We start from the raw sequence: 57,671 nt of genomic DNA on the forward strand, positions 1-57,671 counted from the left end.
AGTTCTCCGAGGCGATCATCTCGAGGGTGGACTGCTGCCGGTCCAGCTCGGCGTCGACCGCGGCGGCGACCTCCGGGTCGAGCTCGTGCAGGGGCTGATGGAGCAGGGTCATCGGCGGTCTCCTTGGATGTGGGCACAGTGGGCGGCGCAGGTGCAGGCGTCGGCGGACGGCCCACCGGCGATGGTCTCGACCCGCAGCCGGAACAGCCGGCCGCCGGTGCGGGGGACGGCGACGACGGTCTCCCCCGTGTGCGGGCGGAGTTGAGGTGAGGAGTTCATGCGACGGCGACCGCGGGGGCGGGGACGAGGGTGCGGCGCAGCCGGTTGAACAACTTCGGCTGGTTGAGCGAGAGCACGGCGACGGGGGTGCCCTCGCGCCGGTAGACGGCCGTGAAGGAACGGCCGTCGACGTCGCCTTCGACGACCTCGGGCTCGGCACCGGGGGCGACGTGTCCGGCGAGCTGGATGCGTACGCGGTACTGGTCGGACCAGAAGTACGGCGCCAAGAGCGGGGCGGGGGCCGACACACCTGTCAGCAGCGTGCGGGCGGCGGTCTTCGCGTGCTCGGTGGCGCTGCTCCAGTGCTCGATGCGGGCGTGCCGCCCGGTGAAGGGGTTGGGGCATCTGGCGACGTCACCGACGGCGACCACGCCCGGGACACCGGTCGAGCAGCCGGCGTCGCACACCACGCCGTCGTCCACCCGCACCCCGGAACCGGCGAGCCAGCCGGTGGCGGGCCGGACTCCCACCCCCACCACGACGACGTCGGCGGGCAGCACCAGCCCGTCCGCCAGCCGGACGCCCGTGACCCGGCCCTCGCCGACGAGTGACGCCACGCCGGTGCCGCACAGCAGGCGAACGCCGTGATCGTGGTGGAGCGAGGAGCACACCAGGCCCATCTCTCGCCCTAGTTGGCGTTCCAGCGGGACGTCGAGCGCCTCGACGACGGTGACGTGGAGCCCGAGCCTGTGGGCGGTGGACGCCACCTCGGCGCCGATGAAGCCGGCGCCGATGACCACGACCCGGGGCAGGCCGTCCAGCAACTCGGCACGCAGGGCCTGGGCGTCGTCCAGGGTGCGCAGGGTGTGGACACCGGCCAGCCCTTCGGTGCCGGGGAGCGACCGGGGGACGGCGCCGGTCGCGACGACGACCCCGTCGGTGCGCACGTGTCGTCCTCCGGCCAGAGTGACGGTCCGGGCGGCGCGGTCGAGCCGCACCGCGCGCTCGCCGAGCAGCCACTGCACGTCCAGGTCCTCGTACTCGTCCGTGTCACCGAGCGCGAGGGCGTCCGCGTCGAGGTCTCCCTTGAGGAAGTCCTTGGACAGTGGCGGGCGGTCGTAGGGAGTGTGGCGTTCCTCCCCCACGACGACGATCTCGCCGTCGTAGCCCTCCGCGCGCAGCGCGCGGACCGTGCTCAGGCCTGCCAGCGACGCTCCGACGACGGTGATGCTCCTCATACGGGCTCCAGACAGGGAGTTGTCTCATATAACACAACTACGACCGCTATACGCAACATGTTTTCCGCGCGGTGCGGGGCTTGTCAAGAGAGCGGTCGCGCATCAGTTTCTCAGCACGCGCAATGTTGCACCTTTCGCAACGAAGCCCAGAAGGCTTCGCCGCACACGGTTCTCGGCGCCGGCTCGTCCCACTGATCCGGGAGGACGTCGCCCACGGCTGGGGTCCGGTTCCTCGTCCTGCGTCCGGCGACGCGACGGTGACGAAGCCGGCGAAACCGCTCGCCGGCCCCGTGGCCGGCCCCGTGGCGACGGGGCTGCGACGGCAGGTGGGCGGGCGGTACCTGGCGGGTCAGTGCGTGGGCCCCACCTCGAGCTTGCTCTGCAGCCAGGTGTGGAACTCGCCGATGTGGTGCTCGCTGGGCACCAGAACGCCGCCCCGGGCGTACGCCTTCGAGCTCATCCCCGGCTGGGTACGCTCACAGGCGTCGAAGTCCTGCTGGTTGACGCGGTGGAACAGCTCCACCGAACGGTCCACGTCCTTGCCGCTCTCGACGACGTGCGGCAGGTACAGCCAGTCGCACTCGACGACCGTCCGGTCGGGTGCCATCGGGTACATCCGGTGGAAGATCACGTGGTCGGGCACGAGGTTGATGAAGACCTGCGGCCGGACGGTGATGGCGTAGTAGCGGCGGTCCTGGTCCTCGGTGACGCCCGGGATGCGGTCCAGGCCCTCGGAGCCGTCGACGGTGAAGCCCTGGACCTCCTCGCCGAACTCGGCACCGTGGCCGACGTAGTACTGGGCCGCATAGCCGTCCGCGAACTCCGGCAGTACCTCGGTGAGTTCGGGGTGGATGGTGGCGCAGTGGTAGCACTCCATGAAGTTCTCGATGATGAGCTTCCAGTTGGCCTTCACGTCGTAGGTGATACGGCGGCCCACCTTCAGGTCGTCGATTCCGTAGCGTTCGATCGACTCCAGGTCGCCGAGCCGCTCGACGACCGCGCCCGTCACCTCGGCCTCGAAGGAGGCCGGCTCGTCGGCGAGGCACACCCACACGTACCCGAGCCACTCCCGCACGTGGACGTTGATCAGGCCGTACTCGGTCCGGTCGATGTCCGGCATCGACGTCAGGTTGGGCGCGGCGACCAGCTTGCCGTCCAGGCCGTAGGTCCAGGCGTGGTACGGGCACTGGAAGGCCCGCTTGACCTCGCCCGAGTCCTCGGTGCACAGCTTGGCCCCGCGGTGCCGGCAGATGTTCAGGAACGCCTTGACCGAGCCGTCCCGGGAGCGGGTGACCAGCACGCTCTCGCGTCCTACCTGACAGGTGCGGAAGGCGCCGGGCTTGCCCAGATCGGCGGCGCGGGCAACGCAGAACCACATGGCCTCGAAGACCCGCTCCTGCTCCTGGGCGAAGACCTCGGGATCGGTGTAGTACGCGCCGGGCAGCGTGGGGATCAGGCTGGGCGGCAGGTTCGTGATGGTCATCGTGTCACCTTCGGAGGATGTCAGACGCGCGCGGCGGGGGTCGAACAGGGCGATGGGGTGGTCGGTGGTGCCTTCGGTGGCCAGGTCGGCGAGGATCTCGCCGATGACGAACTTGAACCCGTGGCCGGAGAATCCGCAGGCCACCGTCACCTGAGGATGGTCGGGGTGCCGGGCGAGGACGAAGTGCTCGTCCGGGGTGTTGGCGTACATGCAGGCCACGGCCTTGAGGAAGCGGCCGGGCAGGGTGGGGATGCGCGGGCGCAGATACGCGGCCATGGCCGCGATCTCGGTCGGGCCGATCCGGCGGTCGAGGGTGTCGGGGTCACTGGGAACGCCCTTGCGGAAGAAGGCGACCTTGGCGCCGCCGTCCTGGGGATCCCGCCGATGAGGGTTCTGGTTCTGCCGGCGCTCGGTGCCGGTTCAGCGCCGGCTGCGGGACATCTCGGGGTCGCACAGGGGCTCGGCGACGGCCGCGACCGCGACGCCGCAGTAGTGGACGGTTTCCATCGAGACCGGGACGCCCTGGCTGCGGGCCACGACGGCGCGTACCCCGTACGTCACGGTCGGTCTCCTCGTCGAAAGGACGGCCGAACCCGTTCTTCGGCCCGGTGCCCTGGAGGGCGGGACATCGACCGCTCCGCCGGGGCGATCGGCAAGGGGAGGGAGAGGACTTCGCCGGAACTCGGGCGAGGAACGAGACCAGAACAAGTTGCATAGTCTGCAACTTCCTTCGCTATAAGCAACAGGCGCTCACACTGTCCCCCCGCGGACACCCGCTGTCAAGGGATCGACTGTCGAGGGATTCGCCGGGCGCGCCTGCGCTCCGTCGACAGCAGGCCGCCGAACACCCACGGAGCTGCGGCCGACCCCGACGAGCCGTTCACCATCGGCCGCGCCGTCGAGGCACAGGTGCGCGCCCGTGCCGTCGAGCGGCACAGCGGGGAGCGTGGGCCGGCCCACCGGAAATGCGCAGTGGGCTTCCGTCGGCGGGCGGGCCGTGCGACCATGCGGGCGGCCGGATCCGGCCGTCCCGCCGTCTTCCGCGACCTCTGCGGAGCCTGTCGCCACCACTGCGTATAGTTGCGCTATGAGCAACTACACCGCAGTCGGCGAAACAGCGGGTCCCGCGGTGAACGGAGTGCAGTCCGTCGACCGCGCGGTCAGCGTCCTCGAGATCCTTGCCCAGCGCGGCGAGGCGGGCGTCAGCGAGGTGGCCGCCGAGATCGACGTCCACAAGTCGACCGCCTTCCGTCTGCTCGGGGCACTCGAGGCGCGCGGTTTGGTCGAGCAGACGGCGGAGCGGGGCAAGTACCGGCTCGGCTTCGGGATCGTACGCCTGGCCGGCGCGGTCACGGGACGCCTCGACATCACCCGGCAGGGCCGGCCGGTGTGCGAGCGGCTCAGCGAGGAGATCGGCGAGACGGTCAACATCGCGGTCCTGCAGGAGAACTTCGCGGTCAACCTCTACCAGGTACGGGGCCCGGGCGCGGTCGGCACGCACAACTGGGTCGGGCAGCTCACCCCGGTGTACGCCACGTCGAGCGGCAAGATCCTGCTGGCCCACCTGTCGGCGCAGGAGCGCGCCGCCGTGCTCGCGATGTCCGAGGTGCACAAGCTGACGCCGCACACCCTGACGGCCAGGACGACGCTGGAGAAGAACCTCGCCGAAGCGCGGGAGCGCGGTTACGCGGTGACGCTGGAGGAGCTCGAGATCGGACTGCACGCCCTGGCGGCCCCGATCCGGTCCCGCGACGGCGAGGTCATCGCCGCGCTCAGCGCCTCCGGCCCCGCGTACCGCTTCACCGAGGAACGCATCCATGAGATCGCGCCCCTGCTGATGAGCGGGGCGCAGGAGATCAGCCGCCGGATGGGCCATCTGGGCTGAGGCTCCGCCGGGGCGCTCAGCACAGCGGCGACCGTGCCGACGCCGCCTCGACGCCCCAGCGTGCCGTCACCCGTACCGCGTCCAGTGTTCCCGGGCGCGGTGGAGTGGTGGCGCGGGCCGTGGCGGTCACGGGTGTCCGCCTTTCCCCCGTGGGACGAAACCTGCCGCACGGCACCCCCTCAGACGTATTCCGTCGCCGCGTCGAGCAGCCAGTCCGCCAGGTAGCCGGCGAACGAGGAGCGGACCAGGACCCAGAATCCGGCCCTGGGTTCGTCCCGGGCGACCAGAACGACCTGCGTGCGGCCCAGGGTCGTCTGGGCGCAGCGTCCTGGGCCGAAGGCCCTCGGGTGCAGGTCCAGGGGGCAGCCGTGGGCCAGCAGGTCGTGGGCGCGGGGGCCCGTGACGAGGAGCGTGGTGCGCTGGGCGGAGACGTCGGTGACGGAGACGGGCTCGTCGCCCGCGGCCTGACGGATCCGGCTCTCCAGGTCGCGCTCGCTCCCCGGCGCTCCCACCAGCAGCCACTCGTCCGGGCCCAGCCACAGGGCGGTCAACCCACCCGCGCGTACCACGGTGTTCGGCTGGAGGGGCAGTGGGAGGTTCAGTGCGAGCCCGACGGCTTCCGCCGCCGCTCCCTTGGCGTCCAGGCGCAGGTCGATCTGGGCCAGGAAGGGGAGTTCGGCCAGCCGGATCGCACCCCGGGACGTGCGTGTCGCGGCGGCGAGGCGGTCGGTGGCAGGCGCCAGAGGGCTGCGGAGCGGGGCGGTAGGGGCGGTGTCAGCCATCGCGGCGGGCTCCCTCGGGGTCGTAGAGGACGGGGTTGGCGACGGTCACCGGCACCAGTCGGTCGCCGACGGGGGCGTACAGCCGCTCGCCGATGCGGTCCCGGCCGCCCTTGATCAGGGCGAGCGCGAAGGTCCGGCCGAGGGCCGCGCTGCGATAGCTGGACGTGACATGGCCGAGCATCGGTACGGGCGGGGCCGGCAGCACACCGCCGGCGATCAGATGGGTGCCCTCCGGGAGGAAGGTGGCCGGATCCTCGGGGAGGAGGCCGACCAGGTGCTTGCGGTCGGGGCGGGCGGTGTCCGCGCGGGCGTGGGACCGCTTGCCGATGAAGTCCGGCTTCTTCTTCGACACCACCCAGCTCATGCCGAGGTCCTGGGGGGTGACGGTGCCGTCGGTGTCCTGACCGATGATCGGGTAGCCCTTCTCGGCCCGCAGGACGTGCATGGTCTCGGTGCCGTACGGGGTGATGCCGTACGGGGCGCCGGCCTCGTACACGGCCTCCCAGAGGGCGAGCGCCTCCCACGGTGACACGTTGATCTCGTAGGCGAGTTCGCCGGAGAAGCTGATCCGGCAGACCCGGGCCTCGATGCCGGCGACGGTCGTCTCGCGCCAGGCCATGAACGGGAAGTCGTCGTTGGCGACGGCGAGTCGGGGTGCGAGCGCGCCGAGGACCTCGCGGGACTTCGGGCCGACCAGGGCGACCGTGGCCCACTGCTCGGTCACGGAGGTGCAGTGGACCTTCAGCTCGGGCCACTCGGTCTGCAGCCACTCCTCCATCCACTCGAGGACGGCGGCGGCGTTGCCGGTCGTCGTGGTGACCAGGAAGCGGTCCGGGGCGAGGCGGATGACGGTGCCGTCGTCGAAGACCATGCCGTCCGGGCGGCACATGACGCCGTAGCGGATCATGCCGACCTTCAGGGTGCTCATCATGTTGGTGTAGAGCCGGTCGAGGAAGACACCGGCGTCCGGCCCCTGTACGTCGATCTTGCCGAGGGTGGAGGCGTCCATGAAGCCCACGCTCGCGCGGGCCGCCCGGCACTCGCGCAGCACGGCGGCTTCCATGTCCTCGCCGTCCTGCGGGTAGTACCAGGGGCGCTTCCACTGGCCGACGTTCTCGAACAGGGCGCCGTGCGCGACATGCCACTCGTGGATGGCGGTCGTGCGCACCGGGTCGCTCAGCACACCCCGGTCGCGACCCGCGAGGGCGGCGAAGGAGACCGGCGTGTACGGAGGGCGGAACGTGGTCGTGCCGAGCGCCGAGATGTCCACACCGAGCAGTTCGGCGACGACGCCGCTGGCCAGGACGCCGGAGGTCTTGCCCTGGTCGTTGGCGGTGCCGGCCGTGGTGTAGCGCTTGGTGTGCTCGACCGAGCGCAGGCCGGCGCCGGTCGCGCGGGCCAGGTCGTCGACGGTGACGTCGCGTTGGAGGTCGACGAAACGGGGGGCGTCCGAGGCGCCCGGGATGAGGTACACGTGCATCGGTGGCGTCAGCCGCGGCTGCGCGGTCACCTCCGGAAGGGGGGGCGCCTCGGGCGTGTACCCCTCGGCCTCGACGGCGCGGGCACCGGCGGCCGCGCCCTGTGCGAGGACCGCGGCCGGGTCGAGGAGGCCGCTCGCGCTGCCCACGACCTCGACGGCCTGGCCACAGGTGTCGGGGACGAAGGAGCCCAGCGTCTCGTCGTGGCGCAGCTTGCCGCCGGACTGGCTGAACAGGTGCGCCACCGGGTTCCAGCCGCCGGAGACCAGCAGCAGGTCGGCGGCGAACTCCCGCTGCGCCGCGGACTCTCCGTACGCCGCGACGCTCACGGCGGTGAGGCGTGCCTCGCCCTCCGTGCCGGTGACGGCATGCCCGGCCAGCACCTCGATGCCGGCCGCCCTCGCCCGTTCGGCCCACTCCCCCGGTTCGGGGCGGGTGTCGACGATCACCGTGATGTCCAGGCCCGCCGCGGCGAGGTCCAGCGCTGCCGCGTACGCGCTGTCGTTGGTCGTGAAGACGACCGCGCGGCGGCCCGGCAGCGCGCCGTGGCGGTTGACGTGGGTGCGGGCCGAGGAGGCCAGCATCACGCCGGGGCGGTCGTTGTCCGCGAAGGCCAGCGAGCGTTCGTGGGCCCCGGTGGCGAGGACGACGCGGCGGGCACGGATGCGCCAGACGCGTTCGCGGGCGACGTTCGCGGGAGCTTCGGCGCCCAGGTGGTTGGTGCGGCGTTCGACGGCGAGGAGGTGGTTGTCGTCGTAGTAGCCGAAGACGGTGGTGCGGCGCAGGGCGCGGACCTCTGGGGCGGCGTCGAGCTGCCCGGTGACCTCCCGCACCCAGTCGAGGTGTTCGGCCGTGCCCAGGAGGCTGCCGCCCGGCTCCGGCTGGTCGTCGGCGAGGATGACCCGCGCGCCGCTGTTCGCCGCCGCCGCAGCAGCCGCGAGACCGGCCGGGCCCGCGCCGACGACCAGCAGGTCGCAGTGGGCGTGTACGGCGTCGTAGCGGGCGGGGTCCGGTTCGGTGGCGAGGCGGCCCTGGCCGGGGAGGCTGCTCGCGACCAGGCCGTCGTACAGCTCGACCGTCGTCGCGGGGAGCATCGGCTCGGGGAACGGGGCCTCGATCTGGACGACCGCGTTGGGCTCCTCCACGCCGGCGGAGAAGATGCCCCGGGGGCGGCCGAGCTTGATGCCGGTGCCGGCCCGGATGACTCCGTTGGCGAGGAGGGCGGAGGCGAGGGTGTCACCTCGGTAGCCCTGGTATTCGGTGCCGTCGAAGGTGAAGGTGAGGGGGGCGTCGCGGTCGATACGGCCGCGGGTGGGGTGGCGGAAGGGCTGGCCAGCGGCGGGGCCGCTGATGGCTGCGGCTTCGCCCCCGTCCGTCCCGTCCTGGGGCCTGCCGCCACCAGACCCCCGCTCCGGCCCTGAAGGGGCAGCGTTCTCGAACTCCCCCGGAGGAGGTGCCCCCAGCCGGGCTGACTCCGCCGAGCCCGGCGGGGAAGTGACCGGGCGCGGCTGAGGAACGAACGGACGCTGCTCCAGCGTCGCCGGGCGCTCCTCTCCCGTCCGGTACACCGCCAGGATCTCGTTCGTCGACGTGTCCCGTACCGCGTTGAACCAGCGGCGGCAGCCCGCCGCGTGGGTCCAGCGCTCGGCGAAGGGGCCCTTCGGGTTGTCGCGGAAGAACAGGTACCGGGCCCACTCCTCGTCGGTGAGCGACGCCGGGTCCTGTGGGTACGGCACGTGGGCCTGGCCGCCGTAGTGGAACTCGGCCTCGTCGCGGGTCCCGCACCACGGGCAGGGGATGAGCAGCATGGGTTCGGCTCCCTAGTGGGCCACCGCGGCCGCGCCGTGCTCGTCGACGAGCGCGCCGGTGGTGAAACGGTCGAGCGAGAAGGGGGCGTTGAGGGCGTGCGGGGTGTCGTGGGCGATGGTGTGGGCGTAGACCCAGCCGACGCCCGGGGTGGCCTTGAAACCGCCCGTTCCCCAGCCGCAGTTGAGGTAGAGGTTGTCGACGGGGGTGAGCCCGATGATCGGTGAGGCGTCGGGGCTGACGTCGACGATGCCGCCCCAGGTGCGCAGGACGTGGGCGCGGGCGAACACCGGGAAGAGCTCCAGGGCCGCGGCCATCTGCTCCTGGATGATGTGGAAGGCGCCGCGTTGGGTGTAGGAGTTGTACGCGTCGATGCCCGCGCCCATGACCAGCTCGCCCTTGTGCGCCTGGCTGACGTACACGTGGACCGCGTTGGACATCACGACCGTCGGGTGCACCGGCTCCAGCAACTCCGACACGAGTGCCTGCAACGGGTGGCTCTGGAGCGGGAGTTCGATGCCGGCCATGGCGGCGAGGACCGAGGTGTGGCCGGCCGAGCAGAGGGCAACCTTGCCCGCTGCGATCGGGCCCAGCGTCGTCCGGACTCCCACGACGCGGCCGTCGACCACATCCAGGCCCGTGACCTCGCAGTTCTGGATGATGTCGACCCCCGCCGCGTCCGCGGATCGGGCCAGGCCCCAGGCCACGTAGTCGTGCTTGGCGATGCCGGCCCGGGGCTGGTAGGTGGCGCCCAGGACCGGGTAGCGCACGTCCGGTGAGATGTTGACGATCGGGCAGACTTCCTTGACTCCCTCAGCGTCGAGCCACTCGGCGTCCACGCCGTTGAGGCGGTTCGCCTCCACGCGGCGCACACTGTCGCGCACGTCCTGGAGGCTGTGCGCGAGGTTCAGCACGCCGCGCTGGGAGAAGAGGATCGGGTAGTCGAGCTCTTCCGCCAGTCCCTCCCACAGCTTGAGGGCGTGTTCGTAGATGCCGGCGCTCTCGTCCCACAGGTAGTTGGAGCGGATGATCGTGGTGTTGCGGGCCATGTTGCCGCCCGCGAGCCAGCCTTTCTCCAGCACGGCGACATTCGTGATGCCGTGGTTCTTCGCGAGGTAGTGGGCGGTGGCCAGGCCGTGGCCGCCGCCGCCGACGACGATCACGTCGTACGAACGCTTCGGCTCCGGCGTGCGCCACAGCCAGTCGGGGTGGTCGGGGAGGTCGGCGCCGGGGGTGCGGGGACTCATCGGACGTCTCCGTCTTCTGAAAGGTGCGGACACTGCGGGTGCTGGGGGACGGAGGTGTTCATGCGGCGGTGGCGTTCCTCTCGGCGGCCTCGACGACGTTGGCGAGCAGCATCGCCCGTGTCATGGGGCCCACACCGCCGGGCATGGGCGCGAGCCGTCCGGCGACCCGGGCGGCGTCGGGGTGCACGTCACCGACCAGGCCCTGGTCGGTGCGGGTGATGCCGACGTCCAGGACCGCCGCGCCGGGGCGCAGCATGTCCTTGGTGATCAGCGCGGGCGAACCGGCGGCCGCGATGACGATGTCGGCCTCGCGTACGTGCCATGCCAGGCCCTTGGTGCCGGTGTGGCACAGGGTCACGGTGGCGTTCTCGGAGCGGCGGGTGAGGAGGAGGCCGATCGGGCGGCCTACCGTGATGCCCCGGCCGATCACGCAGACCCGCGCGCCCGCGAGGGACACCTCGTGGCGGCGGAGCAGTTCGACGATGCCGCGCGGGGTGCACGGCATCGGGGCCTCGACGCCCAGGGTGAGCCGACCGAGGTTGACGGGGTGCAGGCCGTCGGCGTCCTTGGCCGGGTCCATCCGCTCCAGTACGGCGTTGGCGTCCAGGTGGCGCGGGAGCGGGAGCTGGACGATGTAGCCGGTGCAGGCAGGGTCGGCGTTGAGCTCGTCGATCGTCTCCTCGACCTGCTGCTGCGAGGCGTCGGCGGGCAGGTCCCGGCGGATGGAGGCGATGCCCACCTGTGCGCAGTCGCGATGCTTGCCGGCGACGTAGGCCTGGCTGCCGGGGTCGTTGCCGACCAGGACGGTGCCCAGACCCGGGGGCCGGCCCCCGTCGGCGGTCAGCTTGGCGATGCGCTCCGCCAGTTCACGGCGGATGACGGCGGCGGTCGCCTTGCCGTCGAGCAGCTGTGCGTTCACCGGTGGGGTTCCTTCCCTCGGAGTCGACGCTGGGTGTCAGCCACGCAGGCGGGACATGGTGGGGTCGAACAGGGGCTCCTCGGCGACGACCGCTTCGACGCGTTGGTCGAAGTAGCCGATGTTCAGGGTGGTGCCGGGAATGGCGAGTTCGGCGGGGAGCCAGGCGTAGGCGATGCCCTTGCCGATGGTGTAGCCGTAGGCCGCGCTGGTGACGTAGCCGACCGCGCGGTCGCCTTCGTACACCGGCTCCTTGCCCATGACGACCGACCGCGGGTCGTCGATGGTGAGGCAGGTCAGCCGGCGTCGCACGTTCTCCCTGCGGCGCTCCAGTGCGGCCTTGCCGATGAAGTCGTCCTTGTCGGGCTTGACGGCGAAGCCGACGCCGGCCTCGTAGGGGTCGTGCTCGTAGGTCATGTCGGTGCCGAAGGAGCGGTAGCCCTTCTCCAGGCGGAGGCTGTTGAAGGCGCCGCGACCTGCGATGACGCCGCCGAGGGGCTTGGCCGCCTGCCAGAGGGTGTCCCACAGCTTCGTGCCCTGGTCGGCGGTGGTGTAGAGCTCCCAGCCGAGTTCGCCGACGTATGACAGGCGCATCGCTGTGACGGGCACCGGGCCGATGTAGGCGCGCTTGGCGCGGAAGTACTTCAGGCCGTCGCCCGAGAAGTCCTCGTCCGTCAGCGGTTGCAGGACCTTGCGGGCGAGCGGGCCCCACAGGCCGATGCAGCAGGTGCCGGGGGTGATGTCGCGGACCTGGACCGTGCCGTCGGCGGGGAGGTGGCGGGTGAACCAGTCGAGGTCCAGGTTGCCGTTGGCGCCGACCTGGAAGAGGTCGCGGGCCAGGCGGGCGACGGTGATGTCGCTGCGGATGCCGCCGTCGTGGTCGAGGAGCAGGGTGTACGTGACCGAGCCGACGGACTTGGCGACCTTGCCGGTGCACAGGCGCTCCAGGAACCCGGCGGCGCCGAGCCCGCTCACCTCCAGGCGCTTGAGGGCCGTCATGTCGTACATCGCGACGGTCTCGCGCGTGGCCTGGGCCTCGGCGCCGACGATGGGCGACCAGAACCGGGCGGCCCATTCGTTGGGGGTGGGGATGGTGCGGCCTTCGACGAGGTGCGCGTTGGACTCGTACCACTGCGGGCGCTCCCAGCCGTTCGCCTCCAGGAAGAAGGCGCCGTGCTCCTGCTGGCGGGCGTGGAAGGGGCTGGTCCGGATCGGGCGCGGGTCGCCCGAGGGCTGGAGGGGGTGGAGGATGTCGTAGACCTCGACGAAGTTCTGGCAGTCGCGTGCCAGGACGTACTCCGGGGCGAGCTGGTGCGGCTCGAAGCGGTTGACGTCGCACTCGTGCAGGTCGAACGACGAGCAGTGGCCGTCGACCAGCCATTCGGCCATGGCCCGGCCGACGCCGGCGGAGTGGGTGACCCAGACGGCCTCGGCGACCCAGAAACCCTTGACGTCCGGGGACTCGCCGAGCAGCGGGAAGGTGTCGGTGGTGAAGGAGAACAGGCCGTTGATGCCCTCCTCGACCTTCGCCTCGCGCGTCGCGGGAAGCAGGGACCGGGTCTCGGTCCAGGCGTCCTCGAAGTCCTCGTCGGTGAACTTCAGGACCGAGGGCATCCGGTCGGCCTCGTCCACGGAGAGGATGTCGTCGGCGGAGATCGGCATCGGGCGGTGGCCGTAGTAGCCGATGCCGATGCCGTCGTAGCGGTCGCGGTAGTAGAGGTCGGCGTCCTGGTGGCGCAGGATGGGGCGGACCGCCTCCTCGGTCTGACCGGCGAGCGCCGGTACCGGGCCGGTCCAGGCGAGCTGGTGGGCCAGCGGGGTGAGCGGGAGGTTCATGCCGACCATGCGGGCGATCTTCGGGCCCCAGATGCCGGCGCAGCACACGACGATGTCGGCGGGGAGCTCGCCCCGGTCGGTCAGGACGCCGGTCACCTCGCCGTCGGCCCGGGTCACGTCGAGGACCTCGTGACGGGCCAGGAACCGCACACCGCGCTCGGTGGCCCGGCGGATCTGCGCCTCGACGGCGAGGACCGCCTTGGCGAGACCGTCGGTGGGAACCAGGAGGCCGCCGAGGATCTTGTCCCGGTCGACCAGGGGGTGCTGCTCGACGCATTCGTCGGCGGTCAGGAGCCGGGACTCGATGCCCCAGGCCGTGATCCAGCCGTGGCGGCGCTGCAGCTCCGCCAGCCGCTCGGGGGTGGTGGCCAGCTCGAGGCCGCCGACCTGCAGGAAGCAGGGCTCGCCGTCGACGTCGAGGGAGCAGAACTTCTCGACGGTGTAGCGGGCCAGCTCGGTCATGGTCTTGGAGGAGTTGGTCTGGAAGACCAGGCCCGGGGCGTGCGAGGTGGAGCCCCCGGTGGCGGGGAGCGGGCCTTGGTCGACCACGGTCACATCGGTCCAGCCGCGTGCGGAGATCTCGTCCGCGAGTGCCGCTCCGACGACTCCCGCTCCGATGATGACCACTCGGGGTCCCGCCATCGCCGCACCTCCGGTTTGATAACCAGTCGAGCCGTTTTAGTTGCTGTCTACGCAACTTGATTCAGGTTGCGCAACTCAATGTGCCTGCCGTGCAGGTGGGTGTCAAGGGGTCCGCGGCCCCGGAAAAAGGGCCGGAACACGGCGATGCCCGGTGGGCGGTGCGCGCGGGGTGCGCACCGCCCACCGGGCATGTTTCGACCGGCTCGCGACGTACGGCTCTTCGGAGCTACTTGATCCAGGCGTCCACCTTGTCGCGGTTGGCCTCGACCCACTTCTCGGCCGCAGCCTCGGGGGTCATCTTGTCGACCGCGATGTACTTCGCCACGACGTTCTGGTCATCGTTGGTCCAGGTGAAGTTCTTCACCAGTTCATAGGCGGGGCTGCCCGACTTGGCGAACTTCGCGCTGACGATCTTGTCCAGCTTGTACACGGGGTAGTCGCAGTCGACCTTCTCCGCGTCGGCGTCGCAGCCCGCCTTGTACTCGGGCAGCCTGACCTTCTTCAGCGGCACCTCGGACATGAACCACTGCGGCTCGTAGAAGTACCCGATCACCCATTCCTTGTTCTTCTCCGCCTTGCGGAAGGTCTGGATGAGGGCGGTCTCACTGCCCGCGTACACGACCTTGTAGTCCAGCTTCAGGTTCTTCACCAGGGCCTCGTCGTTGGTGACGAACGACGGGTCGCCGTCGAGGAGCTGCCCTTTGCCGCCGGACTCCGACGTCCTGAACTTTGCCGCGTACTTGTTGAGGTTGTTCCAGTCGAGGATGTCCGGGTGCGCCTTGGCCAGCCACGGCGGCACGTACCAGCCGATGAGGCCTTCGTTGCCGGTCGGGCCGGCGTCGACGGCGGTCTTCTGGTCGGTGATGTACTTCTTCTTCAGGTCGTCGTGGCCCCAGTTCTCGACGACGGCGTCGACCTCGCCCGTCCCGAAGCCCTGCCAGGCGATCTCCTCCTTCAGGTCCTTCTTGGTGACCTTGCAGCCGAGGTCCTGCTCCGCGACGTGGGCGATGACGGCCGCGTTGGCCTCGTACCCCACCCACGGGTTGACCGCGAGGTTGAAGGTGCCGCACTTGCCGGAGCCCCCCGAGCCGCCGGCCTCCGGGGTGTCACCGACCTTCGCACCACCGCAGGCGGTGAGGGTGAGGCCGAGGACCGCGATGCCGGCCGCGCCGATTCTCCGGTGTCTTGCTTGCCTTGACATGGTCAGTGCTCCTTACGCGCTGGTACGCCGCGCCGCTGCCTGAGTGATCCGGTCGAACATGACTCCGAGAAGGACGATGGCGAGCCCTGCGGCGAGCCCCTTCCCGAACAGCTGTCCCTGCGAGAAGCCGGCCACGACGTCGTAACCGAGGGCGCCCGCGCCTACCAGGCCGCCCACCACAACCATCGACAGCACGTAGATCAGGCCCTGATTGGTCGCGAGAGTCAGGGCGCCGCGTGCCATCGGCAGCTGGACCTTGGTGATGATCTGCCAGGTGTTGCACCCGGCGGAGGTGGCCGCCTCCACGGTCGTCGCGGGCACGTTCCGCACCCCGTCCGCGATGATCTTCATGGCGACGGGTGCCGCGTAGACCACGGCGGCGACGATCGCCGTGAAGCGGGTCGCGCCGAACAGCGCGAGGAACGGAACGAGATAGACGAACGGCGGCATGACCTGTGCCGCGTCCAGACTGGGCCTGAGCAGCCGGTCCACCAGCGCACTGCGTCCCATCCACACGCCGAAGACGACGCCGAGCAGCATCACGAGCACCGTGGCCACGACGGTCGACGCCAGCGTGGTCATGCTGTCCGACCACACGCCGGTACCCACCAGCAGGCCCACGCACACCGCGGTGGTGACGCCGGCACGCCGGCCGCCGAGGACGACGCCGAGCGCGACCAGGGCCGCGCCGACGAGCCACCACGGAGAGTCGGTGAGCAGTGTCTGGAACGGATTGAGCAGGCCGTTGGTGATGGCGTCGCGGACGGCGTTGGTGAGGCCGGAGAGGTTGTCCTGCACCCAGGTCGTCGCGGTGTCGGCCGCGCTCGCGATGGAGCTTCCGACACCACCGTCGCCGGGGAACTCCGCCGCCCACAGGTAGGTGTGCGACAGGTGGACCAGGACGCCCGTGACCACCGCTCCCACGAGCAGCAGCGGCCGCCGCCAGGCGAGGAAGCGGTTCTTCGAGCGCCGGGCCTCCTCCTCACGTGCGCTGGCCGCGGTCGTGACCCGGTCCAGGACGATGGCCATGACGACGATGGAGAGGCCCGCGTTGAAGGCGGTGCCCACGTCGAGCGACTGGAGCGCCTGCACGACGGTCTTGCCGAGGCCGGGCGCGTCGATCAGGGCCGCGATGGTCACCATGGCCAGGGCGGCCATGATCGTCTGGTTGACGCCCATCACCACGGTCCGCTTGGACATCGGCAGCAGGACCTTGAGCAGGGCCTGCCGGCGCGTCGCCCCCAGCGAGTCGGCCGCCTCCACCGTGGTCTCCGGTACGGAGCGGATGGCGTGCGCGGTGATGCGGATCGCCGGCGGGGCCGCGTAGATCACCGTGGCGATGGTGGCAGAGGCTCCGCCGATGAGGAAGAACAGCGTCAGCGGGGCCAGATAGACGAAGGTCGGCATCGTCTGCATGAAATCGAGCAGGGGCGTCACGATCTTGTTGAACCGGTCGGACAGCCCCGCCCACACACCCAGCGGGATCGCGAACAGCAACGCCACGAACACCGCGGAGACGGTGAGCGCCAGGGTGTCCATGCTCTCCTGCCACAGGCCTTGCAGGCCCAGGAAGGTGAATCCGGCCACCGCGAGCAGCGCGACCCGCCAGTTGCCCACGGCCCAGGAGACGTAGCCCGCGATGCCGATGACACCGAGCCACCCGACCTGCGGGACGGGCCGGTCGGCGGAGGGCTGCGAGATCAGGTCCTGGACGAGGCTCACCAGGGTGTCGACGACCAGGCGGATCTCGTTGAAGAAGTACAGGAACAGCGGGTTGGAATTGCGGTTCGCGCCGACCGCGTCGTTGACGTCGTTGAACCACCGGTGCAGGTCGGTCAGGTCCGCCGCCGCCAGGGCCAGGGTCTGCCTGCCGCGCAGGACCAGGAACACCGCGACCCAGACGACGAGGATCACGGCCGCGACCGCGGGCCGGCCGACCTTGCGCACGCCCTCGGCGGGAGCGGCCGGCTCGACGCCCGGGGCCTTCTCCGGTTGCTCCGTCTTCTCCACGACGACGGTCATCACGCGCCGCCTTCCCCGGCGACCACCGCGAGGATCTCCTCGTCGCCGACGATGCCGAGCAGCTTGCCGTTCTCGACGACCTTGACCGGCTTGTCGGCCGCGAGCACCGCCCGGGTGGCCTCCTTCACCACGACGTCCGGGCCCAACTCGGGACCGTCCAGAGCGTCGCCGTCCGCCGGCGGGCGCATGATCCAACGCAGGGTGAGCACGTCACCGCGGGGCACGTCCTTGACGAACTCGCGGACGTAGTCGTCCGCCGGGGCGCCCACGAGTTCGTCGCCGGTGCCGCACTGGACCATCTTGCCGTCGCGCATGATGAGGATGCGGTCGCCCAGCTTGAGGGCCTCGGAGAGGTCGTGGGTGATGAACACCATCGTCTTGCCGACCTCGTGGTGCAGCCGGATCACCTCGTTCTGCATGTCCCGGCGGATCAGCGGGTCTAGCGCCGAGAACGGCTCGTCGAAGAAGAGCACCTCCGGATCGCCGGCGAGGGCACGGGCCAGGCCCACGCGCTGCTGCATACCGCCGGACAACTGGTCGGGGTAGGAGTGCTCGTAACCCGCGAGGCCGACCAGTTCGACGACCTCCATGGCCCGCGCGACGCGCTCCGCCCTGCCCATGCCGCGGATCTCCAGCCCGAACGCCACGTTGTCGACGACGCGACGGTGGGGCAGCAGACCGAAATGCTGGAAGACCATGGAGAACTTGCTGCGCCGCAGATCGCGCAGGCGCTTGGCGTCGGCCTTGCGGATGTCCTCGCCCTCGAAGACGACCTCACCGGCGGTGGGTTCGATCAGCCGGGTCAGGCATCGCACCAGCGTGGACTTGCCGGAGCCGGACAGGCCCATCACGACGAAGACCTCGCCGGGTGAGACGTCGAAGTGGACGTCCCGCACGGCGGCGGTGCACCGGGTACGGTCCATGAGCTCGCGGCGGGTGAGCCCACGCAACTCCTCGGTGTCCGGTACCCGGTCGGCCTTCGGCCCGAACACCTTCCACAGCCTGCGCACGGATATGACCGGGGTGGGGCCCGAGTCCTGGGGCGTGCCGCGCCGCTGCGGCACCTCGGTCTGTGTGGTCACGTTCGACCTTCTTTCGGCGTTCAGCCGCGGAACCAGTGCTGCGGCCGGGGTCGGATGTTCTGCCAGATGTGCTTGGGCTCTCGGTACTCGTTCAGGCCGGTCGGTCCCAGCTCCCGGCCCACGCCCGAGTGCCCGAAGCCGCCCCATTCCGCTTGTGGCACATAGGGGTGGTAGTCGTTGATCCACACCGTGCCGTGACGCAGCCGCCGGGCGACCCGCTGGGCCTTGCCGGCGTCCTGCGTCCAGACGGCTCCGGCGAGTCCGTACTCGGTGTCGTTGGCGATGCGCACCGCGTCGTCCTCGTCACCGAAGCGCTCGACGGTGAGCACGGGGCCGAAGGACTCCTCGTGCACCACGCGCATGTCCTGCCTGCACTCGTCGAGCACGGTGGGCAGGTAGTAGTGACCGTTCGCCAGTGCGGGGGCGTCGGGCCGTGCGCCGCCGCAGCGCAGTACGGCGCCCTCGGCGAGGCCGGCCGCTACGTATGCCTCGACCTTCTCCCGGTGCTGTGCGGAGATCAGCGCACCCGTCTCGGCCTCGGGGGCGAAGGGACCGCCGAGGCGGATCCGCCGGGCCCGGCGGACGACCTCGTCGACGAAGCGGTCGTGCAGGGAGTCCTCGACGATCAGCCGGGCGCCGGCCGAGCAGACCTGTCCCGAGTGCAGGAAGACGGCCGTGAGGGCGAAGTCGACGGCCGTCTCGAAGTCGGCGTCGGCGAAGACGACGTTGGGGTTCTTGCCGCCGAGTTCCAGCGCGACCTTCTTCACGGTCGCGGCGGCGGTGGCCATGATCCGCTTGCCCGTCTCCAGTCCTCCGGTGAAGGAGACCATGTCCACGGCCGGGTCCTCGGACAGCGGTGCACCCACCTCGGGACCGGCGCCCAGGACGAGGTTCGCGGCGCCGGCCGGGAGCCCCGCCTCCTGAAGTGCCCTCATCAGCAGGATCGAGGTGGAGGGAGTGAGCTCGCTGGGCTTGAGGACGATCGTGTTGCCGGCGAGAAGCGCCGGGGCGACCTTCCAACCGGCCTGGAGCAAAGGGTAGTTCCAGGGCGTGATGAGCCCGCACACACCGACGGGCTCGTAGAGGACCCGGCTCACGGCGTCGTCGCGGCCGGTGTCGATCACACGGCCGGCGTCGGTGCCCGCGAGGCCGCCGTAGTAGCGGAAGCAGGAGACGACGTCGGCGATGTCGTACTCGCTCTCCACCAGCCGCTTGCCGGTGTCCAGGGACTCGGCGCGGGCGAATGCCTTGGCGTCGCGCTCGATGAGATCGGCGGTGCGCAGCAGCAGCGCGCCGCGCTCGCGCTCGGGGGTGTTCGGCCACTGCCCCGCATCGAAGGCGCGGCGGGCCGCGGCGATCGCGGCCTCCGCGTCGGGGCGTGTCGCTTCCGAGACGGTGGCCGCAAGCGTGCCGTCAGCGGGACATCGGATGTCCCGCTGACCGCCGGCCACCGGCTCCCGCCATTCTCCATCCACATACAGGTCTGCCACGCGCCGAGCCTTTCAACCGAAGTTCGTTGCGCATCGTGCACCCGATTGCTTGTGGTGGAACACCATTGCCGGTGCACAGACCGGCGTCAAGAGGTTGGCCGGTGACGATTTGACCATGTGACCACTTACCCGGCCACCCTTGACCGCAAGCGCCGCCGAGCCGACCATGTTGCGTATCGCTCACCATGTTGTGCATTGCGCACCGACGGAGGCCGCCCATGTCCCCTCGACCTCAACCTGGCCGTGAGTACGTCCTCACCCTCTCCTGTCCCGACAGCGCGGGACTGGTGCACGCCGTGAGCGGCTTCCTCGTCAGGAACTCCGGCAACATCCTGGAAAGCCAGCAGTTCGACGACCGACTTCAGGGCCGCTTCTTCATGAGGGTCCACTTCGACGTCTCGGATCCGGATGCCGCGCTGGAGAGTCTGCGCGACCGGTTCGGTCCCGTGGCCCAGGCCTACGGCATCACCTGGACCCTGAGCGAAGCGGCCACGCCGACCCGGACGCTGATCATGGTGTCCAGGTTCGGCCACTGCCTGAACGACCTGCTCTTCCGCCGCCGCACCGGCGCCCTGAACATCGACATCCCCGCGATCGTCTCCAACCACCGTGACTTCGAAGGGCTCGCGGAGACCTACGGCATTCCGTTCCACCACATCCCGGTGACCAGGGACACCAAGCCCGAGGCCGAGGCACGGCTGCTGGAACTCGTGCGTGAGCTGGACGTCGACCTGGTGGTACTGGCCCGCTACATGCAGGTCCTCTCCGACGATCTGTGCAAGGAACTCGAAGGCCGCGCCATCAACATCCATCACTCCTTCCTTCCCAGTTTCAAGGGCGCACGCCCCTACGAGCAGGCCTACCGGCGCGGGGTGAAACTCGTCGGAGCCACGGCGCACTATGTGACGCCGGACCTGGACGAGGGGCAGATCATCGAGCAGGACGTGGTCCGGGTGGACCACTCACTCGACCCCGGCGACCTGGTCACGGTCGGGCGCGACGTGGAGGCGCAGGTGCTCGCGCACGCGGTGAAGTGGCACAGCGAGAGCCGTGTGATGGTGGACGGCAACCGCACGGTGGTCTTCCGCTGAGCCGCACCCACGGGGGGCGGGACCGGAATTCGGTCCCGCCCTTGTCGTATACGGCTCGTACCGGGCTCGCATGCCGCCCCCTGCGCGCCGCCCGTCGGTCACAGGGGCGCGGTGTCGGTTGCCGCCCCTTCCCTGGTTCAGCCGCCCAGCCGGTCCAGCAGCGCGCGGCGCCACCGCTCCGTCTCGGCTATCTGGTTGAACGTGAACACGTGCAGTCCGGCCACCCCTGACGAAGGCGAGGTGAGGGCCTCCTGCGCGCGGGTCAGCAGCCGCTCGGGGGCATACCCTCCGGGGGCCGCCAACCGCACGAACCACGCGGCGTGCTTCGTCAGGAAGCGCGTCGACTCCCCCACCCCGATCTTCGTGGCCATCGCCAGCAGCTTGGCCCGCTGTACGGGCCCCGCGATGCCCACGTGGACCGGGAGGGCGACGTCCCGGCGCCGTACGCGAGCGATCCAGTCCCCCAGCACCCGCGGGTCGAAGCACAGGTTGCTCACGATGTACGTGGCGTGCTCGCGCTTGTCCCACATCGCCTGGACGGTGACGTCGTCGTGGATGAGCGGATGGCTCTCGGGGTAGCCGGTGACGCCGACCCGGGCGAAGGGGCTGCCCAGCTCGCTCAGCCCGCGCAGCACCGGCAGTGCCCCGTCATAGACCCCGGCAGGGGGGTCGGCGTCGCCGGCCGGGACGAAGACGTCGTCCACCCCCGCCTCGCGGAGCCGGCCCACGACCTCCCCGAGGTGCACGTCGTCGCGCAGCAGCCGCGCCGGCACGTGCGGGACGACCCGGTAGCCGTGCGCCGCGAGCCGGGCGGTGAGGTCGAGGGTCGGCTCCAGGCCCTTCACCGGCGACGCCGTCACGGTGACGACGACGTCACGCGGGACATGGGCGAGGACCTTGTCCTCGGCCGCCTTCGCCGGCAGCACCTCGTAGCGGACGTTGTCCAGCAGCGGCCGGAGCCCGGTCGCGCCCAACGCCTACTCCGCCTGCTTCCGGACGTCACGGTGGCGGTAGTACGCGGCCTTCGACGGCGCGAGCGGCTCCTTGCCGAGGATGAGGTCGGCCGCCTTCTCGGCGATCATCATCACCGGTGCGTAGATGTTGCCGTTGGTGACGTAGGGCATGACGGAGGCGTCCACCACGCGCAGGCCGTCCAGGCCGTGCACCCTCATGCTGGCCGGGTCGACGACAGCCGTCTCGTCGGTGCCCATCTTGCAGGTGCAGGACGGGTGCAGGGCGGTCTCGCCCTCCTTCGCGACCCAGGCCAGGATCTGCTCGTCCGTCTCCACCTCCGGGCCGGGCGAAACCTCGCCTCCGTTGTAGGCGGCCAGCGCGGGCTGGTTGAGCAGCTTGCGGGCCACCCGGATCGCCTCGACCCATTCGCGGCGGTCCTGCTCGGTGGAGAGGTAGTTGAAACGCAGCGCCGGGTGTTCGCGCGGGTCCTTGCTCTTGATCTTCACCGAGCCGATGGCGTCCGAGTACATGGGCCCGACATGCACCTGGTAGCCGTGACCGCCGGCGGGCGAGGAGCCGTCGTAACGGACCGCGACCGGCAGGAAGTGGAACATCAGGTTGGGGTAGTCGACGTCCTCGTTGCTGCGGGCGAAACCGCCGGCCTCGAAGTGGTTGGTGGCGGCCGGGCCTTTGCGGAAGAGCCATTGCAGTCCGATGAAGGGGGCGCGCCACTTCGCCATGTACGGCTGCATGGAGACGGGCTGTCTGCAGGCGTACTGGACGTAGACCTCCAAGTGGTCCTGCATGTTCTCGCCGACGCCCGGGAGGTGGTGGACGACGTCGATGCCGAGGGCGCGCAGTTCCTCGGCGTTGCCGACGCCGGAGAGCTGGAGCAGTTGCGGGGAGTTGATGGCGCCGCCGCACAGGATGACTTCCCTGGCGCGGACCTGCTGGAGCGCTCCCCGGCAGCGCCGGTACTCGACGCCGACGGCCCGCTTGCCCTCGAAGAGGACGCGCGTGACGAGGGCGCGGGTCCTGACGGTGAGGTTGGGCCGCTTCCTCGCGGGCTTGAGGTACGCCTTCGAGGCGGACAGGCGGCGACCGCGGTGAACATTGCGGTCGAACTTCGCGAATCCCTCCTGCCGGTAGCCGTTGACGTCGTCCGTGGGCGCGTAGCCCGCTTCCCGGGTGGCTTCGAGGAAGGCGCCGAAGAGAGGGTTGGTCGCCGGGCCGCGCTCGAGGACGAGGGGGCCGTCGTGGCCGCGGAACTCGTCGTCCGGGTCGGCGGCCAGGCAGTTCTCCATGCGCCGGAAGTACGGCAGGCAGTGCGCGTAGTCCCAGGTCTCCATGCCCGGGTCGGCGGCCCAGCGTTCGTAGTCCAGGGGGTTGCCGCGCTGGAAGATCATGCCGTTGATGCTGCTGGAGCCGCCCAGCACCTTGCCGCGCGCGTGGTAGATGCGCCTGCCGCCCATGTGGGGCTCGGGCTCGGACTCGTACTTCCAGTCGTAGAACCGGCTGCCGATCGGGTAGGTCAGGGCCGCGGGCATGTGGATGAAGACGTCCCACGGGTAGTCCGACCGGCCCGCCTCCAGGACCAGCACCCGGTTGGCCGGGTCGGCCGAGAGCCTGTTCGCCAGCGCACTGCCGGCCGAACCGCCGCCGACGATGACGAAGTCGTACTGCAGGGGAGCCATGGTGCCTCGTCTCGCTCGTGCCGTATGTGCGAGGCATGCTAAACCCGATCGCGCTATACGCACCAGGTTGCGGACGACGCAACTTGGAGACTTCGTTTCGACGGCGTTGCTTGCAGTCGTGTTGTTTACTACGCGTATAGTTTCACTGTGAGCAACTACAGCCCTGATACAGAAACGTCGAATTCGCAAAGCGGTGGCGTCCAGTCGGTCGACCGCGCCATCAGCGTCCTGGAGATCCTCGCCCAGCGCGGGGACGCCGGTGTCAGCGAGGTGGCGGGCGAGATCGAGGTGCACAAGTCCACCGCCTTCCGCCTGCTCGGCGCCCTGGAGGCGCGCGGTCTGGTGGAGCAGGCCGGCGAGCGCGGCAAGTACCGGCTCGGCTTCGGCATCGTTCGCCTGGCCGGCGCGGTCACCGGCCGTATCGACATCACCCAGCAGGGCCGCCCGGTCTGCGAACGTCTCGCCGAGGAGCTCGGCGAGACCGTCAACATCGCGGTCATGCAGGAGCACTACGCGATCAACCTGTACCAGGTGCGCGGTCCGGGAGCCATCACCGCGCACAACTGGGTCGGCCAGCTGACTCCCCTGCACGCCACGTCCAGCGGCAAGATCCTGCTGGCGTACCTGCCGGCCGCGGAGCGCGCCGCGCTGCTGTCCTCCGCCGGTATGAAGAAGGTCACCCCGCACACCATCACCGCGAAGACGAAGCTCGAGAAGCATCTCGCCGAGGCCCGGGAGCGCGGTTACGCCTTCACCCTGGAGGAACTGGAGGTGGGGCTGCACGCGATGGCCGCCCCGGTCCGCAACCGGGACGGCGACGTCATCGCGGCGCTCAGCGCCTCCGGGCCCGGGTACCGGCTCACCGAGGAGCGCCTGCACGAACTCTCCCCGGTGCTGCTCAAGGGCGCGCAGGAGATCAGCCACCGGATGGGCTACCTGGGCTGAGAGCTCCGAGCAAGAGGGGAGGCCGATCAGCTCGCGGCGTCCGGTGCGCGCGATCGCAAGGCGCCGGAGGCTCCTCGTGGCGGACCTACTGAGGCAGTCGGCAACGCGGTGAGCACGCGTGCCGGGCGTCGCGAGCCGGGCGTTCGGAGTTCTGCGTCACACCTGAGGGGTGCCCAGGCGCTCGTTCACCCAGCCGTGGAATGCGCCGATGTGGTGCTCGCTGGGCACCAGCACACCGCCCTTGGCGTATATCCGGGAGCCCATCGCGGGCTGGGTGCGCTCGCACGCCTCGAAGTCCTGTCGGTTGACCCGGTCGAAGAGTTCCACGGACCGGCTCACGTCCTTGCCGCTCTCGACGACGTGCGGCAGATACAGCCAGTCGCACTCCACGATCGTGCGGTCCACGGACACCGGGTACATGCGGTGGAAGATCACGTGGTCGGGCACGAGATTGATGAACACCTGGGGCTTGACGGTGATCGCGTAGTAACGGCGGTCCTGATCGTCGGCGACCCCGGGAATGCGGTCCAGGCCCTCGGAGCCGTCGACGGTGAAGCCCTGGACACCCTCGCCGAACTCCGCACCGTGACCCACGTAGTACTGGGCGGCGTAACCGTCCGCGAACTCCGGGAGCACCTCCGTGAGTTCGGGGTGGATCGTGGCGCAGTGGTAGCACTCCATGAAGTTCTCGATGATGAGCTTCCAGTTCGCCTTGACGTCGTAGACGATCCGCTCGCCGACCGAGAGGTTGTCGATGTCGTAGTGCTCGATCGACTCGACGTCGCCCAGGCGGGAGACGACCTCGCCGATGACGTCCTCCTCGAAGGAGGGCGGATCCTCCGCCAGGCAGACCCACACGTAGCCGAGCCACTCGCGCACGGCCACGCTCACCAGGCCGTACTCGGTACGGCCCACGTCGGGCATCTTGGTGAGGTTGGGCGCCGCGACGAGCTTGCCGTTCAGGTCGTACGTCCAGGCGTGGTACGGACACCGGAAGGCCCGCTTGACCTCGCCGGCCTCCTCGGTGCAGAGCTTGGCCCCACGGTGCCGGCACACGTTGAAGTACGCACGGATCGAGTTGTCCCGGGCCCGGGTGACGAGGATGCTCTCGCGGCCCACGTCGACGGTGCGGAAGGCACCGGGCTTCGCCAGCTCGGAGGCGCGCGCCACGCAGAACCACATGGTCTCGAAGATGCGCTCCTGTTCCTGGGCGAAGATCCCCGGGTCCGTGTAGGAGGAGCCGGGGAGGGTGGCGATCAGACTGTCCGGCAGACCGGTCGAGGTCACGGGGCACTCCTCGGGGGAACGTCGTGGAGGGGGCATTCACGCGCCGGGAACAGCGGCTCCGGACGGCGTTGGGCAGAGAGCGTCGTGCAGTGAGCGTCGTGTAGCGAGCGTGGCGCTGAAGACGTTGCGCATCGAGCAACGTCGCGTGCGATGTGCGACCGCAGCACGGGGTGCCGCGGGGGGCGGTGTCACGGCGCGGTGGCGACGAGTTGCTTGCGCCAGCGCATGAACAGCCGCGGCTGGTTCAGTCCGAGGACGGCGACCGGGCTCCCGGCCCGCCGGTAGACGGCCAGGACGTCGCGGTCGTCCACGGCGCCCGCCTCGATGGTGACGCTGTCCGCTCCGGCCGCGTGACCGGCGAACTGGATCCTCACGCCGTACTGGTCGGACCAGAAGTACGGCGGCCGCGGCACATCCGGTTCCACCGCACCGCCGGCCAGCAGCGTGGCGACGGCGGCGTCGGGGCGCTCGCGGGCGCCGGTCCAATGCTCGACGCGGCGATGGAACCCCGTGCGCGGGTCGTACCAGTTGGCGCAGTCGCCGACCGCGACCACACCCGCCAGGCTGGTGCGGCCGTCCGCGCCGCACTTGACGCCGTTGTCGAGTTCGATGCCGGAACCCTCCAGCCACTCGACGCACGGGCGCGCGCCCACACCGACCACGACGATGTCTGCCGGGACACTGCGGCCGTCCTCCAACAGGACGGCGTCGACCCGGGTCCCCCCGCTCAGTCCCTTGACACCGACACCGCACACCAGCCGTACTCCGTGGTCGGCGTGGAGGGCGGAGACGATGGCGCCCATTGTCTCGCCGAGCGGTCCGGCGAGCGGTGTCGGGGCCGCCTCCACGACGGTCACGTCGAGCCCGAGGGCGTACGCGGTGGAGGCGACCTCGGCTCCGATGAACCCTCCGCCGATCACCACGAGCCGTCCGCCGCGGGCCAGTTCGTCGCGCAGGGCGCGGGCGTCGTCCAGGGTGCGCAGGGTGTGCACTCCGGCCAGGCCGTCGAAACCGGGGAGCGTCCGCGCCTCGGCACCGGTCGCGATGACGACGCCGTCGGCGGGCACCTCCCGTCCGTCGGCCAGTCGGACGACGCGACGCACGTGGTCGAGTCCGGTGGCGCGGACACCGAGCAGCCACTCCGCCCCCAGGTCCTCGTCCTCCGTCTCCAGGGCGAGTTCGGCCTCGCCCAGAGTGCCGGCCAGGAACTCCTTGGACAGCGGAGGCCTGTCGTAGGGGCGGTGAAGCTCGTCCCCGACGACGACCAGCCGGCCGTCGTAGCCCTGCTTCCGCAGTGAGCGCGCCGCCGACAGACCGGCCAGTGAGGCACCGACCACGGCGACGGTCCTCACGCGGGCCCCCCGGCGAGCCGGGCTGCGATGCAGGGGGGCAGGTTGGGCGCCTCCGTGGACAGGCGGACGTAGATCATGCCGTCCTCGACGACGACCTCGTGCGTCCGGACCGGAAGCTTGGCCGGCGGGGCGTCGACCGCGCCGGTCCTCAGGTCGAACTTGGAGGCGTGCAGCGGGCATTCCACCTCGCAGCCCTCCAGCCAGCCGTCGGCGAGCGACGCGTCCTGGTGGGTGCAGGTGTCATCGATGGCGAAGTATTCGCCGTCGTCGGTGTGGAACACCGAGACCGGCGGATCGAGGTCGAGCCGGTGGGCCTCGCCTCGCGGGAGATCCGCGAGACGGCACGCGGGAATCATCATGACACCTCGGTGCATATAACGAAACGGATTGCGGTAAGCGCAACATCAGTCTGAGGTCGCCCAGAACCCTTGTCAAGGCGTTCAGAGGGCACTCTGAGGCTGTTCGCCGCGTTGCGCGTCATGGAACTCGATGCATATAGAACAACAGCAGCCCGCCGTATCGGCTCGCGAGGGCCGCGAGCCGGCACGGCGGGCGCGTGAGGGTCGCCCGGGACGTCAGAAGCCGCGGTCGAGCCACTCCTGGAGGCGGGGGGCCTCGGCGGCGACGGTGGTCTTCTCCCCGTGTCCGGTGTGCACGACGGTGTCTCCAGGCAGCGTCAGCAGCCGGTCCCGGATCGACTCGATGATGGTGGGGAAGTGGCTGTACGACCGTCCCGTCGCCCCAGGTCCACCGGCGAACAGCGTGTCGCCGCTGAACAGGGCCGTCAGGGACGGGGCGTGCAGGCAGACCGCGCCGGGGGCGTGGCCCGGCGTGTGCAGCACGGTCAGCTCGACCCCCGCCACCACGACGGCCTGGCCGTGGGCCAGTTCGGCGTCCGGTGCCCTGTCGGGGTGGGTCTGTTCCCACAACGGCAGGTCGTCGGGGTGGAGGAGGACCGGGGCGCCCGTGAGCGCCGCGAGTTCGGGCGCGGCGTCGATGTGGTCGTTGTGCGCGTGCGTGCACACGATGGCCCGCAGGGTACGCCCGCCGACGGCTCGGGCGATGGCCTCGGCGTCGTGCGCGGCGTCGACGACGATCACCTCGCTGTCGTCCCCGACGATCCACACGTTGTTGTCGACGTCCCAGGTGCCGCCGTCCAGCGAGAACGTCCCGGAGGTGACGAGGTGTTCGATGCGGGCGGCCATCAGAGGACCACCACCGAGCGCAGCACGTCGCCGTGGTGCATCCGCTCGAAGGCCTTCTCGACCTCGTCCAGGGCGATGGTCTCCGTGACGAAGGCGTCCAGGTCCAGGCGGCCCTGGAGGTAGAGGTCGATGAGCATCGGGAAGTCCCGGCTCGGCAGGCAGTCGCCGTACCAGGAGGACCTCAGCGCGCCGCCGCGGCCGAAGACCTCCAGCAGCGGCAGTTCCAGCTTCATCTCCGGGGTGGGCACGCCCACCAGAACGACCGTACCGGCGAGGTCGCGGGCGTAGAACGCCTGCCCGTACGTCTCCGGACGGCCCACCGCCTCGATCACCACGTCCGCGCCGAATCCGCCGGTCAGCTCGCGGATCGCCTCGACCGGGTCGGTCTCCTTGGAGTTGACGGTGTGGGTCGCGCCCAGCTTCCTGGCCGTCTCCAGTTTGCGGTCGTCGATGTCCACGGCGATGACCTTCGCGGCGCCCGCCAGGTTCGACCCGGCGATCGCCGCCGCCCCGACACCGCCGCAGCCGATGACGGCGACCGAGTCCCCCCGGCCGACGTTCCCGGTGTTGATGGCCGCACCGATGCCCGCCATCACGCCACACCCCAGGAGACCGGCCGCGGCCGGCGACGCGGCACGGTCGACCTTGGTGCACTGCCCGGCCGCGACCAGCGTCTTCTCCGCGAACGCGCCGATGCCCAGCGCCGGCGACAGCTCGGTGCCGTCGGTCAGGGTCATCTTGCGCTTCGCGTTGTGGGTGTTGAAGCAGTACCACGGCCGTCCGCGCAGGCAGGCGCGGCACTGGCCGCACACCGCACGCCAGTTGAGGATGACGAAGTCACCGGGCACGACATCGGTCACCCCCTCCCCCACCGACTCCACGACACCCGCGGCCTCGTGGCCCAGCAGGAAGGGGAAGTCGTCGTTGATGCCGCCCTCCCGGTAGTGCAGATCGGTGTGGCAGACCCCGCACGCCTCGATCTTCACCAGCGCCTCACCCGGGCCCGGGTCGGGCACGATGATCGTCTCCAGGCTGACGGGGGCGCCCTTGCCCCGCGCGACGACAGCACGGACCTGGTGCGTCATGGCCACTCCTCGGCTGTTCGAGACTTGCATCAGATGTTGCTCATTACGGCACACATCTCATCTGTCGCAACACAGCATCGTGGAGTGCAGACCGGGGGTCAAGGAGCTCGACGAGGGTTCGCCCCACTGGGTGGGATCGTGGCGGACAGCACGAACGCCCGGCGGGGCCGTGGCCGCACATGTCGGTTCCACGGCCCCGCCGGGCGCGGGGCGGTCGATCTCAGCCGGTGGGTGAGGATGTGGGCTGCCGGGCCTGTGCGGACTCCGTTCCATCAGCCGGCTCGCAGGGGCCGATGCGCAGTTCGAAGTCTCCGTCGTACTTCTCGTGGCCTGCGATGACGGCCGTTTCGATGGCTTCCTCGCCTATGCGCCCGCGGATGATGAGCGGGTCCTGGCGCAGATCGCGGGTGAGCGCGACGCACAGACCGACCATGACCAGGGTGAAGGGGGCCGCCGCGAGGATGGTGAGGTTCTGCAGTCCGGTGAGCGCGTCGCCCTTGCCGCCGCCGATCAGGAGCATCACCGCGGCGACGGCCCCGGTCAGCACCCCCCAGAAGACGACGACGGTCCGGGTCGGCTCCAGGGATCCGCGCTGCGAGAGCGTCCCCATCACGATCGAGGCGGCGTCGGCCCCGGAGACGAAGAAGATCCCGACGAGGACCATCACCACCACGCTCGTCACCGTGGCGATCGGGTACTGCTGGAGCACGTCGAAGAGCTGGCCCTGGGCTGTCGCGGCGTCGCCGAGGCGCCCTTCGTCCTGGAGGTGCATGGCCGAGCCGCCGAAGATGGCGAACCACACCAGACTGACCGTGCTGGGCACCAGGATGACACCGCCCACGAACTGCCGGATGGTCCGGCCCCGGCTGATGCGCGCGATGAACATGCCGACGAACGGCGTCCAGGAGATCCACCAGGCCCAGTAGAAGACCGTCCAGCCGGCCAGCCAGTCGGCGACTCCCTCACCGCTCGACGCCTCGGTCCGCCCTGCCATCTGGGTCAGATCGCCGAGGAAGGCGCCGATGGAGGTGGGCAGCAGGTCGAGGATGAAGACGGACGGTCCGACGAGGAACACGAAGACCGCCAGGGCCACCGCCAGCACCATGTTGATGTTGGACAGCCACTGGATGCCCTTGGCGATCCCGGACACCGCCGAGGCGACGAAGGCCACGGTCAGCACCGCGATCACGGCGACCAGCAGGCCCGTGCCGACGGATCCCATCCATCCCAGCCCGGTGATGCCGCTGCCGATCTGCAGGGCGCCGAGCCCCAGAGAGGCGGCGGAGCCGAAGAGGGTGGCGAAGATGGCGAGGATGTCGATGACCTTGCCGCCCCAGCCGTTCGCCCGCTTCTCGCCGATCAGCGGGATGAACACACAGCTGATCAGCTGCCGGCGTCCACGCCGGAAGGTGCTGTAGGCGATGGCCAGGCCCACGACCGCGTACATCGCCCACGGGTGGAGCGTCCAGTGGAAGAGGGTGGTGGCCATGGCGGTCTCCATGGCCTGATTGGCGTCAGCCGGGTCGGTGCCCGGCGGCGGCGTGGTGAAGTGTGACAGCGGTTCGCTCACGCCGTAGAACATCAGGCCGATGCCCATGCCCGCGCTGAACATCATCGCGATCCAGGAGACGGTGCGGAACTCCGGCTGCTCGCCCTCGGCGCCCAGGGTGATCCGCCCATAACGGCTCAGCGCCAGCCAGAGGGCGAAGACGACGAAGCCCGAGGCGGCGAGGACGAAGGCCCAGCCGCCGTTTCGGATCGTTCCGTCCAGCAGTTTGCCGGACACGCTCTCCAGCGTGTCGGTCGACGTGGCTCCCCACACGATGAACGCGAGAGTGAGGACGGCGGCGACGCCGAAGACGACCACGTCGGTCCGAGGGCCGGCGGATTCCTCCGGCCCTCGCGGCAGATCCGCACGGACGGGATGGCCCGGGCTCTCGTTCTCTGCGCGGGTTGTGTTCATCAGCTCGTCCTTTCCGCAGACGGCAGTGCACTCTCTCTGTCGCGGACGACGGATGCGCGACCGAGCAAGAGGGGGTTCGCCACTGATACCGCCGTGCCCTGAAGGACACAACGGATCGGATGGGAGATCGGCGGAGAAAAGGCAGGTGGGGCGCCTACCACCCGAAATTATGTTGCAAATAATGCATTGCTATTCACTATGGGCAACAACAATCCGATGCCTCACAGGGGCTGTCAAGAGGCTCGGCCCGCAGAGTTGCGCAACCGCGATCGACCGGTCAGCCGGTGGCCGCCCGACGCCACTGCGAGGAGCCGACGCGCCTTCAGCCGCGTCTCGGCCCACTCGCGCTCGGCGTCGGAGTCCCAGGTGATCCCGGCCCCTGTCCCGAAGCGCAGTAACGGGCCGCCGGAAGCGGTGCGGTCGATCCAGAGGGTTCGGATGCCGACCGCGAGCTCACTCGTGCCCCGGTCGGCGTCGACCCAGCCCAGCCGGACGCCACCGCCGCGAGGCGCGGCCTCCAGCTCCTCGATGATGCGCAGTGCGCTGGTTCTGGGGGCGCCTGTGACGGACCCGGGCGGGAAGGTTCCGCCGAGCAGCTCGGGCCATCCTACGTGCGCGGCGAGTTCGCCGCGCACGTAGGAGACCAGGTGCACCAGGCCGGGGTGTTCCTCGACCGCGTACAGGTCCGGGACGGTCACCGAGCCGGTGGCGCAGACGCGGCCCAGGTCGTTGCGGACCACGTCCACGATCATGACGTTCTCGGCGTGGTCCTTGTCGAGGAGGTCCGCGGCGGTCCGGCCGGTGCCCTCGACGGGGCCGGACTCCACCGTGCGGCCGACCCGGCGGAGGAACAGCTCGGGCGAGGCCGCCGAAGCGGGCCAGCGGGACGAGGCCGTGTGCGGCTGCGCTCATCGGTCACCGCCTTTCCTGGACGGAGCGGACGAGCGGCGGAGGCGCCACGTCCGCCGGTCATGCACCGGGCCGGGCGCCGGCGGCGGCCGGTTCCAGCCGGACGACGACGGACTTCGACGTGGGGGTGTTGCTGACGGCCGCCGTGGAGTCCAGGGGCACGAGGACGTTGGTCTCGGGGAAATAGGCGGCACAGCAGCCTCGTGGCGTCGGGTACGGCACCGCACGGAAGGCAGGCGCCCTGCGCTCCACGCCGTCCCCGTACTCGCTGACGATGTCGACGAGGTCCCCCTCGGCCAGGCCTCGTTCGGCCAGGTCGTCGGGGTGCAGGAAGAGGACCCGGCGCCCCTGGTGGACGCCGCGGTACCGGTCGTCCAGGCCGTAGACGGTGGTGTTGTACTGGTCGTGGGAACGGAGTGTCTGCAGCAGCAGCCTGCCCTCGGGGACGTGGGGCACCTCCAGCGGGTTGGCGATGAAGTTGGCCAGGCCGGTGGTGGTCGTGAAACGGCGCTCGTCGCGGGGCGGGTGGGGCAGGGCGAAGCCGCCCGGCCGTCTTACCCGGGCATTGCAGTCCTCGAAACCGGGGATCACACGTGCGATGCGGTCGCGGATGCTGTCGTAGTCCGACGTGAAGTCCTCCCAGGGCACGTGGGCGCCCGACGCTCCGAGCGCGGCCCGTGCCATGCGGCAGATGATCGCGACCTCGCTCAGCAGGTGTTCGGACGCGGGGGTGAGACGCCCCCGTGAGAGGTGCACCACGCCCATGGAGTCCTCCACCGTGACCACCTGGGCCCCGGTCGGCCGCAGGTCGGCCTCGGTTCGGCCGAGGCACGGGAGGATGAGGGCCTGCTCCCCGGCGACGACATGCGAGCGGTTGAGCTTGGTCGAGATCTGGACGGTGAGGCGGCAGTTGCGCAACGCCTGCTCGGTCAGCCCGGTGTCGGGGGCCGCGGCGACGAAGTTGCCGCCCAGCGCGACGAAGACCCGTACGTCGCCGTCGCGCATCGCCCGGATGGTCTCCACCGCATCGTGACCGTGGCGCCGCGGGGGCGTGAACGCGAACTCGGCACCGAGCGCGTCCAGGAACGCGTCGTCCGGCTTCTCGTGGATGCCCATCGTCCGGTCGCCCTGCACGTTCGAATGGCCGCGTACCGGGCAGACGCCGGCGCCCGGGCGGCCGATGTTGCCCCGCAGCAGCAGGAAGTTCACGACGTCTCGGATGGTGGGGACCGAGTGCCGGTGCTGGGTGAGTCCCATCGCCCAGCAGACGACGATCTTCTCGGCGGCCAGCACCTGGCGGAACGCGGCCCGGATCTCTTCCTCGGGCAGTCCCGTGGCCGCCAGGATGTCGTCCCACGAGGCCTTGCGGGCATGCTCGGCGAACTCCTGGAAGCCATGCGTGTACCGGTCGATGAAAGACCTGTCCAGACACGTGCCGGGCGCTTCGTCCTCCGCCTCCAGCAGCATGCGGTTGAACGCCTGGAACAGCGCCTGGTCTCCGCCCAGCCTGATCTGCAGGAACTGGTCCGCCAACCGGGTGCCGCCGCCCAGGATGCCGGAGGGCCGCTGGGGGTTCTTGAACCGGAGCAGTCCGGCCTCGGGCAGGGGGTTGACCGCGATGACGCGAGCGCCTCGCCGCTTGGCCTGTTCCAGCGCGGAGAGCATCCGGGGGTGGTTGGTGCCGGGGTTCTGGCCGACCACGAGGATGAGATCGGCCTCGTAGAGGTCGTCCAGGCGGACACTGCCCTTGCCGATGCCAATGGTCTCCGTCAGGGCCGAACCGCTGGACTCGTGGCACATGTTCGAACAGTCCGGCAGGTTGTTGGTGCCGAGCATCCTGACGAAGAGCTGGTAGACGAACGCGGCCTCGTTGCTCGCCCGCCCGGAGGTGTAGAAGGCCGCCTGGTCCGGGTGATCGAGCGCGGCGAGTTCGCGGGCGATCACGGCGAACGCGTCGTCCCAGGAGATCGGCAGGTAGCGGTCGCCGCCGGCCGGGCGGTACACGGGGTGGGTGAGGCGTCCTTGCTGCCCGAGCCAGTAGTCGCTGCGGGCCAGCAGGTCCTCCAGGGTGTGCTCGGCGAAGAAATCCGGGGTGACCCGGCGAAGGGTGGCTTCCTCGGCCACCGCCTTGGCCCCGTTCTCGCAGAACTCCGCCCGGTGCCGGTGTTCCGGCTCGGGCCAGGCGCAACCAGGGCAGTCGAAGCCCTCCTTCTGGTTGACCTGGAGCAGCGTGAGCAGGCCGCGACGGACCCCCATCTGCTCACCGGCGTGCCGCAGCGAGGAGGTGACCGCCGGGATGCCGGCGGCGTACTCCTTCGGGGGGCCGACCCGCAGACGGGCGTCGCCGGGGTCTTCAGCAGGTGCCTTGCGAGTCATCTGAAGCGCCACTCCGCGGTGTAGGGGAATCAGACCGTTCCGTCACCGGGTGATGCGACCCGTCGTACGGGAGTCGCCACCGGACACACTCGGTTGCTTATTGTGCAACCGTAGTGCCATACGCAACGCGTCTAAGGAAGCCCGAGGCGCGATCCCCTGTCAAGGCCGCTGCACCGCCGACCCGAGGCCGGCCTCGGGTGTGCGCGCCGCCTCGCGGGTGCGCCCCGAGCACCTCCCCCACCCCCGACCGGCGCTTCCGGGCCGCACGCCAGGCGCCGGACGGGGCCGACCCCTCGGGTCGGCGTACACACATCGGACCGGAGGCCGGGGACCGGCGAGGGCGCCGGGCGCGGTTCAGGGCCCGCCCCGTGGGCCGGCCACTCGGCGAAGGGAGGCTTCGCGGCCGGCCCGATCCGCTCCACCAGGCCACTCACTTGCCTCGGCAAACAGTTACCGAAGCGTAACTTACTCGAGCGTCATCAACTTAAACTAACGGTGCTAGTTTTTCGCGCACCCTGCAACGAAGCAGCGCGAGGAGCGAATCGTGAGCCGTTACAGAAGCCGTCCGCGTTCCGCGTTCAACCGCCTGACCGCCGCCGCGATCGCCACGGTGGCCTGCGTCTGTGTCAGCGCGGCCCCGGCCGACGCCACCGGGACCGACACCGGAGCCGTCGTGTCCCGGGGGATCACCATCCCGGCCTTCTACACCCCGCCCGCCCAACTGCCCGCCGCCAACGGCACCTTGATCCGGCAGGAGCCCCTCCCCCTGGGGATCTCGCTGCCCGGCCTCGAAGGCCGCCCCCTGCCGGGCAAGGCCACCCGGCTGATGTACAAGTCCACCGACTCCAACGGCGGCGCCGTCGCGGTGACCGGCGCCTACATCGAGCCGTCGGCGCAGTGGGAGGGCGACGGGCCCCGCCCTCTGGTGGCGGTGGCCTCGGGAACCATGGGCCAGGGCGACCAGTGCGCGCCCTCGTTCGCCCTGCAGCACCCGCTCACCGTCAGCGGACAGACCCTGTCCGTCGCCTACGAGAACCTGGCGATCTACCGTCTCCTCGCCACCGGAGCGGCCGTCGTCGTCACCGACTACGTCGGTCTGGGCGCCACCGACCGTCTGCACACCTACGTCAACCGCCTGGACGAGGCGCACGCGGTGCTGGACGCCGTCCGTGCCGCGCGCGCCCTCCCCGGCACCTCCCTGACCTCCGGCTCCCGCGTCGGCCTGTACGGCTACAGCGAGGGCGGCGGCGCCAGCGCGTCAGCGGCGGAGGTGCAGCCCACCTACGCACCCGACGTCCCCCTGGCCGGCACCTACGCGGGCGCGCCGCCCGCCAACCTGACCTCGGTCATGAAGGGGATCGACGGGAGCGCTCTGGCCGGCGCCCTGGGCTGGTCGATCAACGGCTTCGCCCAGGCCTACCCCGACCTGCGCGGTGTCATGGAGGCGAACCTCAACGACGCCGGGCGCAAAGCCCTCGCCGACATGTCGACCATGTGCGTCGGCGACGCGATCCTCGGCTACGGCTTCACCCGGAGCACGGCGTGGACGGCCGGCGGCACATCCCTCGCCGACGTCATCGCCGCCGAACCCCGCGCCCAGGCCGTCCTGGACGAACAGCGCATCGGGACGCTCAAGCCGGCCGGCCCGGTCCGCGTGGCCACCGGTGTCCACGACGACATCGTTCCGCACGGCCAGGCCCGCCAACTCGCCGTGGACTGGTGCCGCAAGGGCGGCAACGTCACCTACGAGGCCGTCGACCTGCCCAACCTCGGCGACAGGATCCTCACCAACCACCTCGCCCCCCTCCTCACCGACCAGGGAGCGGCCATCTCCTGGCTCACCGACCGTCTCGAGGGCGAACCGACCGCGTCCAACTGCTGGACGATGCCCTTCCAGCGCTGATCGAGCCGTCCGGCGGCTCGCCCACCGGTCTTCGGAGGGGCGGGCCGCAGGGGATCGCAGCGCTGACCGTGCCGTCGGCTGCCGCGGCGGAGCCGGTCAGCGGCCGTTGCCCGGTTGGTGGACGCTGAGGTCGCCGTAGGCCGACAGAGCGGCGGCCGGGTCACCGGGTTTGTGCCGCAGGGTGGTGTCCAGGAAGGCGAGAGTGGTTGCGGCGACGACGTGCGGGCTCTCGGTGCGGCCCAGGGAGCCGAGGAGCGAGGGCACGGGCGGCAGGTAGAGGGGGCCGTCCATGAAAGTGAGGTGCGCGGACCCGGGGATGGTGAGCCGATAGCTGGTCGCGGTGCTGAGCTCGAGGACCTCGGTGAGGCGGGGTATGTAGCGCGGGTCGGTTTTGGGGGTGATGGCCTGGGTGAGCGCGAGCACCGGCTGGTGGTAGGGGCGCAGGTCGGGGTCGCGGGGGTAGCCGTCCATGTCGATGACGGCGTCGAACCGGCGGTCCTGGCGGGCTGCCTGCAGGGCGGCGGCGCCGCCCAGGGAGTGGCCGGTCACCGCGGCCCGGCCGGTGTCCAGGCGCCTGGTCAGCGGGCCGTCGATCTCCTCTCGGTCCAGACGGCCCAGCTGGGTGAGGGCGAAGCTGAGGTCCGCGGCCCGAACTCCGGTTGTCTGCACGGCTCGTTTGTTGTCTTCGTCGTCGTCGTCGGTCGAGGCGATCTCGGTGTCGATGGTTCGGCCGTCGGTGAGGACGACGGCGGCGGAGTCGTACGGGTGGTCGAGGCCGACGACGACATAGCCGTGGCTGGCCAGTTCCTCCGCCCACGCGGTGTTCTGGGTGCGTACTCCGCCCAGCCCGGGAGAGAACAGCACGACCGGGAACCGTCCGCCCCTGCCGGCCACCGGGGCGTTGAAGACCGCATGGGTGTGGGCACGCGGGACGCCGTCGACCAGGAAGCCGGGGAGGCCGGCATAGCGCGCGAGGGCCTGGGAGACGGTGCGCGCCTCCTGCCCCGTGCGGCCGAGGTACTGGGCCCGCTGCGCGCCTGCGGGACTCTTACGCGCGGGGTACCAGAGCTGGACCACGACCGTGCGCCGGTCGTACGGGTCGGCGGTGGCGGTCTCGGGGCGGTCGGGGTCGGTCCACTGCATCACACCGGTCCCGACAGCGAAGTCGCCTGACGGTGCGGGGAACACCGGTACGGGAAAGGCCCAGGCTGCTGCCGGGCCCGTGGCGATCAGGCCGGCGCAGGCCCCCGTTCCCGGCAGCGCCAGCCACCATCGGGCCCGCCACGCCGGCCGGCCGGTACCGCGTCGCAGCAGAGGAGAGACGGCGAAGGGCAACGCGAAGACGGCGCCTGCCAGTACCGGCAGCATCTGCCAGCGGATCCCCACCGCACTCAACACGATCACGGACAGCGCGAACACTGCTCCCGCCGCGATCGTGACGCGTGGGCGGACGGCGGGGGGAAGCCAGCGCGCCACCACCAGCGCGACGGCACCCGGCAAGACAAGGACTTCCAGGGGGGACATGTGCAGTCCCGTGATGATGTCGTTCACCCGGCCATCCTCGGCGCGGGGCACGCGCTGCCACATCGGTCGCGGGTCGCCCTCGTGTGCGACCGGAGTGGCAATCCGGGGCATGTCCCCTGTGCGACCGGAGTGGCAATCCGGGGCACGCCCAGGTGAGCGGCCTTGCGACCGTGGGGGTAGCCGGGCTCCTCCTGCGGTCGTACTGCCCCGAGATTCCTTCAGACGCTGGGCTCATGCGTTCCTCGGGACTGCGGCCTACCGTGACAGGGCCGCGGCACACACCGGGCAGCCCGGCTCAGCTCCCCGCATCCGACCCGGCTCCGGCCGTACGCGGTGGTGGCCCCGGCCGGGCCCACCATGATGCTGGATCGACAGGGACGTGTGATGACCGAGGCGGCCGCAGAGCCCGGCAACGCCCACCCGGTGCGCTACGCGGACCGGGTGCGGCGGGCGTGGATGGCCCTACGGCCGACGAGGTATGCCGACCTGGCCTCCGCACGAGCGGCACGACCGGTGAGAGCCGCCCGGCGCTGGGGCTCCCGGCTGCCGCCCATGGTGTGGGACTCGCTGTTGCCTGCGCTGCTCCTGCTCAACATCATGACCACGCGCGCACCGCACGAGCTCCCGGTGGCCGCGGCCCTCACCGCCGCTCTTGCGCTGCCCCTGGTGTGGCGGCGCAGGGCCCCGCTCACGGTGTTCGGCGCCGTTGCAGCCGCGGCCTTCGTCCAGTGGGTGATGGACGTCCAACTGCCGGCGGACATCGCCTTGCTGGTGGCTCTCTACACGGCGGCCGCGAACTCGGGCCGGCGCGGCACGCTCGTCGCCGGTGCCATCGTGGAGGGCGGGGCCCTGCTGGCGTGCCTGCGCTGGGCGACGGAAGGCGCATTCCTGGCCCCCTTCGTCGCGGTGAGCGCGATGGTCGTCTCCGCCGCCGTCCTGGGTGTGAACGTGCGGACCACGCGCGCCTACCTCGCGGCCCTGGAGGAACGCGCCGCGCGCCTGGAGCAGGAGCAGGACCAGCAGGCGCGGCTGGCCGTCGCCGAGGAAAGGGCACGTATCACCCGGGAGATGCACGACATCGTCACCCACAACCTGTCCGTCATGGTCGCGCTCACCGACGCCGCCGTCTACGCGCAGCACCGGTCGCCCGGCAAGGCCACCACCGCGATGCTCCGGATCTCCGAGACGGGCCGTCAGGCCCTGACCGACATGCGGCGCTCTCTGGGCGTCCTGCGGACCGACGAACCGGACGCGGAGCGCCACCCCTTGCCCGGCATCGCGCAGTTGCAGACCCTCGCCGACCAGATGTGCTCCGCCGGGCTGCCGACCCACGTCGAGGTCCAGGGCGGCCATGCGCACGTTCCCGCCACCGCGCAACTGACCGTCTACCGCCTGGTACAGGAAGCCTTGACCAACGCCCTCAAGCACACGCCCACCGGCACACACGCGAAGGTCCGCGTGCGGTGCGCAGCAGGGACCGTGACCGTGGACGTCACCGACAACAACCCCTGCCCGCCGCTTCCCGGCGCCACACCGTCGGGCCACGGCATCCCCGGCATGCGCGAGCGCGCGGCCGTCTACGGGGGGATGTTGCAGGCCGGACCGCTCCCGGGCGGCGGCTGGGGCGTCCGTACCCGCCTCGACCTCGGCAGCAACGGAGCGACGTCCGCATGACGATCCGCGTCCTGATCGCGGACGACGAAGCGCTGCTCCGTATGGCCTTCAGCACGGTCCTGGAGGCCCAGCCCGATATGGCACCGGTCGGCGAAGCCGCGGACGGCACCGAGGCCGTACGCCTCGCCCGGGAACGGCGACCCGACGTCGTCCTCATGGACGTCCGGATGCCCGGGACCGACGGGATCGCAGCGACCCGGCAGGTCATCCGGATCTCCCCGCAGAGCAGAGTGCTGATACTCACCACGTTCGACCTCGACGAATACGCCTTCGCCGGACTCGACGCCGGAGCCTCGGGCTTCCTGCTGAAAAACATCAGGCCCGAGGAGTTGCTCACCGCGATTCGCAGCGTGGCCGCGGGCGACGCGGTGGTCTCCCCGCGGATCACCCGCCGCCTGCTGGAGCACTTCCGCGCGCACAGACCCGCCGGCAGCAGCGCCGACCACGACGAGCGGCTGCAACGGCTCAGCACCCGTGAGCGCGAGGTGCTCATCCAGGTGGGCCGCGGCCTGTCCAACACCGAGATCGCGGCCACCCTGCACCTCGCGGAGGCGACCGTGAAGTCCCACCTGGGGCGGATCCTGCACAAGCTCGAACTCCGCGACCGGATACAGGCCGTGATCTTCGCCTACGACAGCCGCCTCGTCCACCCGGCATGACGTCGCCGCCCGGAGCCGCCGGCGATGTCCCCAGCCGCGAGGCGTCACCAGCGCTACGCCATCGTCCGACGTGGCAATCACGTGGTGCCGCAAGGACCGCTGGCTGGATGTAGTGCGGCACAGCCCCTGCGGTGATCGCAGCCAGCTCCGGCTGTCTCTTCCAGCCCTGCCACACGCTTTGGGCCTGCTGCGGGGTGGGAATGTGGGCGTCGCATGCCGGTCGGCTCAGAAGGCCGGTGCTGCCTGCTCCGCGGCCCGACTCTGGCGCCGCGCACTGAGCACGGCGTCTCGCAGCCGTTCCTGAGCAATCGTCAGGCACGCGTAGACCGCTCCTTGTGCCGTCGACAGACCGATCTGATGCGGACCCGTCCTGATCTCCGGGACCGCCGGAAGGTTCTGGTCGAGCCGCTCGCGCACCTGGGGGAGGACGACGTCGACGAGCGGACGCAGCCGGCCCACGAAGTGGACCGACTCCGGGTCGAGCGTCACGGCGACGACGCTGACAGCGGTCACGATCGCCGTGGTGAACGCCTGCAGCACCTCAGCGTGTGGCGCCTCGGTGTGCGGTTGCAGCCAGAGATCCTCGACGCGCTCCAGGTCGAGCCCCCGCTTGCGAGCGAACCGGAGGAGACCTCGGGTGCTCAGCAACTCGTCGAGGTTCTCGTCGCCGACCCCCGAGGAGAGCACACCGATGTCGCCGAAGGTGGGTGTGTTGCCGCGGGCGAGCTCGTGATCCGTACAACTGGCGAAGTTCAGTGTGGTGCTGACGCTGAAGAGCGCGGCGTTCTTGATGGTTGCGTCGTCGGTGAGGATTCCGAGCAGGGACGCGTTGGCATCGCTGTCGAGGAGCACGGGGGCCTCGATCAGGCGGTCGACGGCTTGCTGGAGACCTGATCCCGCGAAGATCTTCATCGACTCCGTGGGGCCGAAGATTTCCGTGCCGCCCCGGACCCGGCCGGGCACGGCGGCGACGATCTGACGCAGGGGACCCTGCGCAGACCGGGCGGCCTGCGCGATCAGGTCGACCAGCCATCGCGCGGCGTCCTCGACTTCCTGGTGATCGGCGGTGGGAACCGTCAGGTGCTGGATCTCACGCCCCCTCAGGTCGGTCACCAGCACACCCGTGGTCCGGGCGCCGAAGCTGACACCGGCGACGTGCCCGGTCGTGCCGGGCAGGTCCAGATAGGTGGATCGGCGGCCGCGGCCAGTGACCTCGTCGACCGCGCCGTCGACGACGAAGCCGTCGGACCGAAGCTCTTCCACCGCTCTGGACACCGTGGCCTTGCTCAGGCCCGTCAGCTCGATGAGCCGGTTCCGCGTCAGGGGCGCGTGGGAGAGGACCACATCGAGGACCGATGCCTTGTTGTAGTCGCGTGAGGTCGGGTTGGTCACCGGACGACAATAGCGAGCCGGGGACGGCGATCGGCCGGCGACCGGTTCGGGCGGTACGGCCAAGGGGTTCGACGCGGTGAGACGTGGGCGCATCGCCGGGCGGCGGATCGCGGCCTGCTTCGACGGAGCCGCCGTTCCCGCCTGAGCGCGCCCGAAGGGGTCCGTGTCGGCATGTTCCGCGGTGCCGGACGGTTCTCGACTCATGTGTCATGCACTCCGCAGGATTTGTGAAGCACTCCAGGAGCGCATCGCCGTGTCGCGGCGACGCCTGGAAGCCGGGTTCGACGACCAACTGACTGGCGAGGGAACGACCGGAAGACCTCTACGCCGCCGGACCGACGTTCTTCCATGAGGGGCGTCGTGACCGCAGGCTTTCGAGCATACCGTCTTTCGTTTCAGGCTGGAACTGCAACAGTCACAGATCCGCGCCACTCTCCACACCGGGGGGTAGGACATCGAACCAAGCCCCCGATCGGCGGCACCCCCAGGGGTCCACTCTCGGAAAAACCTTCTAGTTTCAGGTTGGAACTGGAATGAATGATGGTATGGTTTCGGCCATCACAGCGAGGAACCCCGGACGAGACTGAAGGTGTGCCTGCAGATGACTTCGATGCTGAGTCGGGCGATAGCCCACTACCCCAACCGGTTCGACCCCGGGGTGATGAGCGGGCTCCCCGATCACCTCCAGAGGACCATCCAACGCCGGAACAAGGTCCTGGGCCCGGGCTACACACTCATCTACAGGGAGCCGGTCGAGTTCGTCTCCGGTCACGGGGCCCACCTGATCGACCGTGACGGCAACGATTACCTCGACGCCTACAACAACGTCCCCTGCGTCGGACACGCCCACCCCCACGTGGCCGAGGCGGTCGCCCGCCAGATGACGGCGGTCAACACCAACACGCGCTACGTCCAGGAAGCCCTGGTCGACTACGCGGAGCGGCTGCTCGCGACCTTCCCCGCGGAGCTGTCCAGGCTGAGCATCGCGTGCAGCGGGTCGGAGGCGAACGACCTGGCGATGCGGGTGGCACGGTTCCACACCGGCGGCGAGGGCATCATCGTCACCCGCTGGGCCTACCACGGCCTGACCCGTGAGGTGGCCAGCTTCTCACCGACCCTCGGTGCGGGTTCGCCGCTGGGCCCGAACGTCCGGCTCATCGACGCTCCCGACCCACGCCTCGTCGCGCCGGGCTCCACCCTCGCCGAGCACATGCGGCACCAGGTGCGCGGCGCGATCGCCGACCTGGAGCGCCACGGCTACCGGCTCGCGGCCCTGATCACCGACTGCGCCCACAGCAGCGACGGCATCTTCACCGACCCACCCGGCTACATGCAGGCCGTGGTGGAGGAGGTGCACGCGGCCGGCGGTGTCTACATCGCGGACGAGGTGCAGTCCGGATTCGCCAGGCTCGGGGAGTCGATGTGGGGCTTCACCCGCCACGGCGTGCTGCCGGACATCGTCACCATGGGCAAGCCGATGGGCAACGGGATGCCGATCTCGGGCGTCGTCTTCCGCCCCGAGGTCTGCGAGGAGTTCGGACGCAACGTCCGCTACTTCAACACCTTCGGCGGCAGCTCCGTCCCCGTGGCCGCCGGCGCCGCGGTGTTGGACGTCTTCGAGCAGGAGAACGTGCAGCAGCGCGTCCTGGAGAACGGCAACGCCCTGCGCGCGGGATTGCGGGAGATCACCAAGGATTCCCCTTACGTCGCCGAAGTCCGCGGCGCCGGCCTCTACGTCGGCGTGGAGATCGTCAAGGACCTCCGAACCCTCGAGCCTGACCGCGCACTTGCCGAAGACGTCATCAACGACATGCGCGATCGCCGCATCCTGATCAGCGGCACGGGCACGTCGGCGAACACGCTGAAGATCCGCCCGCCGCTGGCCTTCGACTCCGCCGATGTGACCCGATTCCTGGAGACCTTCGCCGAGGTCGCGAAGAACCGTCTGTAACAGGCCGACCGAAGGGACTGACCGTGAACACCTCACCAGCTAAGAACCACGCTCAGCGGCTCCTCGAGGAGAGCGGCCTGACGTCGTCCCACGAGCCCATCGACGTGCTGCTGGTGAGCATCCTCCTCGAGGAGCACTACCGCCTCACCGGGAACCTGGGACGACTGGCGACCGAGAAGGACGACACGTTCAGACTCAGCACCGACTCGAGCAACTACCTCGTGAAGGTCTCACCACCTGACGAGGCGGAGGCGGTCGTCGCCCTCCAGACCGCCGCGATGCGCTACCTCGAAACCACCGCCGCGCACTTGCCCGTCCAGCGGGTGAAGCTGACCGCGGACGGAGACGACCACGTCACGATCAGGCTGAACGACGGCCGGGCTCGCATCCTGCGGGTGTTCGACTTCGTCGAAGGCCAGGTCCTGGCCGACGCGCACCCGCACGCGGAGCAGCTCCGCGAGGCGGGAGAGATGCTGGGGCTGATCGACGTGGCACTCAGGCCGTTCACGCACCCGGCGGACCGACGAGGTCTGGCATGGGACATCCGGCATTTCCACCAGATGACCGAACTGGTCGAGCACACGCCGAGTCCCGAGCACCGCCAGTCGGCCAGGTCGGTCTTCCGGCTCTTCGGCGAGAACGTCGTCCCGAGGCTGAGTGATCTCGAAACACAGGTGATCCACGGTGACTTCAGCCCTTACAACATCGTGGTGGACCCAGAGAAGAGCGATCACTTCGTCACCGGTGTCATCGACTTCGGCGACACGGTGCGCAGCGCCGTCATCTTCGACCCCGCCGTTCCCATGGCGAACCTGCTCGGCAGGACGCCGGATCACCCCTGGCGGGAGGCCTGCGCCTTCGCCGCCGGCTACCAGCGCACGCGCCCGATCCGGGCCTCGGAACTCCCGCTGCTCCCGGTTGCCGCGTTGGCGCGGCTCACACTGCGTGCGCTGATCACGAACTGGCGCGCGGAGCGCACACCCGAACGGCGCGAGTACCTCCTCGCTCACGCCAAGGACGACTGGATCAATGTCGAGCGTTCCTTGACCGTGAGCCTGGACGACGTCGTCGCGCACCTCAGGGAAGCCCGTCATGGGCGTTCCTGAAAAGGCGTCAGTCCCGAGCATGTGCAGTTTCACCAGAAAAAGACAGGATCCTCATGGCCATTCCCTCGTTGCAGTTCCGGCCGACATACGTCTCGTTCGACTGCTACGGCACGCTGTCCCTCGACGACCTCAACACCATGCTCGGCATCTGACCCCGAAGCAACACCGGTCCTGCACGGCACACACCCAGGTTTCTCCCACGGTTTGTGTTCGCCGTGCGGGAAATCCGCCGCCTTCAGCACCTGTTCGACAGTTCTGCGGGTCCGACGGCGACCAGAACGACGGGAAACACGCCGTCATGCCACGACCGCTGTTCCGACAGCCGGCCACACCGCTGCACATGGCGGCGTTCTCTTCTCCCTCCCCGGTCTCGCACGGCACGCACATCAGCCGAGAGCCGTTTCCGTCCACCGATCACGGCGTACCAGCCCCCTCCGCGGGACCAGTACGTCGTGATCGGTGGACGGAAACGGCGCCCTGACTGCCCTGCCGTACGCCCGCCGCGACCCGCACCCCCCGTGTATACACGACACGTATACACGATGTGTATAGTGCTGTCATGTTCATCGGTCACACCCTTCCGGGGCTCCTGGAGGCCGGTCCGCGCCACGGTTACGACCTCAAGCGGGCCTTCGACGAGACGTTCGGTCACGACCGGCCGCTGCACCACGGTCAGGTCTGCTCGACGATGTCCCGGCTGCTGAAGAACGGTCTCGTCGAGGTCGACGGGATCGAGGCGGGCGGCGGTCCCGAGCGCACGCGCTACGCGATCAGCGACACCGGCGTCACCGACGTACAGCGGTGGCCGGCGACCCCGCAGAAGCCGGAGGAGCGCGTGGCCGCCGACTCCGACCGCGAGATCGTCGTCCGCGACGGCAAGTCCCGCGACCTGGAGCGCGCCGTATGAGTGTGCGCAGGGGGGACCTCCCGCGCGAGCGAAGCCGAGCGTGGGGGTGGGCCACAGACCTGGCCATGGGAGCCCGCTTCGCCGTCGCCGGGGGACGCGAGGGCTGGGTCCGGATGACGCTCACCGCCGTCGGCGTCGGCCTCGGCGTGGCACTGCTCCTGCTGTGCACCGCCCTGCCAAACGTGTTCGCCGCCCGCCACAGGGTGGAGGACGCCCGCTTCGACAACACGTTCTTGTACTCCGACAAGGCCCCACCGAAGGCCGACAACACCTTCCTGATCGCCGCCACCGACACCACCTGGCGCGACGACGACATCCGCGGCCGGCTCGTCGAGCCCGAGGGCAGGCGGGCGCCGCTGCCTCCGGGGGTCGACAGCTTCCCGGGCAAGGGCGAGATGGTGGTCTCCCCCGCGCTCAAGGACCTGCTCGCCTCGGACGGCGCCGAAGTGCTGCGGGAGCGGCTGCCCTACAAGATCACCGGCACGATCGGCGAGAGCGGACTCATCGGCTCCCACGAACTGGCCTACTACGCGGGCGCCTCGGGGCTGAAACCCACGGACTTCTCCCCGGTGCACCGGCTGACCGGGTACGGCAACCCGGACGCGACAGCCGAGAAGACCGACCCGGTGCTGCTGCTCATGATCCTGGTCGTGTTCGTGGTGCTGCTCACCCCGGTCGCCGTGTTCATCGCCGCCGCCGTCCGCTTCGGCGGCGAGCGCCGCGACCGTCGGCTGGCCGCGCTGCGCCTGGTCGGCTCGGACAGTCACATGACCCGGCGGATCGCGGCGGGCGAAGCACTCGCCGGAGCCCTGCTCGGCCTGGTCGTCGGCACCGGTTTCTTCCTCCTCGGCCGTCAGACGCTGGGCTCCAGCGAGGTGCTGGGCGTGAGCGTCTGGCCCAGCTACCTCGATCCCTCGCCCGTGCTCGCCGCGCTGGTGGCGGTGGCGGTCCCGGTCGCCGCCGTACTCGTCACGCTGCTCGCGATGCGCGGCGTGGTGGTGGAACCGCTTGGTGTCGTGCGCGCGGCCAAGCAGCGCCGCCGCCGGCTGTGGTGGCGGCTGCTGCCGCCGCTGGCCGGCCTCGCGATGCTCTACCCGATGATCGGCAAGGGCGGCGAGAACGGCGACTTCAACCAGTACCTCGTCATCGGCGGCGTGCTGCTGCTGCTGATCGGCATCACCGCGCTGCTCCCCTGGGCCGTGGAAGCTGTTGTCGTCCGCCTCGGCAAGGGCGCGCTGTCCTGGCAGCTCGCGGTACGACGGCTGCAGCTGAGCAGTGGAACCGCCGCACGCATGGTCAACGGCATCGCCGTCGCCGTGGCCGGAGCCATCGCCCTGCAGATGCTGTTCGCGGGAACGCAGAGCCAGTACACCGAGGCAACCGGCCAGGACCCGGGTCGCGTCCAGATGCAGGTCGACTTCAGCGACCGCAAGCCGTTGTCCGGTGTCGAGCGCGCATTCACCGGCACCAGGGGGGTGCGGGCCGCAGTGGCCCTGGCCACCGCGGCATACGGGGACGCGCGTCGCAACCCGGAGAGCAGCGGCGGCCTGACGGTGGGTGATTGCACCGCCCTGCGCGAACTCGCCACGCTTCCCTCCTGCGAGAACGGCGACGTGTTCGTCACGCGCACGAGGAGCCACTACGCCTCCCCCGGCAACGCCGACGAAATCGCCGTGGTGAAGCCGGGTCGGAAGCTCTACATCGACCCGTCGTACGACGACGCCCTTGAACGCGGCATCGAGGTGCCCTGGGCCGTTCCGGCGAACGTGCGGGTGGTGGAGGCTCGCAGGGACTCACTGCAGGACGCCAACGGGCTGCTGGTCACCCCCGCCGCCCTGCCCACCGAGGCCGCGCCCGCGTTGTTCTCGGACGGGGTCTACCTGCGTCTGGACCCGTCGGTGCCCGACTCACGGGAGTACGCGCGCAACACCGCCGCCCGCATCGACCCCCTGGCACACACCTACGGCTGGTCGGCGACCAGCGAGGACGCCAAGTACGCCTCCATCCGCACCGGCCTGTTCGTCGGTTCCGCCTTCGTGTTGGCACTGATCGGCGCGAGTCTGTTGGTGTCCCAGCTGGAGCAACTGCGCGAACGCAGGAAGCTGCTCTCCGCGCTGGTCGCCTTCGGCACCCGGCGTCGCACGCTGAGCCTGTCGGTGCTGTGGCAGACGGCCCTCCCGGTAGGACTCGGCCTCGTCCTGGCCACAACGGTGGGCATCACCCTCGGTTCGGTGCTGCTGAAGATGACCCGTACACCGGTGGCCATGGACTGGGCGAGCGTGCTGACCATGACCGGTGTGGGCGCGGCCGTGGTCGGCCTGGTCACGCTGCTCAGTCTGCCGCCGCTGTTGCGGATGATGCGCCCGGAAGGTCTGCGCACGGAGTAGCACCTCACACATCCCCGCAGTGGGCTCCTCCTGGTACCCGGTCCACTTGCAGACCGCGGCTGGCAGGTTTCGCCGCCGGGGACGGGGGGTGGGTGATGGCCGCGCGACCAGGGGCTTGCGACCTCAGGCCTGTCGTAGGCCGTGTCGGCGTGCAGGCGCTGCGGCTTGAAGTAGCGGCCTGTGTAAGGGTCGTGTCTCGTTTGGTGGCCCTCGACCATGGGCTTCAGGGCTTCGCTGTCATGAGTGTCTGCGGCCGAGACGCCGACGACCAGGGGCAGTCCAGGGGGCGAACTCACAGGCCCAAGCCCCGTGGACCGGGGCAAGCCGGGTTCCGGGATGGGCCCGACACACCACCTGTGCAGGGTCTGCGAGCGCGGTCAGAACCAGTGCAGGCAGTGGGGGGAGCGCTCGGCGCGGAAGAGTGCGTCAGCGAGGGTGGCCGCGCCCGGGTGGTGGGCCCGGATGTGTCCGGCGCGCACGAGCGTGCTCGGGGCGGTGCCGCCGAGGTAGACGGAGCCCAGGTCTCTGATGTCCAGGGACAGGTCGGGCTTCCGGTCCGTCGGGACGCAGTCGGCCTTGCCGCCCCGGATGGTCAGCAGGTAGCTGCCGTGTTCGCCGAGGAACGGATCGTCGATGTCGAGGACGAGCTCGCCGTCCATGAACCAGCCACGCGCGGTCAGCGCACGTGGGACGTCCAGCAGCCGCACCCAGAGCCAGTCCTTGTCGCCGCTCACCTCGCCGGCGCGGAAGTCCACGAGCTGCCGGCGCAGCGGGTGGTCGGGCGGGACGTGCTTGAACACGACCTGCGAGACCAGGTCGTGTCCGAGTACGAACCGGGCCAGGGCCGTGAATACGGTGTCGTCGGCGGTGATGGTCTCGTCGACCGTCAGGGTGCCGGAGTCGATCGAGTAGCTGGCGTACCCGTCCGGGACGCCGTCGGCGTCCCGGTGGACAGCGACGTAGCGTGGCGCCGACGAGATCGGGGGCTGCCCCGCGCGCAGGGCCCACCAGCGGTGCGGCCGGGACAGCGCGCCGGGCTGGGCGCGGCGATACCGGTCGTAGACCTCTTCCAGAATCTCGCCGCACTCTGCCCGGCGCAGTACCTCGACCGAGCCGTCGTCCTCACCGGTCGCTGGTGCGTGGGCCACCTCACGCGCCCGGGGAACGGCGAGGGCCGCCTTGTGGCGCGGCACCGTCAGCCGCGCCGTGTAGGTCGCCGGCCCGTAGCCGAACCTGCCGTAGATCGTGGCCTCGGAGGCCAGCAGCACGGAGAGGAACTCCCCCCGGGCCCGTAGCTCGGTGAGCTGATGCCGCATCATCGCGCTGAGCACGCCCTGGCGCCGGTGCGAAGGCAGGACGCCGACGGCGGTCACCCCGGGGGCCGGGACGAGGGTCTCACCGGGCAGGGTGAGCTCGAAGGAGTGGGTAGCGGCGGTGCCGACGGGCCGCCCGTCCTCCGTGAGGGCGAGCAGGCAGCGGTCCATCTCGAGCGCCGACCACCAGAGCCCGCCGCCCTCGCTCGGGGTTTCCGGGAAGAGCCCGAAGGCGGCATGCACGGTGTCGACGAACACGTCGAGATCCTTGTCGGTCGTGGGACGGATCTCCATTGCCGCAGCCTCCTCGGGACACCGGCACCACGGCTCGTGGTGTCTGGCCACAGTGCAGCGTCGACCCGTGGCCAGGGCAAGCGAATTAAGAGTTCCGAACAAGCGTCAGCGCCTGAGCGCCACGTCCTCCCGCGTGGCGATCGGGTAAGGCCGGGCCCGCGGCCGCCGCCCCGTGGTGGCCGCCGATGAGTGATGCATGATCCTCGCCACGCCGCAGCCGGGCCGTCCGTGAGACCGGCGCCGCAGTCAGGGTGCCGGTCGGGGCGATTCTTCGGGGGCAGCCGGACTGCGGGCCAACACGCGGGTGGTGCTGCCGTCATCCTCTTTGATGTCCCGGACGTGCTGGAAACCGATTCTGGCCAGCAGGGCCAGTGAGGCCTCGTTCGGCGCAGCTACGGTGGCATACACCTTGGTCAACCCGAGGGTGTCGAAGCCGTAGGCGACGACAGTCTCTGCCAGCTCGGTCCCCAGGCCGGACCCCCATGCCGTCGGCGCCAGGGCGTAGATGATCTCGTGGCCTCCGACGATGTCGCTCAGCTTGATCTCGGCATGCCCGACCAGGAGTCCGTTGCGGCGAACGGCCCAGACATCGAACAGGTCCCGGGCATACACCTTGGTGAAGATCCGCCCGAACAGGGCCCGGTCTGCTGCTTCGGAAGCAGGGCCGTCACCCATCCACTGCGACACCCTGCTGTCCTGGAACAGAGCGACGAAGTCCTCTTCGTCGCCGGAGACGTACGGCTCCAGAAGTAGCCGCTCGGTGCGCAGAGTCGGGGTCACAGACATCGACGCTACCCATGCGACATCCGGGTCGGCAAACCGCTTTCGCCTGCGTGGGCGCGCCCTCTTCCACGTCGCCGTGCCCCACATCGCCCGGCACCGCGGGTCACGACCACTCGGGACGAGAACCCGCTTCCTCGGTGCGCTGCTCGACGGCCGCCTCCTACCGGCACGGCAGCTGGCCAAGATGAAGCAGACCGTCCCCGTGAGCGCGGAGGTCCACCAGCCAGGGCCCGGCGGCCGATACGGGCTCGGGGCCTGGTAGTGCCTCACCTGACCTGCGAAGGAACCTACTGGAGCCATGAGGGCGGGGACGGCGGCTGCATCACGCTCAACGGCGTCACCGACGACGGGCGCCGAAGCGCTGTGGTCTCCGTGTCCGAGGCACGCGGCGACATCCCGAAGCCGGCAGCTGACGCCGTCCCTTTCCTCGGCGGCCGGCAGCGGTCCATCGTTTCCGCGCGGGCCAGGCAGCACATCGGGCTGGAGCGGCAGGCCGGGAGCGGAGTGTGCGCGGCGCGTCGGCAGTCGCTCCACGGACCGCAGTGGAGATGATCGGACGGGAGGTGTATTCCATGGGTGAGTACGTCGACGCCAACGGAACCACGATCTGGATCGAGAGCCGTGGTCAGGGGCCCGACGTCCTGCTGATCGCGGGGCTGAGCGACCCGGCCGAGGCGTGGCAGGCGCAGCTCGACGGCCTGTCGGACCGGTACCGGGTCATCACCTTCGACAACCGGGGATCGGGGCGGACGCCGTTGCCGGACGGGCCGATGTCCGTAGCCCTGCTGGCCGACGACGCCGCAGGTCTGCTCCGGGTGCTCCAGGTCGACAGGGCGCATGTCGTCGGCTTCTCAGGTGGCAGTGCGATCGCTCAGGAGCTGGCGCTCCGGCACCCGGAGGCCGTCCGCAGCCTCGTCCTCATGAGTACCTGGGCCCGGGCGGACGCCTACTTCACCACCATGACCCGCTTCTGGAACTGGCTGGTGACGGAGGCGCCCGACGAGCGCGCCATGCTGGAGGCGTTCTTCCTGTGGATCTACACGCCGCGCGCCCACGCTGACGGCACGGTGCAGCGCATCATCGGTGAAACGCTGACCTTCCCGTACCCGCAGTCCGCCGAGGCTTTCCAGCGTCAGCTGGAGGCGTTCGTGCGACACGACACGCTCGACCGGCTGTCCGCGATCATCGCACCGACCCTCGTCCTGGCCGGCGAGCATGACATCGCCACGCCACCGAGGTTCGGGCGGGTTGTGGCCGACGCCATCCCGGATGCCCGCTTCGAGCTCATGGCGGAGGAGGCACACCAGCCGTTCCAGGAGTCCGCGGACGTGTTCAACACACGGGTCGAGGCGTTCTGGCGCGAGGTCGCCGGCGGGAACCCGCCGTCCTGATCACGAAGACAGCCGGCCTCACGTCGACGTCGACGATCGGCATCAGATCACCTCGTCCAACTCGGCCTGCATCCGCGCCGCTTCGACGTAGCGCGCGACGGCCTGGGCGAGCAGCATCCGCAGCACGAGCACGATGAGCGCGACCCCGAGGATGGCCAGACCAATCCCGCCCATGATGACGGTGACGCCCGGGTCGGCCCGTTGGCCCGGCGCATTGAGAGCCGTGATCGCGAACCACAGGAGGGCGGCCGCCACGATCGCTCCGATCACGGCGTCCACGTACCGGAAGGCGGCGTGGGAGAACACGGTGCCGCGTCGCACCATCGTCACCAGCCGCCATACGCTGACCAGGGCGACCTGGCCCGACACCATGCCCAGGATCGTGATCACGCGCGCCGGGGTCAGCGGGAGCGACCCGTCCTCCGGGTCGGTGGCCAACGCCCACACCATCAACGCCTGCACGAACACGGTGCCGGCGAGAACCACCACGAGCACAGCGCGAAGCGCACGCACTGCCAGCTTTCCCATGACTCACCCATCCATCGACTTGCGATGAGAATCTATCGAATCTCGATAGATGAAGCAAGGGTTGGGACGAGGGTTGGCGATGGTCTCGCACCGTGGCGGGACGCCGTCGCCCCACCCGTGGCAGGGCGTTCACGCGAACCGCCTCGAGGCTGTCGGGGTCGGCCCTGCTTTGAGCGCAGATCGGACGCCACCCGACCCTCCCGAGTGCTGGGTCCCGGTGGCCTCAGCCCCCCTGGCGCCGACGAAGCCTGCCCGAGCGGACCGACGGACTCCCCGGCGGTGAGCCGGCCGCACCTGGACCGGTGGCCCGATCCGATGAGCCGGGACGATGCTTTTTGCTCCGGCAGGCCCTGCACGTGCCCGGAACTGTGGCTTCCACCACGGCGAAAGCGGTCTCGTCCTGGTGTGATCGCCGGATGCTCGGTTTCCTTCTCCGTCTCCTGCCCTTCTGGGTCCGCGAGCCCCTGCTCATCGCGGTCGGGTCCGTTCTCGGCGTACGCATCATGTATCTCGCCGTCCACGATCACGATCGGGTCGCGGCCGGCCTCGGCGTGGTGTTCCTCGTGTTCACCGCAACACGTGTCCACGCGGTGGTCCGGGCCCTGCACGCACGCCGGAACCCGGTTCCGGCGGCCTCCGCAGACGGGGCGGCCGTCGGTACCGCCACCCACGCCCAGGTCGGAGCCGGGCCGCGTCCCGGCCCGGACACCCCGGAGAAGGAGCCCAACGCATGGGGCCAGGCCGTCGCAGCCGTGGCCGTGTTCGGGGCACTCGGGGCCGCGCTGTGGGTGGCCCCACACATGATGCCGTCCGACGACAGCACGGCGCAGCCCGCCTCATGTTCGGGCGCAGAACACGAGGAACTGCCGAAGGCCTACCGGGAGACGCCCCAGCCCGTGACCGGTGATGAGCTGTGCAAAGCGCTCAACCGGCCAGACCTGGCCAAGCTCCTCGGAACGCCCGGAGAGACCGCGAGCACTGCCTCCGGCACCAGCAACACCGCTCCCCTGACGGATGGGAAGGTCGCACAGCCGGAGGCCGAGGTCAGCTTCGACACGTACACCGTGAACGTCTCGGCCACGTACAACGAGCTGTCGACCGAGCAGTACGTGAACCTGATGAAGTACGGAAACGAGCAGGACATCAGGACACTCACGGTTCTCGGTCGACCCGCGGTCCTCTCCTCGGACCACACCATGAAGTTCGAGATCAACCTCGGGACCAGCGGATCCGGCGGACCGGTCGAGCAAGGGCCCCTGGCCAGGACGCTGACCGTGGCCCTCGACCGCGATGACCGGGGCGGCTACTACGACATCACCGTGTGGAGCAGGTCCGGAGCCCTCCCGGACGACAGCGCTCTCCTCGCCATCGCCGGCAAGGTTCTTCCGACGATCCCCGAACAGTCTGTCGGATGAGACACCGACAACCCTTGGGGCCACGAACGGTCGGTCCCGTCACGCCGTCGGCACGGCGTCAGTCTCGTGACGGGATCCGGCACAGCACACTCACCCGGCACAGCGTCACTGAGCCGGGATCGGCTGGGTGAGGTTCACCGGGTTGCCGTCGGGGTCCTGGATGTGGGCGACGCGCTGTCCCCACGGCATGTCGTCAGGGCCACCGCGGACCGAGCCGCCCAGCGCCTTTACCCGGATGAGCGTCTCATCGACGTCGTCGACACCGACGCTGAGCAAGACCCGCGGTGCCCCGCCGGGCCCCGCATCCGTCTTGGCCACCAGCCCGAGGTCGGTGTCGCCGATGCGCAGGCCGAGGTAGAAGGCCGGCCCATCCTCCGGTATCCGGAAGATCTCCTCGGCGCCGAACACATTCGTGTAGAAGCCGATCAGGACGTCCTGGTTGGCAGTCAGGATCACTGGCTGGATGGTGGACATGACACTCCTGTCGAGATCGGTCGTGTCGCTGGTAGACCGTTCGAAGACGGCGAACTCATCGGCGAAAACCGCCCTGCCGGACGATCTGCACCCCAGAGTGCCGCCCACGACCAGGAGGAGCGCCCCGAAACGACGTCATGCCACCGCGCTGACCAGCCGTCCAAGATGACGGAAGTTCAGTGAGGCACAAGCCCTCCTCCACGCCCCCTGGAGGCCGGCGGAGGTCAGGTCACCAGCCTCGGCTTCCGCAGACACCCGGGGGCGCCTTTCTCCCAGGGACCTCGCGGATACGCCGACCACGACATCAACCGGTCGCAGTGACCTTCAGGGGCACGGGTCCGGCGGAGGCCCACCGGCCTGCCCGGGGCCATGGGGGCAGCGGGATGCGGGACATGACCGTCCCGAAGGCGGGTGCATCTGGTCCGCGGTGACAGTGCGACCGGCACGGATCGCTCCGCGCCGCCCACGCCCCGACCGCTCCGCATGACTCGTCCGCTGCAGGATGGGCCGGTGGCCGGGGGTTCCCCCTCTGCCTGACCATGCCCGGGCCGACCGTGACGGCCAGCCGGGCGACGGGCGGTCTGGGCGGAGGCATGGTCCGTGGCGCAGACGCTGCGCCCGGACCAGGGCAGACCCGCCCTACAACACCCGCAAGGCCTGGTCGTCGTCACGTTCACGTCGGGCGAGCGCATGCAGCACAGCCTGGTCGCCATGCCGCTCACGGGCAGCTGCGACAAGTACATCGACCGCGACGGCGAGCGTGGCCTGCGGCACCCGGCCTTGGCTGCCCACGCTCAGGGACAGGTCATCCAGGTGCACGGCCAGTTCGACACATCGCGTCTGGAGGTAGCCGTCGAGCAGCATCTCCTCTCCGGGCCGGTGGAGGATGGCCACGCGCCGGTCGGCCGGCTCCTCGCCCAGGCGCCGTGCCAGCCGCTCGCACGCGGCTCGCGTCTGCTCGGCCACGACCGCTGGGCCGGCAGCGGCCGTTTCCTGACTGCGCGCACGTACGCCGACGTTGAGTGCTGAGTCCGGCAGGGACGTGTCGACCAACCGTGCGTAGTAGCGCACCGGCGAGACCGGCTCAGCGCCCGCGACCTCACCGTCCAGGAACCATTCGACCTGCAGGACGCTGCGGGCAAGGTGACCGGCCAGTCCGCCCACCGACATCCCCGGCAGCACCGACTCCGTCTCCCAGCGACGTGTCACCTCCGCCGTGGCCAGCAGGTGCACAGCCTGCTCAGCAGCCAGCAGGTACGCCTCGCGTATTTCGTTGACCATGCCGACATCCTGCACACATCGCGATCACCCCGGCCCCGGCGTCCGAAGAATGAAACAACTGACCAAACTGCGGACGCTGGAACTGTGAAGGCCGTGAAGGCCGCTACCGGTGGGATGGGCTCCGCAGCTATGGCTGTGCCAGAGCACCGCCGGAGAGTTCGGTGGTCGGCGCTCGGGCAAGCCGGGGGCCGGCAGCTGAGAAGAGGTGGTTCGGTTCTTCACCGTCTTCTCCGCGAGATACTCGGGGCGAGCCGGGGGCGCAGGCGCTTGGCACGTGACCGGTGATCATCGCGGCCGGTCACCGAGCAGGACACGCCCCCGCCGCGGCCGTCGTTTCAGGCCCAAGTGCCTCCATGCGGACAAGGCGTACGACGTTCGTCAGCCGCGGACCCGAGGAGCACGGTCGCGGACAGCGTGCGGACTCACGTGGCGGGGCGGGAGTGCACGCTGACGGCGTAGCCGCAGCCTTCGACGTGGAGATCGCCGCTCCAGGTGGCGTAGCGCTGCCGCAGGGTCAGTCCGGCCCGGGTGCACCAGTGGTCGAACTCCGTGAGGGTCACCGGCGGTTCCGGCAGCGGCAGGTGTGCCGCGTCCAGTCCCATGCCCGTGACCAGCAGTCCGCCGGGGCGCAGTGCGGCGGCGAGCTGCTGGACGACGGCTGCTTCGGTGCCGGGGGCCAGCAGGGGGATGACGTTCCCGGCGGCGAGCGCCAGGTCGAAGCCCGGGTCGAGGCCGAGGGCATCGAGACGGGCCAGGTCGCCGAGGAGCCACTCCTGCGTGGGGGCCTCGCGGCGGGCGACGGCGAGCATCGAGGGGTCGACGTCCACGCCGGTGCAGTGGTGTCCCAGCTCGGTGAGGCGGATCGCGATCCGTCCGGTGCCGCAGCCGGCGTCGAGTATCCGGGCGGCCGGCTTCAGCAGCGCGTCGCAGAAGGCGGCCTCACCGTGGATGTCGTGGCCGGCTTCGGCGAGCCGCGCGAACCGCCGGGCGTATCCCTCTCCGGCTTGTCCACCTGTCAGTTCCGCCCAGCGGTCGCGCTGCCCGGTCATGTCGGCATGCCTTCCGATCAGTCTCGTAGGTGTGTTCCTGAGCCTGTTACGAAGGTACACAGAGCGACCGGCGCCGAGCACGCCCGCGCCCGGACGCGGTCGGCGGCCAGGGTGGGCGGGCGAGCGGTAGGGGGGCGGGTCCCGGGCGTCGGCCTGGGCCGGAGCGGGTCCGGGTGGTGCCCCGCCCGTGCGCTGCGCCGAGATGGCGGTGTCGTTCCACAGGTCGTGACTGAGCCGTGCCGCCGCCGGACGCGGCCGTGCCGGGCTCCAGCCGGCCGTGCGGGGGCCGCGGGCCGCCTCGTGTTCGAGCGGCTGCGCAACGGCGTGACCGGCGCGGTGCCGGTGCGGCCGGGGCCGAGGAGGAGTGGCCGGCTCTCGTCGTCGCGTTCGCCCTGACGCGGCTGTCCGGGACGGACACGACCGGGTGGCCGTGACCTCCTCCCCATCCAGCGGTCGGAGGGGCGTCCGTCGTGAGACCGGGCAACGGCGGGAACCGGCGAGCCCCTTCCTCCTGGATCGCGTCCGTCCGGGGTAACCGGCCGCGAACAGGGCACGCCGTGCTGATCGCGCGCCTGTCGCCGGGTCATCGTGGTGCGACAAGCTGACGGCGTTACGGACGGGATACGCGGATGTCGGAATGGACCCAGGCCATGAGTCGGCGCAGTCTGCTCGTCACGGGTGGGGCGGTGGCGGCTCCGCGGCGCAGGCCAGGGAAGGTCTGAGCGTCGTCTTCGAGGCGATGGCCGACCTGGTGGCCCTGCACCCCGGCCGCTTCGCCGTCCTCGGCCCCGCTGTCCTGGACCATCCCGAGGTGACCACGTGGGCTCTCCGACGCGCCTTCGACGAGCTGGGGGCCGTCGGTGTCAGCGTGAAGGCCAACTACAACGGTGTCTACCTCGGTGATCCCTCGTACGACCGCTTCCTCGCAGAACTCGACGAACGCGCCGCGGTCCTGTTCACCCACCCGCTCGATCTCCCGGGCGGACCACCCGGCGTGCCCACGGTCCCCGGCATTCCGAACTTCATGTGCGATTTCCTGCTGGACACCACGCGTGCCGCTGTGAACCTGATCCGTACGAGGACACTCGACCGCTTCCCGCACCTGTCGGTCGTCCTGCCACACGCCGGCGGATTCCTCCCCCAGATCGCCACCCGCATGGAGGCCTTCGGCGACTTCTGCACCCCGCCCCTCGAGGCTGCCTCCGTAAGGGACTGTCTCCACCGCTTCTACTACGACACTGCGGGCCCGCTGGCCCCCTCGGGCACTCTGGTGGCCACTGCCGGTGCCGACCGGATCCTCTTCGGCACCGACTGGCCGGCCGCCTCCGCCGACATCATCACGGACTTCACCGTGCCGGCCGTCAAGACCGACCCCTTCCTCACCGACCGCCAACGTCGCGGCATCAACCGCGCCAACGCACTCCGACTCATGCCCGCGCTGAGGCGCGCCTG

At 70.2% G+C, this 57,671-nt stretch carries 41 protein-coding genes and 4 pseudogenes (1 of these 45 running past the window's edge); 13 read left to right on the plus strand and 32 right to left on the minus strand.

Translation table 11 applies throughout. The annotated features are described in order from the left end of the window. Positions 1 to 108: 108 nt before the first annotated feature. The 4 genes and pseudogenes from ACZ4YY_RS12615 to ACZ4YY_RS12630 form a co-directional block, all read right to left on the minus strand. On the minus strand, positions 109 to 279 hold the full coding sequence (locus tag ACZ4YY_RS12615; protein WP_468287748.1) for a hypothetical protein: 171 nt from the start codon (positions 277 to 279) through the stop codon (positions 109 to 111). Next, positions 276 to 1,457, minus strand: a complete 1,182-nt coding sequence (locus ACZ4YY_RS12620; RefSeq protein ID WP_468287751.1) for an NAD(P)/FAD-dependent oxidoreductase — start codon at positions 1,455 to 1,457, stop codon at positions 276 to 278. The genes ACZ4YY_RS12615 and ACZ4YY_RS12620 overlap by 4 nt, the downstream gene beginning before the upstream one ends. A 349-nt stretch (positions 1,458 to 1,806) precedes the next feature. Then, positions 1,807 to 3,246 (minus strand): annotated as a pseudogene (locus tag ACZ4YY_RS12625) (aromatic ring-hydroxylating oxygenase subunit alpha); the annotation flags it as partial. Between the two features lie 114 nt (positions 3,247 to 3,360). Next, complete coding sequence (locus tag ACZ4YY_RS12630) at positions 3,361 to 3,501, minus strand: hypothetical protein (protein WP_468287753.1); 141 nt, start codon at positions 3,499 to 3,501, stop codon at positions 3,361 to 3,363. A gap of 526 nt (positions 3,502 to 4,027) precedes the next feature. Between ACZ4YY_RS12630 and ACZ4YY_RS12635 the strand changes: the two genes are divergently transcribed. Beyond that, complete coding sequence (locus tag ACZ4YY_RS12635) at positions 4,028 to 4,825, plus strand: IclR family transcriptional regulator (protein ID WP_468287755.1); 798 nt, start codon at positions 4,028 to 4,030, stop codon at positions 4,823 to 4,825. Positions 4,826 to 5,004: 179 nt separating this feature from the next. Here the strand turns inward: ACZ4YY_RS12635 and ACZ4YY_RS12640 are convergent, their stop codons facing one another. The 9 genes from ACZ4YY_RS12640 to ACZ4YY_RS12680 all read right to left on the minus strand — a co-directional run bounded on the left by ACZ4YY_RS12640 (position 5,005) and on the right by ACZ4YY_RS12680 (position 19,327). Next, positions 5,005 to 5,607: a sarcosine oxidase subunit gamma gene (locus ACZ4YY_RS12640; RefSeq protein WP_468287758.1), complete on the minus strand. Its 603-nt coding sequence runs from the start codon at positions 5,605 to 5,607 to the stop codon at positions 5,005 to 5,007. Beyond that, complete coding sequence (locus ACZ4YY_RS12645) at positions 5,600 to 8,893, minus strand: sarcosine oxidase subunit alpha family protein (RefSeq protein ID WP_468287761.1); 3,294 nt, start codon at positions 8,891 to 8,893, stop codon at positions 5,600 to 5,602. The genes ACZ4YY_RS12640 and ACZ4YY_RS12645 overlap by 8 nt, the downstream gene beginning before the upstream one ends. A 12-nt stretch (positions 8,894 to 8,905) precedes the next feature. Beyond that, positions 8,906 to 10,138, minus strand: a complete 1,233-nt coding sequence (locus ACZ4YY_RS12650; protein WP_468287764.1) for a sarcosine oxidase subunit beta family protein — start codon at positions 10,136 to 10,138, stop codon at positions 8,906 to 8,908. 58 nt (positions 10,139 to 10,196) lie between these two features. Continuing rightward, positions 10,197 to 11,057, minus strand: coding sequence for a bifunctional methylenetetrahydrofolate dehydrogenase/methenyltetrahydrofolate cyclohydrolase (locus ACZ4YY_RS12655; RefSeq protein ID WP_468287766.1), 861 nt, complete (start codon positions 11,055 to 11,057; stop codon positions 10,197 to 10,199). 36 nt (positions 11,058 to 11,093) lie between these two features. Next, on the minus strand, positions 11,094 to 13,532 hold the full coding sequence (locus ACZ4YY_RS12660; protein ID WP_468287769.1) for a GcvT family protein: 2,439 nt from the start codon (positions 13,530 to 13,532) through the stop codon (positions 11,094 to 11,096). A gap of 226 nt (positions 13,533 to 13,758) precedes the next feature. Next, positions 13,759 to 14,733 (minus strand): ABC transporter substrate-binding protein, encoded by a 975-nt coding sequence (locus ACZ4YY_RS12665; RefSeq protein WP_468287772.1) that lies wholly within the window; start codon positions 14,731 to 14,733, stop codon positions 13,759 to 13,761. Positions 14,734 to 14,745: 12 nt separating this feature from the next. Next, entirely contained in the window at positions 14,746 to 16,755 is a 2,010-nt protein-coding gene (locus ACZ4YY_RS12670) for an ABC transporter permease (protein ID WP_468287775.1), read from the minus strand. Beyond that, positions 16,755 to 17,837 carry a quaternary amine ABC transporter ATP-binding protein gene (locus ACZ4YY_RS12675; RefSeq protein ID WP_468287777.1) on the minus strand — a complete coding sequence of 361 codons (1,083 nt, stop codon included), beginning with the start codon at positions 17,835 to 17,837 and terminating at the stop codon, positions 16,755 to 16,757. The genes ACZ4YY_RS12670 and ACZ4YY_RS12675 overlap by 1 nt, the downstream gene beginning before the upstream one ends. Before the next feature lie 20 nt (positions 17,838 to 17,857). Then, a complete protein-coding gene (locus ACZ4YY_RS12680; RefSeq protein WP_468287780.1) occupies positions 17,858 to 19,327 on the minus strand; it encodes an aldehyde dehydrogenase family protein in 1,470 nt (489 codons plus the stop codon). 218 nt (positions 19,328 to 19,545) lie between these two features. On the opposite strand from ACZ4YY_RS12680, the gene purU reads away from it, so the two are divergent. After that, positions 19,546 to 20,418: a formyltetrahydrofolate deformylase gene (gene purU / locus ACZ4YY_RS12685; RefSeq protein ID WP_468287783.1), complete on the plus strand. Its 873-nt coding sequence runs from the start codon at positions 19,546 to 19,548 to the stop codon at positions 20,416 to 20,418. Between the two features lie 137 nt (positions 20,419 to 20,555). On the opposite strand, the gene ACZ4YY_RS12690 is transcribed toward purU, so the two are convergent. Both ACZ4YY_RS12690 and betA read right to left on the minus strand, forming a co-directional pair. After that, a complete protein-coding gene (locus ACZ4YY_RS12690; RefSeq protein WP_468287786.1) occupies positions 20,556 to 21,392 on the minus strand; it encodes a methylenetetrahydrofolate reductase in 837 nt (278 codons plus the stop codon). 3 nt (positions 21,393 to 21,395) lie between these two features. Further along, positions 21,396 to 23,066, minus strand: a complete 1,671-nt coding sequence (gene betA, locus ACZ4YY_RS12695) for a choline dehydrogenase (RefSeq protein ID WP_468287789.1) — start codon at positions 23,064 to 23,066, stop codon at positions 21,396 to 21,398. A 147-nt stretch (positions 23,067 to 23,213) separates the two neighbouring features. On the opposite strand from betA, the gene ACZ4YY_RS12700 reads away from it, so the two are divergent. Beyond that, positions 23,214 to 24,011 (plus strand): IclR family transcriptional regulator, encoded by a 798-nt coding sequence (locus ACZ4YY_RS12700; RefSeq protein ID WP_468287792.1) that lies wholly within the window; start codon positions 23,214 to 23,216, stop codon positions 24,009 to 24,011. Positions 24,012 to 24,167: 156 nt separating this feature from the next. On the opposite strand, the gene ACZ4YY_RS12705 is transcribed toward ACZ4YY_RS12700, so the two are convergent. The 8 genes and pseudogenes from ACZ4YY_RS12705 to ACZ4YY_RS12740 form a co-directional block, all read right to left on the minus strand. Continuing rightward, positions 24,168 to 25,298, minus strand: coding sequence for an aromatic ring-hydroxylating oxygenase subunit alpha (locus tag ACZ4YY_RS12705; RefSeq protein WP_468287794.1), 1,131 nt, complete (start codon positions 25,296 to 25,298; stop codon positions 24,168 to 24,170). A 188-nt stretch (positions 25,299 to 25,486) separates the two neighbouring features. Continuing rightward, positions 25,487 to 26,650, minus strand: coding sequence for an NAD(P)/FAD-dependent oxidoreductase (locus tag ACZ4YY_RS12710; RefSeq protein ID WP_468287797.1), 1,164 nt, complete (start codon positions 26,648 to 26,650; stop codon positions 25,487 to 25,489). After that, the gene (locus ACZ4YY_RS12715; protein ID WP_468287800.1) at positions 26,647 to 27,009 is read right to left on the minus strand and encodes a bifunctional 3-phenylpropionate/cinnamic acid dioxygenase ferredoxin subunit; all 363 of its coding nucleotides are present in this window, start codon (positions 27,007 to 27,009) and stop codon (positions 26,647 to 26,649) included. Before ACZ4YY_RS12715 ends, ACZ4YY_RS12710 begins: the two co-directional genes overlap by 4 nt. A 216-nt stretch (positions 27,010 to 27,225) precedes the next feature. Beyond that, positions 27,226 to 27,855: an MBL fold metallo-hydrolase gene (locus ACZ4YY_RS12720; protein WP_468287803.1), complete on the minus strand. Its 630-nt coding sequence runs from the start codon at positions 27,853 to 27,855 to the stop codon at positions 27,226 to 27,228. Beyond that, a complete protein-coding gene (locus ACZ4YY_RS12725; protein WP_468287806.1) occupies positions 27,855 to 28,940 on the minus strand; it encodes an S-(hydroxymethyl)mycothiol dehydrogenase in 1,086 nt (361 codons plus the stop codon). Before ACZ4YY_RS12725 ends, ACZ4YY_RS12720 begins: the two co-directional genes overlap by 1 nt. 220 nt (positions 28,941 to 29,160) lie before the next feature. Beyond that, positions 29,161 to 30,903: a BCCT family transporter gene (locus tag ACZ4YY_RS12730; RefSeq protein ID WP_468287809.1), complete on the minus strand. Its 1,743-nt coding sequence runs from the start codon at positions 30,901 to 30,903 to the stop codon at positions 29,161 to 29,163. 233 nt (positions 30,904 to 31,136) lie between these two features. Continuing rightward, a pseudogene (locus ACZ4YY_RS12735) lies at positions 31,137 to 31,772 on the minus strand (chorismate-binding protein); the annotation flags it as partial. A gap of 100 nt (positions 31,773 to 31,872) precedes the next feature. After that, positions 31,873 to 34,188, minus strand: a complete 2,316-nt coding sequence (locus ACZ4YY_RS12740) for an FdhF/YdeP family oxidoreductase (protein ID WP_468287812.1) — start codon at positions 34,186 to 34,188, stop codon at positions 31,873 to 31,875. Positions 34,189 to 34,732: 544 nt separating this feature from the next. Between ACZ4YY_RS12740 and ACZ4YY_RS12745 the strand changes: the two genes are divergently transcribed. Then, positions 34,733 to 36,091 carry a lipase family protein gene (locus ACZ4YY_RS12745; RefSeq protein WP_468287815.1) on the plus strand — a complete coding sequence of 453 codons (1,359 nt, stop codon included), beginning with the start codon at positions 34,733 to 34,735 and terminating at the stop codon, positions 36,089 to 36,091. Positions 36,092 to 36,187: 96 nt separating this feature from the next. On the opposite strand, the gene ACZ4YY_RS12750 is transcribed toward ACZ4YY_RS12745, so the two are convergent. After that, positions 36,188 to 37,678: an alpha/beta hydrolase family protein gene (locus tag ACZ4YY_RS12750; RefSeq protein ID WP_468287817.1), complete on the minus strand. Its 1,491-nt coding sequence runs from the start codon at positions 37,676 to 37,678 to the stop codon at positions 36,188 to 36,190. A 321-nt stretch (positions 37,679 to 37,999) separates the two neighbouring features. Here ACZ4YY_RS12750 and ACZ4YY_RS12755 point away from each other — a divergent pair, with 321 nt between their 5' ends. Both ACZ4YY_RS12755 and ACZ4YY_RS12760 read left to right on the plus strand, forming a co-directional pair. Next, complete coding sequence (locus ACZ4YY_RS12755) at positions 38,000 to 39,289, plus strand: sensor histidine kinase (protein WP_468287820.1); 1,290 nt, start codon at positions 38,000 to 38,002, stop codon at positions 39,287 to 39,289. After that, positions 39,286 to 39,948 (plus strand): response regulator, encoded by a 663-nt coding sequence (locus tag ACZ4YY_RS12760; protein WP_468287823.1) that lies wholly within the window; start codon positions 39,286 to 39,288, stop codon positions 39,946 to 39,948. The genes ACZ4YY_RS12755 and ACZ4YY_RS12760 overlap by 4 nt, the downstream gene beginning before the upstream one ends. A gap of 225 nt (positions 39,949 to 40,173) precedes the next feature. Here ACZ4YY_RS12760 and ACZ4YY_RS12765 read toward each other — a convergent pair whose 3' ends face one another. Further along, positions 40,174 to 41,544, minus strand: coding sequence for an ROK family transcriptional regulator (locus tag ACZ4YY_RS12765; protein WP_468287826.1), 1,371 nt, complete (start codon positions 41,542 to 41,544; stop codon positions 40,174 to 40,176). Between the two features lie 397 nt (positions 41,545 to 41,941). On the opposite strand from ACZ4YY_RS12765, the gene ACZ4YY_RS12770 reads away from it, so the two are divergent. The 4 genes and pseudogenes from ACZ4YY_RS12770 to ACZ4YY_RS12785 all read left to right on the plus strand — a co-directional run bounded on the left by ACZ4YY_RS12770 (position 41,942) and on the right by ACZ4YY_RS12785 (position 47,691). After that, a complete protein-coding gene (locus ACZ4YY_RS12770; RefSeq protein ID WP_468287829.1) occupies positions 41,942 to 43,291 on the plus strand; it encodes an aspartate aminotransferase family protein in 1,350 nt (449 codons plus the stop codon). A 23-nt stretch (positions 43,292 to 43,314) separates the two neighbouring features. Further along, a complete protein-coding gene (locus ACZ4YY_RS12775) occupies positions 43,315 to 44,397 on the plus strand; it encodes a phosphotransferase (protein ID WP_468287832.1) in 1,083 nt (360 codons plus the stop codon). Between the two features lie 559 nt (positions 44,398 to 44,956). Further along, positions 44,957 to 45,226, plus strand: a pseudogene (locus ACZ4YY_RS12780) (PadR family transcriptional regulator); the annotation flags it as partial. A gap of 143 nt (positions 45,227 to 45,369) precedes the next feature. Then, positions 45,370 to 47,691 carry an ABC transporter permease gene (locus ACZ4YY_RS12785; RefSeq protein WP_468287834.1) on the plus strand — a complete coding sequence of 774 codons (2,322 nt, stop codon included), beginning with the start codon at positions 45,370 to 45,372 and terminating at the stop codon, positions 47,689 to 47,691. A gap of 98 nt (positions 47,692 to 47,789) precedes the next feature. Here ACZ4YY_RS12785 and ACZ4YY_RS12790 read toward each other — a convergent pair. The 3 genes and pseudogenes from ACZ4YY_RS12790 to ACZ4YY_RS12800 form a co-directional block, all read right to left on the minus strand. Further along, positions 47,790 to 48,035 (minus strand): annotated as a pseudogene (locus ACZ4YY_RS12790) (IS5/IS1182 family transposase); the annotation flags it as partial. A 33-nt stretch (positions 48,036 to 48,068) separates the two neighbouring features. After that, positions 48,069 to 49,298 carry a GNAT family N-acetyltransferase gene (locus tag ACZ4YY_RS12795; RefSeq protein WP_468287837.1) on the minus strand — a complete coding sequence of 410 codons (1,230 nt, stop codon included), beginning with the start codon at positions 49,296 to 49,298 and terminating at the stop codon, positions 48,069 to 48,071. A 246-nt stretch (positions 49,299 to 49,544) separates the two neighbouring features. After that, positions 49,545 to 50,078 (minus strand): GNAT family N-acetyltransferase, encoded by a 534-nt coding sequence (locus ACZ4YY_RS12800; protein WP_468287839.1) that lies wholly within the window; start codon positions 50,076 to 50,078, stop codon positions 49,545 to 49,547. 575 nt (positions 50,079 to 50,653) lie between these two features. Between ACZ4YY_RS12800 and ACZ4YY_RS12805 the strand changes: the two genes are divergently transcribed. Beyond that, the gene (locus tag ACZ4YY_RS12805) at positions 50,654 to 51,472 is read left to right on the plus strand and encodes an alpha/beta fold hydrolase (RefSeq protein ID WP_468287842.1); all 819 of its coding nucleotides are present in this window, start codon (positions 50,654 to 50,656) and stop codon (positions 51,470 to 51,472) included. 42 nt (positions 51,473 to 51,514) lie between these two features. On the opposite strand, the gene ACZ4YY_RS12810 is transcribed toward ACZ4YY_RS12805, so the two are convergent. Next, entirely contained in the window at positions 51,515 to 52,000 is a 486-nt protein-coding gene (locus ACZ4YY_RS12810) for a DUF2975 domain-containing protein (RefSeq protein WP_468287843.1), read from the minus strand. A gap of 416 nt (positions 52,001 to 52,416) precedes the next feature. Between ACZ4YY_RS12810 and ACZ4YY_RS12815 the strand changes: the two genes are divergently transcribed. Further along, a complete protein-coding gene (locus tag ACZ4YY_RS12815) occupies positions 52,417 to 53,415 on the plus strand; it encodes a DUF6215 domain-containing protein (RefSeq protein ID WP_468287846.1) in 999 nt (332 codons plus the stop codon). Positions 53,416 to 53,520: 105 nt separating this feature from the next. Here the strand turns inward: ACZ4YY_RS12815 and ACZ4YY_RS12820 are convergent, their stop codons facing one another. The 3 genes from ACZ4YY_RS12820 to ACZ4YY_RS12830 all read right to left on the minus strand — a co-directional run bounded on the left by ACZ4YY_RS12820 (position 53,521) and on the right by ACZ4YY_RS12830 (position 56,219). Next, a complete protein-coding gene (locus tag ACZ4YY_RS12820; RefSeq protein ID WP_468287849.1) occupies positions 53,521 to 53,889 on the minus strand; it encodes a VOC family protein in 369 nt (122 codons plus the stop codon). 639 nt (positions 53,890 to 54,528) lie between these two features. Further along, positions 54,529 to 55,170, minus strand: a complete 642-nt coding sequence (locus ACZ4YY_RS12825) for a maleylpyruvate isomerase N-terminal domain-containing protein (protein ID WP_468287851.1) — start codon at positions 55,168 to 55,170, stop codon at positions 54,529 to 54,531. A gap of 422 nt (positions 55,171 to 55,592) precedes the next feature. Next, entirely contained in the window at positions 55,593 to 56,219 is a 627-nt protein-coding gene (locus tag ACZ4YY_RS12830; RefSeq protein WP_468287853.1) for a class I SAM-dependent methyltransferase, read from the minus strand. Positions 56,220 to 56,856: 637 nt separating this feature from the next. Here ACZ4YY_RS12830 and ACZ4YY_RS12835 point away from each other — a divergent pair. Continuing rightward, a protein-coding gene (locus ACZ4YY_RS12835) for an amidohydrolase family protein (RefSeq protein WP_468287856.1) crosses the window boundary here: on the plus strand, positions 56,857 to 57,671 show its 5' portion. 1 nt of this gene lie beyond the right edge of the window; the window shows 815 of its 816 coding nt (coding positions 1-815); its start codon is at positions 56,857 to 56,859; its stop codon straddles the right edge of the window (only 2 of its three bases are visible, at positions 57,670 to 57,671).

The organism is Streptomyces sp. NPDC030143 (assembly GCF_055573695.1).

Excerpts from the sequence above, each read along its gene's own strand:
- ACZ4YY_RS12645 (WP_468287761.1), bottom strand. The coding sequence starts at position 8,893 with ATGCTGCTCATCCCCTGCCCGTGGTGCGGGACCCGCGACGAGGCCGAG.
- purU (WP_468287783.1), top strand. The coding sequence starts at position 19,546 with ATGTCCCCTCGACCTCAACCTGGCCGTGAGTACGTCCTCACCCTCTCC.
- ACZ4YY_RS12765 (WP_468287826.1), bottom strand. The coding sequence starts at position 41,544 with ATGAGTCGAGAACCGTCCGGCACCGCGGAACATGCCGACACGGACCCC.
- ACZ4YY_RS12750 (WP_468287817.1), bottom strand. The coding sequence starts at position 37,678 with ATGTGGCAGCGCGTGCCCCGCGCCGAGGATGGCCGGGTGAACGACATC.
- ACZ4YY_RS12730 (WP_468287809.1), bottom strand. The coding sequence starts at position 30,903 with ATGAACACAACCCGCGCAGAGAACGAGAGCCCGGGCCATCCCGTCCGT.
- ACZ4YY_RS12770 (WP_468287829.1), top strand. The coding sequence starts at position 41,942 with ATGACTTCGATGCTGAGTCGGGCGATAGCCCACTACCCCAACCGGTTC.
- ACZ4YY_RS12830 (WP_468287853.1), bottom strand. The coding sequence starts at position 56,219 with ATGACCGGGCAGCGCGACCGCTGGGCGGAACTGACAGGTGGACAAGCC.
- ACZ4YY_RS12720 (WP_468287803.1), bottom strand. The coding sequence starts at position 27,855 with ATGGCCGCCCGCATCGAACACCTCGTCACCTCCGGGACGTTCTCGCTG.
- ACZ4YY_RS12725 (WP_468287806.1), bottom strand. The coding sequence starts at position 28,940 with ATGACGCACCAGGTCCGTGCTGTCGTCGCGCGGGGCAAGGGCGCCCCC.
- ACZ4YY_RS12665 (WP_468287772.1), bottom strand. The coding sequence starts at position 14,733 with ATGTCAAGGCAAGCAAGACACCGGAGAATCGGCGCGGCCGGCATCGCG.
- ACZ4YY_RS12755 (WP_468287820.1), top strand. The coding sequence starts at position 38,000 with ATGACCGAGGCGGCCGCAGAGCCCGGCAACGCCCACCCGGTGCGCTAC.
- ACZ4YY_RS12805 (WP_468287842.1), top strand. The coding sequence starts at position 50,654 with ATGGGTGAGTACGTCGACGCCAACGGAACCACGATCTGGATCGAGAGC.
- ACZ4YY_RS12825 (WP_468287851.1), bottom strand. The coding sequence starts at position 55,170 with ATGGTCAACGAAATACGCGAGGCGTACCTGCTGGCTGCTGAGCAGGCT.
- ACZ4YY_RS12715 (WP_468287800.1), bottom strand. The coding sequence starts at position 27,009 with ATGATGATTCCCGCGTGCCGTCTCGCGGATCTCCCGCGAGGCGAGGCC.
- ACZ4YY_RS12615 (WP_468287748.1), bottom strand. The coding sequence starts at position 279 with ATGAACTCCTCACCTCAACTCCGCCCGCACACGGGGGAGACCGTCGTC.
- ACZ4YY_RS12740 (WP_468287812.1), bottom strand. The coding sequence starts at position 34,188 with ATGACTCGCAAGGCACCTGCTGAAGACCCCGGCGACGCCCGTCTGCGG.
- ACZ4YY_RS12820 (WP_468287849.1), bottom strand. The coding sequence starts at position 53,889 with ATGTCCACCATCCAGCCAGTGATCCTGACTGCCAACCAGGACGTCCTG.
- ACZ4YY_RS12795 (WP_468287837.1), bottom strand. The coding sequence starts at position 49,298 with ATGGAGATCCGTCCCACGACCGACAAGGATCTCGACGTGTTCGTCGAC.
- ACZ4YY_RS12760 (WP_468287823.1), top strand. The coding sequence starts at position 39,286 with ATGACGATCCGCGTCCTGATCGCGGACGACGAAGCGCTGCTCCGTATG.
- ACZ4YY_RS12670 (WP_468287775.1), bottom strand. The coding sequence starts at position 16,755 with ATGACCGTCGTCGTGGAGAAGACGGAGCAACCGGAGAAGGCCCCGGGC.
- ACZ4YY_RS12620 (WP_468287751.1), bottom strand. The coding sequence starts at position 1,457 with ATGAGGAGCATCACCGTCGTCGGAGCGTCGCTGGCAGGCCTGAGCACG.
- betA (WP_468287789.1), bottom strand. The coding sequence starts at position 23,066 with ATGGCTCCCCTGCAGTACGACTTCGTCATCGTCGGCGGCGGTTCGGCC.
- ACZ4YY_RS12810 (WP_468287843.1), bottom strand. The coding sequence starts at position 52,000 with ATGGGAAAGCTGGCAGTGCGTGCGCTTCGCGCTGTGCTCGTGGTGGTT.
- ACZ4YY_RS12640 (WP_468287758.1), bottom strand. The coding sequence starts at position 5,607 with ATGGCTGACACCGCCCCTACCGCCCCGCTCCGCAGCCCTCTGGCGCCT.
- ACZ4YY_RS12650 (WP_468287764.1), bottom strand. The coding sequence starts at position 10,138 with ATGAGTCCCCGCACCCCCGGCGCCGACCTCCCCGACCACCCCGACTGG.
- ACZ4YY_RS12815 (WP_468287846.1), top strand. The coding sequence starts at position 52,417 with ATGCTCGGTTTCCTTCTCCGTCTCCTGCCCTTCTGGGTCCGCGAGCCC.
- ACZ4YY_RS12635 (WP_468287755.1), top strand. The coding sequence starts at position 4,028 with ATGAGCAACTACACCGCAGTCGGCGAAACAGCGGGTCCCGCGGTGAAC.
- ACZ4YY_RS12660 (WP_468287769.1), bottom strand. The coding sequence starts at position 13,532 with ATGGCGGGACCCCGAGTGGTCATCATCGGAGCGGGAGTCGTCGGAGCG.
- ACZ4YY_RS12785 (WP_468287834.1), top strand. The coding sequence starts at position 45,370 with ATGGGAGCCCGCTTCGCCGTCGCCGGGGGACGCGAGGGCTGGGTCCGG.